The organism is Candidatus Methylopumilus universalis (genome assembly GCF_006364435.1).
Lineage (GTDB): Bacteria > Pseudomonadota > Gammaproteobacteria > Burkholderiales > Methylophilaceae > Methylopumilus > Methylopumilus universalis.
On record NZ_CP040977.1, the window covers coordinates 1202557 to 1259588 of the forward strand.

Sequence of the window (57032 nt, forward strand, 5' to 3'; positions counted from 1 at the left end):
AGGCAAGCTTGGTATTGAAAAATATTATGAAGCTAAACTTCATGGCACCACTGGATTCCAAGAAGTTGAAATTGATGCCAATGGAAATTCAATTCGTATTTTAAATAGCACACCTTCTATTGAGGGTGACGCCATTACATTATCGATCGATTCAAACTTACAAGAGATTGCTGAAAATGCATTTAATAAATACCGGGGTGCACTCGTCGCTTTAAATCCGAAGAATGGCGAAGTACTTGCATTTGTAAGTCGTCCTAATTTTGATCCCAATCAATTTGTAGGTGGTATTGATGTAGATGAATGGAAGGTACTGAATGAGTCATTAGACAAGCCTATGCTTAATCGTGCTATTAATGGTTTGTATCCTCCAGGGTCTACCATCAAACCTTTTGTCGCATTAGCTGCGTTAGAAAATGACATTCGTAAACCGCCTTTTAATATTAACGACCCGGGCTTCTTTACACTGCCTAACTCTGGCCATACTTACAAAGACTGGAAACCTTACGGGCATGGCGTTGTGGATATGGTGATGGCAATTACTATCTCGTGCGATACATTTTTTTATGGGCTAGGTATCGAATTAGGTATTAAAAAATTATCTGAATTTCTATCGCGCTTTGGCTTTGGTGAGACTACCCACATTGATATGTTTGGTGAAAATGCAGGCCTATTACCTTCACCTGAATGGAAACAAAAACGATATAAACAACCTTGGTATTTAGGTGAAACTGTCATTACCAGTATTGGTCAAGGCTATACACTCGTCACTCCTATGCAGCTCGCTCAGGCAGTGGCAACAATCGCTAACGGCGGATTGATGATCCAGCCAAGGCTTATCCAATCGATAAAAAATAATCAAACTGGCAAAATAGAAACGTTTAAAAATAAAATTATTCGAGAGCTACATTTCAAGCCTGAGAATTTAGCGCTCGTTAAAGAAGGTATGATGAATGTAACAGAGCCCGGCGGAACTGCTGCAAGCGTGGGTGCTGGTGCGTCATATAAAATGGCAGCTAAAACAGGAACCGCCCAAGTGGTTGAGATGAAGCGAAATCAAAAATATGATCCTAATCGCATGAATGAAAGACATAGAGACCATGCACTTTTTATTGCTTATGCGCCTGCAGAAGATCCTACAATTGCAGTTGCAATTATTGTTGAAAATGGTGGCCATGGTGGATCAACAGCGGGACCAATTGCAAGAAAACTGATGGATTATTATTTGCTTAAAAAAATAACTGTAAGCAAAGAAAATAATAAAGCAGCCTCACTTGAATCTGAATATCATGATTAAAATAAGATCACTATGTTAGAACGTTTACTTCTCCGACTACAAAAAAATATTGACTCTACTTTAATGGTCTTTATTAGCTCAGCCTTAGTGGTTGGTCTTTTTACGCTTTACAGCGCTTCAGGGCGAAATATTATCTTGGTGCTTAATCAGCTTTTTTATATTGGGCTGGGTTTTATATTGCTTTGGGTCACAGCGAAGATACATCCTAAATATTTTCAGAAATTAGCACTGCCTATTTATATCGCAGGTTTGTTGCTTCTTTTTGGTGTCATGTTTTTTGGACAATCGAGTCATGGTGCTAAACGCTGGTTAAATTTAGGGTTATTTAAAATGCAGCCCTCTGAAATTATGCGTATTGCTGTGCCTATTGCCATGGCTTGGTATCTTTCTAAAAGAGAAAATAAACGGCACGCGATCGATTATGTCATTGCCTCACTTTTTTTTATTTTGCCCGTCATCCTTATTATCAATCAGCCTGATTTGGGCACAGGACTCTTAATTGCCGCGTCAGGTTTTTATATTCTTTTTTTAGCCGGCCTAAATTGGAAATTTATTGTAGGAGGTGGCATCGGTCTTTTTTCTTTAACACCTTTTATTTGGACTCATTTACATGATTACCAGAAAAATCGAGTGCTCATTTTATTAGATCCAAGCCAAGATCCATTGGGGTCTGGCTATCACACAATTCAATCTTCTATTGCCATGGGGTCAGGAGGACTGATTGGTAAAGGCTGGCTTAATGGTTCACAAGGTCAACTTGATTTCTTACCCGAACGAACCACCGATTTTATTTTTGCAATCTTTAGTGAAGAATTTGGTCTTTTGGGCAACTTATTACTTTTAGGTCTTTATGGGCTCATTATTGGTCGGAGCCTCATGATAGCCTCACAGGCCAAAAATACATTTACACGACTTCTAGCCGCCAACATTGGGCTTACTTTCTTTACATATATCTTTATCAATATTGCGATGGTAAGTGGCATCATGCCCGTGGTGGGCGTACCTTTGCCTCTCATTAGTTTTGGCGGCACATCTATGACGATTATTTTAATTAGCTTTGGTATATTAATGAGTGTGCATTCACATAAAGAACTTGTAGGGTCATCTTAATGTTTAGAGTCTATTTTCTTGGTTTTCTCCTCCTCTCTCTCTTAACAGGTTGTGCAAGCGTTCCTTCTTTCAAGAATGATTCTCTGCCTGTGCCTTTAAAAAAAGGTGGTGGCTATTACCTCGATGATGGTCCAGGTGATAATCCTCCTGGAGATATTGATGCAATTCCTGATGCAGCACCAAAAGTAGAGCCCTTTCATGGGCGCGCGAATCAACCTTATATTGCACTCGATGCCAAGTATGTCCCGATGACTTCTTTCTACCCATATAAAGAGCAGGGTGTCGCTTCTTGGTACGGTAAGCGCTATCACGGCAAAAAAACATCGATCGGTGAAGTCTATGACATGTATGGCATGACGGGCGCCCACACTACACTTCCTATTCCATGTTATGTGCGAGTCACAAATACTGAAAATAATAAAAGCGTGATTGTCAGAATTAATGATCGCGGTCCATTTAAAAAAAATCGTGTCATCGATTTATCATTTGCCGCAGCTTACAAATTACGATTGTCTGACAAAGGTAGTGGTCCTGTAGAAGTGGAACTTATTGACCCAAGACAATTTAATGCGCTCAAAAAAACGTCTGATCTCGTTAATGAAAAAATAAAAGAAAAAGATGTGGTAGCGCCTCAAACAAAGCTAGCTGATGTTCCAATTTCAGATGAACCGCTTTATATTCAAGCAGGGGCTTTTAAAAATGAAAAAAATGCAGACCTTTTATTAAAACAACTGTCAGATATGGGGCTAGAAAATACACCGCCATTTAAAAAACAATTTTCAGAAGATTTATTTCATGTAGTCATTGGGCCTTTTACTTCGAAAGATGAAGCAAATAACATCGCAAATCTTATTAAAGCAAAAATAAAAATTAGTATTTTTGTAGTAACTAAAGAAAAGAATTAAATGTCCGATAATCATATGCCACCAGAAACCCTGATTGAGTTTCCATGTCATTTCCCGATTAAAGTGATGGGAGAAGTCCATGATGAATTTACATCTACGGTCATTGAAATCATTAAACAAAAAAATGGTAGCTTTGATCCGAGCACAATCGAGATGAAAGGAAGTAGTGAAGGTCGTTATATCAGTCTTACATGCTTTGTTTATGTTACAAACAAGCCGGAATTAGATGACATCTACCGATCACTTTCAACGCACCCAATGATTAAAGTCGTTCTCTAGATTTATGTCGATCAATGTGAAATATCTTGGTGTCACACCTTATGAATCTACTTGGAATAAAATGAAAATGTTTACTTCCAACAGAGTTGATTCCACGCAAGATGAAATATGGATTACGGAACATGAGGCTATTTATACATTGGGTTTAAATCGAAAAGATTTTAAAAAGCCTTTAAGAACTGATATTTCAGTTCTTCCTGTTGATCGAGGTGGAAAAATTACGTATCACGGCCGAGGTCAGCTCATCATTTATCCACTTATCGATCTTAAGCGCTATCAACTCACCATTAGATCTTTTGTGACTTTAATCGAAAAAAGTATTGTGAGTTTTTTATCCCGTCGTGATATCAAAGCCAATGCTAAAATAGAAGCCCCTGGAGTCTATATTGAACATAAAAAAATTGCTTCATTAGGATTGCGTATCAAAAATCATGCTTCATATCATGGTTTAAGCATGAATATTGATATGGATTTGTCTCCTTTTGAAGCGATTGATCCCTGTGGCTTTAAAAACTTACAAATGACACAATTAAAAACATTTACAAATGATGTATCGATTGAAGCTATAGGCTTTGAAATTGCGAACGATATTAAACATCAGCTACTCAATTTAAAATGATAAAACCTAATATTTCAAAACCTATAGGTGTCAAAGAAATTAATTTTGAGAAAACTTCTAAGATTCCTATCAAAATTATTGAAGCGCCTATCAAAGCCAAACCGCATTGGATCAAAATGCAGCTACCTCAAAGCCAGCGATTTAATGAAATTAAGTCAATTTTAAGAAAAAATAATCTTCATAGCGTTTGTGAAGAAGCCAGTTGCCCCAATATCGGCGAATGCTTTAGTCAAGGTACTGCTACATTTATGATTCTTGGTGATCTTTGCACAAGACGCTGCCCATTTTGTGATGTTGGCCATGGCAGACCTTTGCCCCCTGATGCAGATGAACCCAAAAAATTAGCCCAAACTATTCTCGAGCTTAATTTAAAATACGTTGTGATTACAAGTGTAGATCGAGATGATCTGCGCGATGGCGGCGCTCAACACTTTGTCGATTGTATTAAAGAGATTCGCAGCACTTCACCCAATACTAAAATCGAAATTTTAGTGCCGGACTTTAGAGGTCGCCTTGATAAAGCGCTCGATATTTTAAGCTTGATGCCACCTGATGTTTTTAATCACAACCTTGAGACCATTCCACGACTTTATAAAAAAGCACGTCCAGGTTCAGACTATCAGCACTCACTGAATTTACTATTAAATTTTAAATTGAAGTTTCCCGATATCCCGACGAAGTCAGGACTTATGCTGGGACTGGGTGAAACAAATAGTGAAATCATTGAAGTGATGAAAGATTTAAGATCGCACAAAGTTGAAATGCTGACCCTTGGACAATATTTACAGCCAAGCGCTCACCATCTTCCTGTGGATCGTTACGTGGATCCAAAAGAATTTGATGCTTTAAAAGAAGAAGCAGAACAGTTGTTATTTTCATCAATAGCGAGTGCGCCCATGGTTAGAAGTAGTTATCACGCAGATATTCAAGCGCATGAGGCTCAAAACTAAATGGTTCCTCATTTAAAAACTGCTCTCACAGGGCCACTTCTTTCATTAGAAAAACATCTCATTCATGAAATGGCAAATATTGAACATTGGTTTCGCATTCAATGGCTAGAGCATGCAGCTCCCTTTTACGCATCTGTTGATTTAAGAAATGCAGGATTTAAACTAGCGCCGGTTGACACTAACCTTTTCCCAGGAGGATTTAATAATTTAAATCCAGACTTTTTATCACTTTCTGTTCAGGCGGCTATGGTGGCAGTTGAAAAAGTTTGTCCTGAAGCGCATCGCCTTTTAATTATTCCTGAAAATCACACACGAAATATTTATTACTTGAAAAATTTATTTGAATTACAAAATATATTAAGAAAATCAGGTCTAGAAGTTCGCATTGGTAGTGTAGATACAAGCATTTCTGAACCTACAACCATTGCAGTTGAAAATAATAAGTCTTTACTTATAGAGCCTTTAAAGCGCATCAAAAATAGGTTAGTACTTGAAAACAAGACACTCGGTAATTTTGATGCATGCGCCATATTATTAAATAATGATTTATCGGCTGGCATTCCTGATATCTTAAAAAATATTGAGCAAAATTTAATACCCCCTCTTCATGCAGGATGGGCATCACGGAGAAAATCGCAACACTTTAAAGCTTACGACGATGTCGTGAAATCATTCGCTGAATTTATTAAAGTAGATCCCTGGCTTATAAACCCTTATTTCGATCATGCAACTGGTATTGATTTTCATGCAAGACAAGGCGAAGATGAACTTGCGACAAAAGTAGAGCAAATCTTAAATAAGATTCAATCAAAATATAAAGAATATAAAATTGAGCATGAACCCTTTGTGATTGTTAAAGCAGATGCTGGAACTTATGGTATGGGCATTATGACAGTGAAACATGGTGACGAATTAAGAAATTTAAATCGAAAATCGCGAAATAAAATGTCTGTTGTAAAAGAGGGCTTGGAAGTTTCAGAAGTGATTATTCAAGAAGGCGTCTATTCTGAAGAATGTATTAACGAAGCAGTCGCAGAGCCTGTCGTTTATATGATAGATCATTTTGTTATTGGTGGTTTTTATCGTGTGCACACCACACGTGGTAAAGATGAAAATCTTAATGCGCCTGGTATGCATTTTGTACCTTTAGCCTTCGAAACTTCTTGCTCGACACCTGAGATAGATGAGTCGCCACTTTCAACGCCCAATCGATTCTATGCTTATGGCGTAATCGCAAGATTAGCACTTCTTGCAGCATCCATTGAACTCGAAACGCATGATCCAATGAATCAATAATTATGCCTATTCTCTTTATAATCGACCCGCCTCATTCCTTACATTTAAAAAAGGATTCGACCTTTGCCTTAATGAAAGAGGCCATTAAACAAAATCATGAAGTTTATTTTTGTTTGCAACATGACTTATATATAGATGCCAACCAATTGTTTTGTAGAACGCATCGTTTTGAAGTAAATATTTTTCCGAATCATGCAAAAACTTATGAAACATATCCTATTTCATTTTTTAATGCGCTCTTTATGAGAAAAGATCCGCCAGTTGACCAAGCTTATCTTCATACGACTTTCTTATTAGATATTGCCGAAAAATCAAATGTGAAAGTATTTAATAAACCTTCTTCTATCAGAAGTTGGAATGAAAAAATATCTATACTTCAGTTTGACGAGCTCATACCTAAAACTTTAGTCACAGCCAATCCAGAAATTGTGAAACAATTTTTTAAAGATCATGGCGACATCATTTTGAAGCCACTTGATGGTATGGGCGGAAAAAATATTTTCCGCGTCAGTGAATTTGAAAAAAATCTTAATGTAATTTTAGAGATTATGACCAATCATGGCCATCAAATGATAATGGCCCAGCAATATATTCCAGAAATTAAATTAGGTGATAAACGTATTATTATTATTGAAGGAAAACCTTTTCCCTATGCGTTGGCTCGCATTCCCATGGAGGGCGAAACGCGGGGCAATTTGGCATCAGGGGGCCAAGGTGTCGCACAGGCTCTGGCAGAAAGAGATATGGAAATTGCTTCGATCGTAGGCAAAAAGCTATTGAGTGAAGGTCTTCATTTTGTAGGCATTGATGTCATTGGTAATTTTTTAACAGAAATTAATGTGACAAGCCCAACCGGTATCGTTGAACTTTTTGAACAGACAAAGCAAAATCCTGCAGAACTTATTATCAATGCGCTTCATTAAGTTTTTTTTTATTCTTGTAGGTTTTTCTTTTCTTCAGTCTTGCTCTCAACCCTCCTTATACCAATCTAAGCATTATGTATTTGGAACTATTGTAGACATTTCTATTTACGGTGAAAAAGAAGAGAAAGCAGAAGAGGCCGCCAAACTAGTTCTAGAAGAATTTACAAGACTTCATAACTCTCTTCATGCTTGGAAAAAAAGTGATCTTACCGATCTCAATGAATCTATTTCAAAAAATAAGTCTTATAGAAACGCCTCTTCAGAACTTATTGAGATTATAAAAAATGCGAGAGAGCTCGAAGTCACTTCTAATCATCTCTTTAATCCAGCAATAGGCGAACTCATCAATTATTGGGGATTTCATCAGGATGAATTTACTCCAATCTATCCAAATGAATCAAAAATAAAAAGTCTCGTTGAAAGAAGTCCTTCTCTAAGCCAGCTTCACATTTCAGGCACAACTATCAAGAGCTCAAATTCTTACGTCAAAATTGATCTCGGTGGATATGCAAAAGGTTATGCGCTTGATCGTGCAAGTAAAATTATCCGTGAGCATCATATTAAAAACGCACTTATCAATATTGGTGGGAATATTATGGCAATTGGTCAACATGGCAGTAAACCGTGGCGTGTTGGCATACAAGATCCTAGAGGAGCACAAGCGATAGCAAAAGTTGATTTGCCAGACGGATGGGCTATTGGGACATCAGGCGACTATCAAAGATATTTTATAAATGATGGGAAGCGCTATTGCCATCTTATTAACCCCTTGACAGGATATCCAGTCGAAGGCATCTATTCTGTAACTGTGCTGATCGAGCCGTCACAAAGTGCCGGAACTTTATCCGACGTTTTATCTAAGCCGCTTTTTATCAGCAAGAAAGAAAATAGAAGGGATATGGCAAAAAAACTTGGGATCTATCACTACTTAATTATTGAAGAAAAACACATATCGATGACTAAAACAATGGCAGATAAAATTCAATTTTTAAATCCCCTTACCCAAAAGAATAATCAAATTGAAATTACCCTCTAAATTTTTTCTTGGTGACAGCCTTATTGTATTGGTAAGTCTTATCTTTATAATTTTCGCTTTTAAGACTTTCTGGCATTTTGAAACAGGGAGTGTCGTTCAAGTAAATTTTCAAGGAAAAACATATGGAAACTTTAGTCTATTTCAAGATAAAAAAATTAGCCTGATTGGCCATGAGGGTGAAAGTATAATTGAAATTAAAAATGGTCGGGCTCGTTTTAAATCGGCTCCATGTAAAAATCAATATTGTATTCAACAAGGCTGGATTAGTTTCACAGGGCAAATGTTGATTTGTATTCCTAATGAAGTGAGCATTGAAATTTTAGGTAAAACGAAAGCTTATGACTCGCTCAATTATTAAAATCAAAACGACATTACTAGATCATCAAATTGCGCAATTAAGTGCGATTGCCATAGGTCTAAGCCTAATTGAATCGGTATTGCCATCCCCCATGCCAGGAGTAAAGCCTGGTATAGCTAACATCATCACGCTTTATGCTATCTATCGCTTTAATTTTAAAACAGCCATGTGGGTGAGTATCCTAAGGGTCTTTGCCACAAGCCTTATATTAGGTCAATTTTTAAGTCCTACCTTTATGCTGAGTTTGACCGGATCAATGTTGAGTCTTTTGACTTTATATTTTGCAATTAAATTACCATCTAAATTTTTTAGCCCCATAGGTCTATCCGTCCTATCTTCTTTTGCACATATTGCAGGTCAGCTTATGCTTGTTCGTTTATGGCTTATCCCTCATGCCAGTATCTATTATTTAATTCCTATCTATAGTGCGGCTGCACTTTTATTTGGATGCATCAACGGTTGGATTACCTATCGATTACTTAAACAGCACAATTCCATATAACACTTCAAGATAATGCTAAAATAAACAAAGTCAAAAAAGGTATAGACATCATGAAAAAATATCTATGTATTTACATAAGCGCTTTATTACTTCTTAACTTAGTAGGATGCGGTACCAAAGGAGGCTTATATATCCCTGAACAAAAATATCCGCAAGATACAGCGCCTGAGAAAAAATAAATAATGGGCAAAACGTCATTCATTCATTCTGACCATGGTGTGCTTTTTGCAGAAGGCGTTTCTCTTGAATCCATTGCAAAGCAATTTAGTACACCCACTTATATTTATTCGAAAAATACACTCATTCAAACCTTTGAGTCTTTTAAAAAAGGGCTTCTTAAGACGGATCACCTTATATGTTTTGCAGTGAAATCTAATTCTAATATTGCGATTCTTAATCTCTTTGCCGGACTAGGAGCAGGATTTGATATTGTGTCAGGTGGCGAACTTGAGCGTGCCATATTTGCCGGCGGCGATCCACAAAAAATTGTATTTTCAGGTGTGGGCAAAACGGAGTCTGAAATTTCAGCTGCTTTAAAAGCCAATATATTATGTTTCAATGTGGAATCTCGAAGCGAGCTTATGCGCATTCAAGGAGTTGCAGAAAAAATAAATATCAAAGCACCTATCTCTATCCGAGTAAATCCTGATGTCGATGCCAAAACTCACCCCTATATTTCAACTGGACTAAAAGACAACAAATTTGGTGTCGATTTTAATCAAGCACTCTCGCTATACCTTGAAGCAAAAAGTATGAGTCATATTAATATCAAAGGTATTGATTGTCATATTGGTTCACAAATTACAGAACTAAAACCTTTTGTGGATTCAATGGATCGAGTGCTTACTCTTGTAGATCAACTTAAAAAAAATAATATTCATTTAAGTCATATCGATATTGGTGGTGGCATTGGTATTTGCTACCAAGATGAATCCCCGCCCGACTTTGAAATCTATACAAAAGAAATCTTAAATAAGATTAAAGACCTTAATATCAAAATTATTTTCGAACCTGGTCGAGCACTTGTCGGTAATGCAGGTGTGCTTTTATCTAAAGTGGAATATTTAAAACAAAATGATATCAAACACTTTGCCATCATTGATGCGGCCATGAATGATCTCATGCGACCTACCTTATATGATGCTTATCATGAAATTAAAGTAGTTCGCGAACATGATGCGAAGACGCAATCGTTTGATGTCGTAGGTCCCGTATGTGAAAGTGGCGACTTTATTGCAAAAAATCGATTATTAAAATTAAAAGAAAATGATCTCATTTGCATAATGTCGGCTGGAGCTTATGGCATGAGTATGAGTTCAAACTACAATTCACGTGGACGCGCTGCTGAAGTCATGGTGGATCAAGATAAGCTTTATGAAATTAGAACACGTGAAAAATCGAGTGACTTATTTAAGCTCGAAAAGAAGCTACCGCTTTAATCAAAAATAACGGTTTTATTCGCATAAATAAGAATGCGATTCTCTATGTGCCATCGCACAGCTTTAGATAAAACGATACGCTCTAAATCTCTACCTTTTTGAATGAGATCTTCGACTTGGTCGCGATGTGAGATACGATCGATATCCTGCTCAATGATCGGACCCTCATCTAAGACCTCAGTAACATAGTGGCTTGTGGCCCCAATCAATTTAACACCTCGCTCAAAAGCTCGATGATAAGGCCTTGCACCAATAAAAGCAGGCAAGAAAGAATGGTGAATGTTAATCACGCGCTGTGGGTAACGTTTTACAAAATCTTCGCTTAAGATTTGCATGTAACGAGCAAGCACTATGAAATCGACTTGAAATTTATCAAATAATGCAAATTGTTCTGCTTCAGCTTCTTTCTTTTTATCTTTCTCAACTGGGATATGAAAAAAGGGAATGCCATAAAATTCAGCGAGTTTTTGTGCGTCTAAATGATTACTAATAATGAGGGGAATTTCACATTGAAGCTCGTTATTCTTATGGCGATGAAGCAAATCTGCCAAACAATGATCGTATTGCGACACCATAATCGCCATAAGAGGCTTGTCTTTGGAGAGCTTTAATTCCCATGTCATCTTATATGTTTTAGCGATACCCTGAAAGGCTTCGGCAAAAGAAGCTTCATCTAAAGAAAAGTCTTTTAGATCCCATTCAACCCGCATAAGGAAAAGACTATTTTCCGCATCTTGATGCTGGTCGGCATGCAAAATATTTGCATTATGTTGATATAAAAAATCTGCGATAGCTGCCACAATACCTTTAGTATCTGGGCAAGTAATTAATAAGGTCGCTGAATTTTTCATAGGATTATGTGTCAATTTTGAATAAAACGAATTATACATGGACAATCAGGAATAAAATAATAGGCTGTCCATATCAAAACCCCTAAAATATCAATCTATGACAGATAAAATCAATATTCTTTTAGCCAACCCCCGTGGCTTTTGTGCGGGTGTTGATCGTGCCATTCAAATCGTAGAAGAAGCTCTTATACAATATGGCAAGCCTATCTATGTAAGGCACGAAGTTGTACATAATCAATATGTGATCAATGATTTAAAAACAAAGGGTGCTGTTTTTATTGAAGATCTGAATGATGTGCCGAAGGGTGCGCATGTGATTTTTAGTGCGCATGGCATTTCAAAAGCTATTCGTGAAGAAGCTAAGTTACGTGAGCTTATTCCTATCGATGCGACCTGCCCATTGGTTACCAAAGTCCATGTTGAAGTAAACAAAATGCTTAATCAAGGTATGGACATCGTTATGGTCGGACACAAAGGCCATCCTGAAGTGGAAGGCACGATGGGTCAAATCGAAAAACATCAGTCAAACCGTAAGATGTATTTAATCGAAACCGTTGAAGATATCAAAAGTTTGATTGTGGATCGTCCGGATAAACTTGCCTATGTGACTCAAACGACACTTTCAATTGACGATACGAAAATAATAATCGACACTTTAAAAATAAAATTCCCAAATATTCAAGGGCCAAAAAGTGATGACATTTGTTATGCCACGCAAAATAGACAAGATGCAGTCAAAGAAATAAGTAGTCTTTGTGATCTTATTATTATTGTGGGCTCCAATAACAGCTCTAATTCCAATCGCCTTAAAGAGCTAGCTCTCAGAGAGGGGGTGGAATCCTATATGATCGATCATGAAGATTTACTTCAATCATCTTGGCTAATTAATAAAAAAAATATTGGTATTTCCGCTGGGGCTTCCGCACCTGAGATAAGTGTTAAAAATATTGTAAATAAAATTGAATCACTTACAAAAGCTTCTATCACTGAACTTCCAGGTATCGAAGAAAGTATTATTTTTAAATTGCCTAAGATTTAAATATGTCTTTCAAAAAACCCATTTCATCTCTTGTATTAATTTACACAGAGGATTTTAAAGTGCTTCTTATGGAGCGCGCTGACAAGAAAGCCTTCTGGCAATCCGTGACAGGAAGTTTGGAAGAAAATGAAACGCCAAGTGAGGCTGCAGCAAGAGAGGTGTTTGAAGAAACTGGGATTCATACAAATCAACATTCACTTGAAGACTGGCACTTATCTCACGTCTATGAAATTTATGCCCATTGGCGTTATCGTTATGCCCCTGATGTCACACACAATACAGAACATATTTTTGGTCTTAAAGTGCCAGCTGCGATACCTATTCAATTATCAGCAGACGAACATGTGCAATATCTATGGTTAGATTGGAAAGAAGCCATGGATAAAGTTTTCTCTTGGACTAATGTCGAAGCTATTAAAAAATTAGCCGAAATTCATCAACTAAAACTGTAAAATAGATGGTCTATGCAACTCGCTCAAATTAAATTTAATACGTTTGAATCTATCAGCGATGAAGATTGCCAACAAAGAATTATTGCAGCCAAAAATAAACTTGGTAAAAATTTAGTCATCTTAGGTCATCACTATCAGCATGAATCGGTTTATAGACATGCAGACTATACAGGCGACTCACTTAAACTTTCTCGTATCGTTGAGTCGCTTGATGCTAAATATATTGTATTTTTAGGCGTGCACTTCATGGCAGAAGTCGCCAATATCTTATCAAGGCCTGATCAGCTTACCATTCTCCCAGACTTAGCAGCAGGTTGCTCCATGGCAGACATGGCCAATTTAAGCAAAGTAGAAAGAAGTTACCGAGAGCTCTCAAAAGTACTTTCATTTGACGAAGTTGTCACTCCTGTCACTTATATTAATTCTGCAGCCGATCTTAAAGCTTTTTGTGGTGAACATGGAGGCATTGTATGCACTTCAACGAATGCAACAAAAATTATTGAATGGTCATTTAAACAGCGGGAAAAAGTTTTATTTTTTCCAGATCAGAATCTGGGTCGTTGGAGTGGTCACAAAATGGGCATTCCTTTAGATGAGATGCCGGTTTGGGATCCAGATCTCCCACTTGGAGGACTCACTGAAGCAGAGATTAAAAAAGCTAAAATCTTTTTATGGAAAGGTCATTGTGCAGTTCATCAAATGTTTCGCCTCCAAAATATTGAGCGCTTTAGACAAGAGCATCCGGATGGCAAAGTCATCTCTCATCCTGAATGTCCTTTTGAGGTCTGTGCTCATTCGGATTATGTCGGGTCGACGGAATATATTTTAAAAACTGTCACAGAAGCTCCCAGAGCTACTAAATGGTTAGTAGGCACTGAACTTAATTTAGTCAATCGCCTTGCAAATCAAATGAAAACTGAAGATAAGCTTGTGCAATTTATGTCACATGTTATTTGTGAATGTTCAACCATGGCACGAATCGATCCTCAACATCTTGCATGGTGCTTAGAAAATATTGTAAATAATGAGCCTGTGAATATCATTAAGGTGCCCGAAGATGAAGCGAAGTTAGCTAAACTTACTCTCGACCGTATGCTTCAGGTGTCATAAATGACGTCATGCACGATTTGTAATCTTATTGAAGGTGAAATTGTCTGGAGTGATGATAAGCTGCGCGTCGTCCTTATAGACGATGAAAGTTACAGAGGTTATTGTCGTGTTGAATGTATTCATCATATAAAAGAAATGACAGATTTGGATGAGGCGCTGCAATTGAGAATCATGCGATGTGTATTTAAAGTAGAAGGGGCTTTAAGAAAAATCTTTCATCCTGAAAAAATTAACTTAGCAAGCTTAGGCAATAAAACACCGCATATTCACTGGCATGTCATTCCTCGTTTTAAAGAGGATCCACACTTTCCAAATTCGCATTGGGGAGAAAAGCTACGAGAAGGTTTACGTCAACCGATATCACCCGAAGAAAAAGAAGACCTTATTAAATTATTAAATCAATCCTTAAGCTAATAAGCGCGTTACTATTTTCCCTTGCTGAATGTGGCTTTCGATAATTTCATCAATATCTTGTTCATCTATAAAGCGATACCAAGTAGCTTCGGGATAAATGACAAGTAAAGGCCCCTCGTCACATCGATCAAAACATCCTGCTCGGTTAATTCTCACTTTAGATTCACCATTTAAATCAAATGATTTAATTTTTGATTTCATGTACATGAACATATTTTCAGCCCCTTTGTCCGAGCAACACGCTTCGCCATCCTCGCGCTGATTTAGACAAAAGAAAATATGATGTTTGTAATAATTCATTTATTGGGATGACAAGGTGTCGTCTTTCGTAAAAGTCCATGTTCTTGTAATGCTCAGTATATCCACTTCTTTTCGAATATCTTCAGGAAACGTAGCATAGGGAGCGCCTAATTCCACAATCCTTTTAGCAGCATCATCTAGTATTTTAAATCCTGAACTTTGATTAATCTCAATATTATCAATTCTTCCATCAGGCTTTAAAGATACAGTCATCCTTAGTTGGCCTGAAAATTTTTTTTCGCGCGCTTCCTCTGGATAATTCATATTACCTAAAGTCTCTACTTTTTGTCTCCATGCTTCTGCATAAAGCGCATATTTATATTCTTTGGTGCGAGCACCAATATATTTTCGTCTAGGTTGTTTCTCAAAATTAGAGATTTGATTTGAAAGAGCGGCGTCTGATACACTAATTTCACTTGCACTTGCCAGGATCTCTTCTTTACTTATCGATTTATTAATCACTTTTGATTCTTTAGGCTGCTGCACTGCTTTAGGCTCATTCAATACTTGCGCATCTTTTTTTACAATCTTTTCTTGTGATGAGCTTGAAGCCTTACCAACAGCTGACTGATCACCACGATTATTTAATTGAAATGTGTTTTTATTTTCAGTGATCATTGGTAGTGGTGTTTTTTTATGGGCATCTTTTTCTGTATTACCACCCTTATTTGAATTGCTTTGCGCTAAAACGTCTGCATCTTCTTGGTGATTGTCTTTAGAGTTTGTTAAAACTACTTCAATCTGGGAGAGTTGGTTCTTGAATGGTTTAATAGGTTTAAAATGTATTAGCTGGATGGCTAGAAAATGCAGCACAAAGGATAAGAGAATTGAAAGCTTAAGAATATTATTCTTGTATATGCTTTCATCCATAGTCATAAATTAAACTAATCCCTTTAGTAAGGTTTGATGAATGCCATTGAAACTGCCGTTACTCATGACGAGAATATGATCGCCTGATTTTATCTCTTTTAAAATAGCATCTACAAAAATTTTCATATCATGCCCTACGAATGATTTATTTTTTATAGGAGCCAAAGCCTCTTCAGCATTCCAAGTTAATTTTTCACCATAACAAAATACTTGATCTGCATCTTTTAAACTTTCAGGCAGTGCACTTTTCATTGTGCCTAATTTCATTGTATTAGATCTTGGCTCCAAGACTGCTATGATTCTGGCTTTCCCTACTTTAGCTCTTAATCCTGCAAGCGTTGTTGATATCGCTGCTGGATGATGCGCAAAATCATCATATATTGTAATACCGTTTTTTATACCAATACATTCCATTCTACGTTTTACATTTTTAAATGTTTGCAAAGCCTCTATCGCATCTTCTAGTGTCACACCAACATGGTGCGATGCCGCAATCGCAGCTAATGCATTCATACGATTATGATGACCTAGGAGATCCCATGATAAAGTGCCAACCAATTTAGCAAGATTTAAGACTTCAAAAGATTGATCTTGATTGACCTTGCCAATGGATAAGCCTTGTGGACTTCCAATATAAGCTTTTTCAGACCAACAACCTTTACCCATGACTCTTTTTAAACTATCTTCTTCATCATTAATAATCACACGTCCGATACTGGGCACCATACGCACCATATGATGAAATTGCGCTTCAATCGCATGAAGGTCTGGAAAAATGTCTGCGTGATCATATTCAAGATTATTAAGTATCGCAGTCTTCGGATGGTAATGAACAAACTTAGATCGTTTATCAAAAAAAGCTGTGTCATATTCATCTGCTTCAATCACAAAGAAAGGTGAAGTTTCATTCGAGTCATTTTTTTGTGGCAAACGTGCTGAAACATCGAAGTTGAGTGGGACCCCACCAATAAGAAATCCGGGTGCATAGCCATTAAATTCTAAAATCCATGCAAGCATCGATGATGTTGTCGTTTTACCATGCGTCCCTGCAACTGCAAGTACCCATTTGTCTTTTAAAATGGCTTCGAAAAGCCATTGCGGTCCTGATATATATGGCAAGCCTCGATTCATAATTTCTTCCATCAGAGGATTGCCACGGGACACCACATTACCAATTACATAAAGATCTGGCTTGAGTTCAGTTTGTTTTTTATCAAAACCTTCGATAAGTTCAATACCGACACTTTGTAATTGGGTACTCATAGGTGGGTATACATTCGTATCGCAACCCGTCACGCGATAACCTGAAGCTTTTGCTAAGGAAGCCAAGCCACCCATAAATGTTCCACAAATGCCTAAGATATGAATATGCATTTTTATTTTCTTATAAATTAGGTGCTAACCATTTTTTCAAGAACTCAACTGATACATCTCGACGCTTAGCCATATCTTTTAATTGGTCATCCCCAATTTTGTCGACACTAAAGTAATGCGCATCTGGATGTGCAAAATAAAAACCTGATACGGAAGCTGCAGGTGACATTGCAAACGAATCGGTCAGATGCATATCAATTTCATCTAATCTTAAATGTGTAAAAATATCTTTTTTAACAGTGTGGTCTGGGCATGCGGGGTATCCAGGTGCAGGTCGAATACCTTGATAAGCTTCTTTAATAAGACCTTCTTTATCTATATTTTCATCTATCACGTAACCCCACAAATCCTTTCTAACACGCTCGTGCATGTATTCTGCAAACGCTTCAGCTAAACGGTCAGCTAATGATTTAAACATGATGCTACTGTAATCATCATTTTTATCTTTAAATTCTTTTTCATATTTTTCCATGCCTAAACCACTCGTCACTGCGAACACCCCGATGTAATCTTTTATACCTGAGGATTTAGGAGCAATAAAATCCGATAAGCACTGATTGGGCTTTTGTTCATTATTTACTGTGGGTTTTTCAGATTGCTGTCTTAAGCCATAGTATGTAAATAAAGTTTTAGTGCGTGACTCATCTTCATAAATTTCGATATCATCATCGACACTATTCGCTGGATAAAAAGCTACCACACCATTAGCCACGAGCGCTCGGTTATTGATAAGTTTTGTGAGCATAGTTTGTGCTTCATTGAAAACTTGTGTCGCACTTTTCCCCACAATAGGGTCATTTAAAATCGCTGGATAAAAGCCAACCAAATCCCAGGTTTGAAAGAATGGACTCCAATCGATATAGGGTGCGATTAAGCTTAAATCAATATTTTTAAATACACGTTTACCTATAAATTTTGGGGCCTTAGGTGTATACGTTTTATCAAATTGAAGTTTTGAATTATTGAGCCTTGCTGCTTCAAGCGATAATAATTTAACGCCTTTTTTATTGGCATGTTGATCTCGTGCTCGCGCATAATCTTTTTCAATATCAAGAATATATTGATCTTTTTGTTCAGGTGTCAAAAGAGATTGCATTACAGCCACAGACCTCGACGCATCAGGCACATAAATCACGGGTCCATCATAATGTGGCGCAATTTTAACAGCTGTATGCGCGCGTGAGGTTGTCGCACCACCAATCAGAAGAGGTGTTTTTAACCCTCTAAAATGAGGGTCACGCTGCATTTCTTTTGCAACGTGTGTCATTTCTTCTAATGATGGTGTAATGAGTCCTGACAAACCAATAATATCGACATTCTCTTTTTTAGCCATTTCTAAAATTTCAGAGCACGGCACCATCACACCCATATTAATGACTTCAAAGTTATTGCATTGCAAGACGACTGACACAATATTTTTACCAATGTCGTGAACATCACCTTTAACTGTGGCAATAAGCATCTTGCCTTTAGGTTTTGAGACCACACCAGTTCTTTTTTCTTCTAATTTTTTTTCTTCTTCGATAAAAGGAACAAGATGTGCTACAGCTTGTTTCATCACGCGCGCTGATTTCACCACTTGAGGTAAAAACATTTTGCCTTGTGCAAACAAATCACCCACCACATTCATACCATCCATCAAGGGACCTTCAATCACATGAATCGGTCGCCCATTTTTTTGCATGGCTTCCAACCTTGCTTCTTCAGTATCTTCTACAATGAAATCTGTAATACCATGGACCAACGCATATGCAAGTTTTTTATTGACAGTAATTGGCTCTGTCTCTGTGCCTCTCCAATTAAGTGTTTGAACTTCTTTTTTACTTCCTTTTAAAGTCCCTGCAATTTCGATCATTCTTTCTGTGGCATCAATTCTTCGATTAAGCACAACGTCTTCGACACGCTCTTTAAGTTCAGGATCAAGATCATCATAGACACCCATCATGCCTGCATTGACAATCCCCATCGATAATCCAGCTTTGATCGCGTGATATAAAAAAACCGTGTGAATCGCTTCGCGAGCTGCATCATTCCCTCTAAAACTGAAACTGACGTTGGATACACCGCCTGAAATTTTTGCATGAGGGAGATTTTCTTTAATCCATCTTGTGGCATTAATAAAATCTACTGCGTAATTATTATGTTCTTCAATACCTGTTGCGATCGCAAAAATATTAGGGTCGAAAATAATATCTTCGGGCGGAAAATTAATTTTTGAAATTAATAAGTCATAGGCGCGTTTACAAATTTCTGTTTTTCTTTCGAATGTGTCCGCTTGTCCTTTTTCATCAAAAGCCATCACGATCACTGCTGTACCATATCGTCGACATAATGTGGCTTGGCGAATAAATTCAGCTTCACCTTCTTTTAACGAAATTGAATTTACAATCGCTTTGCCTTGAACACATTGAAGACCTGCTTCAATGACATCCCATTTCGATGAATCAATCATGATAGGGATACGCGCAATATCTGGTTCGGATGCGACGAGATTTAAGAAATGCTTCATGGCTTTTACAGCATCAAGCATACCTTCATCCATATTGATATCAATAATTTGCGCTCCATTTTCAACTTGCTGGCGCGCTACTGATAAAGCTTCATCATATTTTTCGTTAATGATTAAATTCGCAAATGCTTTTGAACCTGTCACATTGGTTCGCTCACCCACATTCACAAATAATGAATCGTCTTTAATTAAAAAGGATTCGAGACCTGAAAGTCTTGTGACTGTTTCAACGGTTGGCACTTCTCTAGGTTTGATATTTTTTATTTCATCTGCAATGGCTCTGATATGTTCAGGCGTGGTGCCACAACAACCGCCTGCAATATTGACAAAACCACTTGTTGCGAACTCTTTAATTAAAGATGAGGTATCTTTAGGCTTCTCATCAAAACCTGTGTCCGACATCGGATTAGGTAGGCCTGCATTCGGGTAAATACAAATGTAGGTATCTGCGATATTCGACAATTCTTCTGCATAAGGCCTCATGAGCGCTGCCCCTAATGCACAATTAAGACCAATCGTCATCGGTTTTGCATGGCGAACTGAATTCCAAAATGCTGCGACTGTTTGGCCAGATAAAATACGGCCTGATGCATCAGTCACGGTACCTGACAACATAATAGGTAAGCGCATTTTATTTTCTTCGAAATAGGTTTCGATCGCAAAAAGTGCTGCCTTGCAATTTAGGGTATCAAAAATTGTTTCGACGAGAAGGATATCGACGCCGCCTTCAACCAACGCTTTGACTTGATTGAAATAACTATTTTTTAATTCTTCAAATGTAATGTTCCTTGCTGCAGGATCGTTTACATCTGGTGAGATCGATGCAGTTTTGGGTGTAGGGCCAACAGCCCCTGCTACAAATCTTGGTTTATCTTTCGTTGAAAATTTGTCTACCGCTTGGCGCGCTAATTTGGCAGACGCCACGTTCATTTCATATGCTAAATCTGACATTGCATAATCATCTTGCGCTATTTCTGTTGCACCAAAAGTATTCGTTTCAATAATGTCAGAGCCTGCTTCCAAGTATGCTTCGTGAATACTTTGAATAATTTGAGGTTGAGTAAGGCTTAATAACTCGTTATTGCCTTTAAGAAATAATTCACGTTTACCTTCTGGCCCTGAAAATTTTGCAAAACGACCCTCATCTCCACCGCGGTAATCTTCTTCGGTAAGTTTATGTTGTTGGATCATGGTGCCCATTGCGCCATCCAGCAATAAAATACGCTCGGCTAAGAGTTTTCTCAGTATTTTTTCTTGATCAGTCATGAAGTCCTGTGGCATTGAATTTTTAGAGATGTATTAGGCATTATTAATAGCCTAAAGTGTAGCAAGAAACCAAAAGGTCATTATTTTTTACGTGCTTCAATCTCGAATAGTTTCTTTTCTAGTTCTTCTAATTTTTGGCGCGTACGTTTTAGAACTTCCGTTTGAACATCAAACTCTTCACGGGTGACAAGCTCCATTTTAGTGAACATGCCCTTTAATAGTGCATCGATATTCTTTTCGATGTCAGGCATGGGTGAATCCTTTACTATCTCTCTGATTTTATTAGATATTTCGTTTAATTTTTCATTATTTAGCATGATAAATTTCCTTTTGATTCAAGAGTTTATCAGATTTAAACCCACATTAAGTGCATATTAGCTCTTTGCTATCTATGGTGATGTTTACTAACTCATTGATTTTAATATAATAAGTAAGTTGGCACGGAAATTGCTTTTATTATTGTGTGAATATAAAAATAACTAATCACATTATTTTCAGGAAATTTTTACTTAAAGGAGTTTTAAAAATGCGTAAATCGCTTATTACAACAGCAGTGTTAGGAGCTCTTGCAGCGCCTTCATTTGTTTTTGCAGCTGACGCTGCACCTGCATCTGATTTTACGGCTTCATATAATGTAGGACTTTTTAGTCAATACATTTTCCGTGGATTGACCCAAACAAATAACAAACCTGCGCTTCAAGGTGGTTTTGATGTAAACCATAAAAGCGGTCTTTATATTGGTGGCTGGGCTTCAAACGTGAGCTGGTTAAGGGATAACCAAGGTTATGTTACTAATGGTGGTGTTTACTCATCTGGTGGGTCTCTGGAAATTGATATCTATGGCGGATTTAAAACCGACGTTAAAGGTATAGGTATTGATTTAGGCGCTCTACAATACTATTACCCTGGAGCTCATAATCAACTCTATGATAAAGCGAATACCACAGAATTATATGGGGCATTATCGTATGGTTGGCTCCAAGCAAAAGTCTCCGGTGTGGTTTCGAAAGACGCTTGGGGATTTGGTAAAAAATATAACGTTAATAGCGGTGGTGACGATGAAAGAGGTACTTATTATGCCGAGCTCAACGCCAATATTCCTCTAGCAGATACAGGCCTTACAGCCCTAATCCATGTGGGTCGCCAGGAGTTTAATCAGGCAAAAATAGATAGCGCTTCTCCAGATGCAAGTTATACGGACTGGAAACTTGGGCTTACAAAAGGATTTGACGGTGGCTTAAATATCGGTGCTTTCTATACTGATACTAATATAAGTACAGCTAATGCCGCGGCTAACTGGACTTATGCCAACAAAAATATCGGTGATAGCACAGGTACAGTATTTGTACAAAAAACGTTCTAAAAATAATAATTAAGACAAGGGCCTAAGGCCAAGGCCCTTTCTTGATTTTTTTAAACCTCAAGGGGAATTAACATGAAATTTGTAACAGCAATCATCAAGCCTTTTAAGCTAGATGAAGTTCGTGAAGCTCTCTCCTCCATTGGAGTTCAGGGAATCACAGTGACCGAAGTCAAAGGATTTGGTCGTCAAAAAGGCCATACGGAACTTTATCGCGGCGCCGAATATGTCATCGATTTTTTACCTAAAGTAAAAATCGAAGCAGCCATCCCAAATAAATTACTCAAACGTGCAGTTGAAGTGATTCAAAAGTCAGCGCTCACCGGCAAAATTGGTGACGGCAAAATTTTTGTGATGGAACTCGAAGAAGTTTATCGCATACGAACCGGTGAAGCCGGGGAGGACGCTCTTTAATCAGAGGAATAAAATTATGAAAAAACTATTATCAACTTTCGCATTAATTAGCTTCTTATGCATAAACTTTTTAGGCATGACAAGTGTAAGTTTTGCTGATGAAGCAACTTCAGTAAAAGCGAGTGATGCTGTGACTTTAGTAGCAGACGCAACTCCCGCTGAAAAACCTGCTGAAGCAAAAGATGAACCTCCTGCACCGACGCCTAACAAAGGTGACACTGCATGGATGATCATGGCTACGATTCTGGTGACCTTAATGGTGATTCCAGGTTTAGCACTCTTCTATGGTGGATTAGTCAGATCAAAAAATATGTTATCTGTACTCATGCAAACTTTCGTTGTGTTTTCACTCATGGGTGTTTTATGGGCGATCTATGGATACAGCGTTGCATTTACAGGCGGCAGTCCATTTTATGGTGGCTTCAGTAAGTTATTTTTAAGTGGTATCACACCAGATTCAGTGGGTGCTACTTTTAGCAAAGGTGTAGTGATTCCTGAATTTATCTTTGTAGCTTTCCAATTACCTTTCGCGGCTATTACGCCCGCTTTAATTATTGGTGCATTTGCTGAGCGTATGAAATTTTCAGCGGTACTTTTATTCTTAATCATTTGGTTCACATTTGCATACTTACCGATGGCACACATGGTGTGGTATTGGGACGGTCCAGATGCAATCACTGATGCTAAATCATTAGAAACAGTCATTGGAAATGCAGGCTGGTTATGGGCTAAAGGTGCACTCGATTTTGCTGGTGGCACAGTGGTTCATATTAATGCCGGTATCGCAGCCCTTGTAGCCGCTCTTATGGTGGGTAAAAGAATTGGATATGGCAAGGAAGCTATGCCTCCGCACAGTCTTACATTAACCATGGTGGGTGCATCTTTACTATGGGTGGGTTGGTTTGGTTTCAATGCAGGTTCAAATCTTGAAGCGACAGGATTAGCAGCATTAGCTTTCGTAAATACTATGCTTGCAACGGCTGCTGCAACACTTTCCTGGATCGCATTTGAATGGATCTTAAAATCAAAACCATCTATGTTAGGTGCAGCATCAGGCGCAGTTGCTGGTCTTGTAGCCATTACTCCAGCATGTGGATTTGTGGGCCCAATAGGCGCGCTTGTTATAGGTGCAGGTGTATCTCCAATCTGCTTATTCTTCGTATCTAAAGTTAAAAAGGCTTTTGGTTACGACGATACACTTGATGTTTTTGGTGTGCACGGTGTGGGTGGTATCTTCGGTGCAATTATGACCGGTGTATTCGTAAGCCCAGCATTAGGTGGTACCGGTGTTTATGATTATGTTGCAAATAAAGTAGGTGAGTTTGATATGCATACGCAAGTCATGTCTCAACTATGGGCAGTGGGTACAGCCGTTGTGGTATCAGCAACTGTATCTTATGTTGCTTTAAAACTTATAGATATGACGATTGGTTTACGTGTGAAACCAGATGCTGAGCGTGAAGGCTTAGACATTGCTGAGCACGGTGAACAGGCATATCACAAATAAAATATCCTGAAAGTAGTTACTTCTCAAGGGCGCTTTTTAAGCGCCCTTTTTTTATCCATAAAATTGAATCGCTTAAAGTTATAATAGAGACTATGTTTAAAAAGTTTTCTTTTTTCAATCGAGCATTTCTTAGAAATGCTTTTTTACTTATTTTAAGCCCCAAGCTTTTTTTTAATCACGGGCACATTCCACCAAAGAACCATAAAATCCCAAATCGCTTTTTTGGATTAAGCCTTACTATTGAAGATTTAATTGAAGACCCAATAGGTGTCGTTGAAATGTGTCGTCAGCATAAAATTCGTGATGTAACGCTTCTTATTCCATCCAATCGTATCAGTGAATTTAGTGCGACATTTATGGATGACCTCATTGGGCACGATATTAAATTTAATCTCAAATTAGTGCTGATAAATGAGGAAGATATCTATCTGCAATGGCGAGAGCTTTTAGATCTTACATTGCTAGGCTATCAAGCTCACATTTCATCCATTGAAATCGAAATGACGGGCTTTACTCAGAAAGCATTACATACGTTCTTAAATATCTGGACCATGACGTTTAACATTGCGAGACTGAAAAAGATTAAAGTCGCAGGCCCTTCTATTCCTTCATTTAGCCCTTTCTTTAATGACATGGTATTTAAGCTTTTAAAAGACAAATATCAACTACCTGATATTCATACGATCAATTTAACGAATGAAATGGATAAAGAGCCCGAGCTCATTTATTCAAATTTCTTGATTCCTAAATTAGGTAAGCTTTTTAAATTCAATCTCATAAAAAAATTAGCGCTCGTTCAAAGAATTGCGGAAAGTTTTAACATCAAAACCATTTATGGAACGATTGAATTAAAGCGTCATGAAATTACTTCTTACACACTACGAGCGATTTCTTTACTGATTGCATCAGGCCGACTCACTAAACTATATGTGCCTTACAGGAATGCCGAAGGTATTCTTTTTCTAGTGGATCGTATGGAGGGCATGACTTATCTAGGCTCTTTATTTCATGATGCATCTTTTGAAATTCATCACTTCAAAAATGAGAAAGAACAAATGCATGCCATATGGGCGCGAGATGATAAGACCTTAAATCCAGAGAATTTTTATCATATTGAAGATATCTACTCTGCTAAAATATTTGATAGTCATGGTGACATCATTGATCGTAATGAATTCAAAATTACAGATACGCCCATCTACCTTGTCTGGAGATCGATCGACCCTATTACCTTCATTGATACACCAAAAGCCTTAGATCTTAATGTCACCAATATCATGGCCCTATCATGAAAATCATGAGGTCTAATTCATTACCTGTTCCGTGTATTTAATATAGATGCAGCCTATAGTTTGTCCAATGCATCTTGAATGCAGATTGTTAACCCTCATAGGAGAAATATTATGTGGACAACTCCAGCAGCTACAGAAATGCGTTTTGGCTTTGAAGTGACTATGTACGTAATGAACAAGTAATTGTTCGTTAACTACGGTTACATAAAAAAGGAAGCTTTATAGCTTCCTTTTTTTTATTTGGAAGCTTCCTCAATACGATTGCGTTTCATGGCAAATTCTTGCGTCGCAATTGGGAATACATAATCCTTAGGGAGTAATGCCCAAATTTTTCCCTGTTGTTTCATGGAGCCTGCTTTCCGTCCAGCATCATCGCCAGTCCCCCAATAGAAATCTGCACGAACACCACCTCGAATTGCCCCGCCTGTGTCCTGAGCGATCATCAAGCGATCGAGGGGCTCATTCGTATTAGGTTGAGTTGTGGATAAGAAAATAGGTGCGCCTAATGGAATAAATTTAGGATCGATCGCAACACTTCGCTCGGCTTCGATCGACACTCCTAAAGCGCCGATCGGTCCTGGTAAGTCACTTGGTAATTTTCTAAAAAATACATAGCTTGCATTAACATTTAAAAAATCTTTAAGTTTAACAATATTTTTTTTCGCCCAATTTTTAATGCCTTCCATTGAAGCTTCAGCCATAGTGATTTCTTTTTTCTGAATGAGCACTGAACCAATCGCTTTAAATGGATATCCATTTTGGTCGGCATACCCAATTTGCATGGCTTCCCCATTATCAAAATGAATAATACCTGATCCTTGAATCTCTAAAAAGAATGCCTCCACAGGGTCTTCTACCCAAACAATCTCATTGCCAGCTAAAGGAGAGCCTTTTCCATCAATCTCAGCTCTTGATAAATAAGGCACTAATTTGTTTCCCACTAATTTTCCGCGCAAACGTTTTGATTTAAGTTCTGGATATACCTCACTCAGATCCACAGTAATTAAATCTTTAGGTGTTGTGTAGAGAGGGATTTTGTAATTTGACGTTTTAACCTTACTACCTTTTAAGATAGGCTGATAATAACCAGTAATAATACCGGTTTCGGAGCCATCCATATTACTTGCAGTATAGACATTAAAATAGTTTTTAAAATAGTTTTTAATGTTTTCATCACTTGGCTCTTTGATGTCGTCCGCAAAATCACATACTTTTTTCCAGGCATCTTTTTGTTTTAATGCAGAACAACTTCTAAGCCATGCCGTCCAGGCAGGAAGTAAATTGTCACTTTGAAATGAAGATTCAATCACACTCCAATCTGACTTTTTTAAGAGTCCATACTCAGGAATTTTTGCGAGATCTTCTTTTTCAGTTTTAATTTTTGGGCAGTCACAATTAGATTTTGTAACAGAAACTTTTTCTCCCTTATATGGGGTCTCTGCGCATGAGACAAGAAATAAAGTAAGTAAGAATATAATGAAATGTCTCATTTAATGGAGCGTCCTTGGCATCGATAAAATAAACATAGGAATTTCTGCATCAAATGCAGTGCCATCTTCGGACACCATCTGATAACTGCCATGCATGGAGCCTACAGGTGTATTAAGTTCAGTACCACTTGTATAAGTATAGGATTCATGCGGTTGAATAAGAGGCTGTTCACCGACCACACCTAAGCCTTTCACTTCAAAAGTTTCTTCATTGGCATCTGTAATAATCCAATGACGGCTCACAAGTTGCGCTGGAACTAGTCCATCATTGCTTATTGTAACGGTGTAATTAAAAAAGTACCGGTTATGCTCAATACTAGATTTTTCTTCTACAAAATGGGTTTCAACATTAATACGAATCGCATGTAATTTTGTAGATCCCATGATATTAGGAAATCATACCTTGCGACGGGGAGCTTGGTGATGCTGAATATAATTTCTTAGCCATGCGTCCTGCAAGATATGCTTCGCGTCCAGCTTCAATAGCTTTTTTCATAGCACTTGCCATCATGATTGGATCATTCGCACTTGCAATTGCTGTATTCATAAGGACACCTTCGCAACCTAATTCCATAGCAATCGCTGCATCTGAAGCGGTACCGACACCTGCATCGACTAAAACTGGGACTTTTGCATGCTCAATAATAATTTGTAAATTCCATGGATTTAAAATCCCCATGCCAGAACCAATGAGAGAAGCCAAAGGCATGATGGCACAGCACCCAATATTTTCTAGTTCTTTTGCCACGATCGGATCGTCTGATGTGTATACCATCACATCAAAACCTTCTTTGATCAAGACTTCTGCAGCTTTTAAAGTTTCAATCACATTGGGATAAAGTGTTTTAGGGTCGCCTAAAACTTCTAACTTAACAAGCGTATGGCCATCTAATAATTCACGCGCCAAACGAAGCGTTCTTACTGCATCATCGGCTGAATAACATCCGGCCGTATTAGGAAGATAGGTAAAACGATTGGGCGGGACAAAATCAAGAAGGGAGGGTTCACCTTCATTTTGACCAATATTAGTTCGACGAATCGCAACTGTAATAATTTCCGCACCACTCGCATCAATCGCGAGCCTTGTTTCCTCAAAGTTTTTATACTTACCAGTGCCAACCAATAGTCGTGATTGGTAACTTTTACCTGCGATGAAGAGTGAATCTTTTTTTTGTATCATCTTAACCACCACCTACCGCGCCCACAATTTCTAATTGGTCGCCATCTTGAAGTGTGATTTTTTGAAATTCCGATTTTGAAATAATCATGCCATTCTTTTCGATCGCAATACGTTTACCCAAAAGATTAAGTTGCATGACTAATCCTTCAATTGTCATCGAAGTGTCATCAAAAGATTTTATATTACCGTTAATTTTAAGATTCATGGATGTGGCTTTATTCATCAAACATTGAATTTTTAAACAAATTTAGAGTCGTAATTCTATGGAACACAATTCCATAGAATTAAATACAATCCCAAAAGGAAAAAGCTATATGCAAAATTATAATACAGATTCGCTGAATACATTGCCTCAGAACAAAGACGAGGCAGATCATTTAAGCCCATTAGAAAAGAAAACTGCGCCGATTGAATTAACTATCGATGAGAAGCTTCGTCGTAAACGTTGGCTCGAATCAATATCAGATTGCGTTTAAGCAAGCTTGCGTTGGAAAAGTTTTAAAGCTAAGTCGTAACCTAAAAGTGCCAACTCAGGATCGTAGCGCTCTCCTTCGTCTCGCATAAAGGCATGTTGTCCATTAAATTCATGCCACGTAAATACTAATTTAGCATCAAGCATTTTTTCATAAACGGCTTTACGGCCTTGTTCTGGAATATGGTTGTCTTGTTTACCCCAAATCATAAGAAGCTCGCCCTTGATGTCTTTTAAGCGATCCATGGAATGCTGATTAGGTTTATTTGGAATCACATGAGTATGCAAGTCTGTTGCATAAAAACATGCCGTTGCTTCAATTTCTGGCTGAAGTGCCGCTCTAAAAGCTAAGTGCCCGCCAATACAAAAACCCATAGCTCCAATGGAACCTGCAAACCAGGGTTGTTTTTTGATCCATGCAATCATCGCTTGATTGTCTGCGTCATAACCTTCAACGTCTTTTGCTGATTTGTCCGCATTACCCTTGTCTCGTCCTGCATCGTCATAAGCTAACACCGTGCCAATCGGATTTAACTCATGAAAAACTTCAGGCACCAAAACGGTGAATCCATGGCCTGCAATGATTTTAGCTGCCCGTTCAATCGGACCTGTTTGCTGAAAAATTTCTGAATAAAAGAGAATTGCGGGGGTCTTTTTATGTGTGACAGGTTTATGCACATAAGTACGCATAATGCCTGAAGGGGTATTTAAATCAACGAATTCTGATTGAATTAACATGCTTCATCCTAATAAATAAGGGGTTTGTAGAAAGACGAAAGCCCTTATTTTACTTGATTCGAAGCGAGTTTAAAGTGAATTTTAGTACTCTGAACTTCGACCTGTAGAGTAATTTAAAGGAGCATCATTTTGCCACTCACCACAATCGACGCACTGATGATCTTCCATAGTCGGGCAATATTGCAAATGAATTGCCTTGCACTTAAAACAGCTCGAAGCTTTCTGATGGCGGTCATGAATCTCCGCAGATACTTTGTCACTTCCAAGACCATACTTATTATCCATAAGACTCTCCCTTAAAAAATCAAATGGTGATGAACCTTTAATGTACGCCTCGTTTTTATGAAGCGCAAGTAGCTATTTTAGCTTTTGTATCTGACATTTTTGATAGATTAAAACATCGCCCTCTTTAATGAAGGTCTCGGGATCATTGATCTCTAATGTGGTCGACTCATTGGTATAAGTATTTTTTAAAGCGTCTACTTGTTTTAAGCCAAATTCACGATTCGGGAAAATAATCCACATCTCTTTACCGCCCTCAAGTGCTTTTAAATAAAACTTCTTATTTTTTTCGCACTGATACAAAGAAGCGCCTTGGGGAGCAGTTGAAAGTTCACGATACTCACCACTAAGCGAAGGCAAATTTACCTCAGGTATCTTTATGCTTCCGCAGCTTGAAAGCAAGGCTGGCAGAATTAATACCGTGAATTTTTTAAACATCTTTTTCATTGGGACTCTTTCAGTAAGGATTCGTCTAATTGACTTAGTAATATTTCAATCGCATGCGCTTCATGATCATCGTGATTGAGTTTCGCTAACTTTAACAAATAAAGTTGTGCTTGTGCATGACGTGGATTTTTTTTAATCACATCACTCAATTGTTTTTTGGCAATCTCAAAATCTTTTAATTCAAAATGTGCTATCGCATTACTAAAAATCGCTTCGCTCGATTGTGGCTCGCTTTTAAGCCAATCTGCTGTAATAGTTTTTAATCGTTCCCATTGACCTTCACGAGCTAAATCGTGGGACTGCATAAAATAAGGTCTTTTTTCAAATGGAGCATCCCAAAAAGGGAGTTCAGTTTGAGCGGTGAGTTGTATGTCTTTGCCTTGATGCAACAAGCGCTTAATCCACTCTACAGGAATACTATAATAATAAGCATGTCGCCCCGGGCTTTTAAATGTGGTTAGTCCTATGAGATGACCGTCATCATCAAAAAGACCGCCGCCAGATGCGCCCATCGAAAACCCTGCCGAAGACTGAATAATATTTTCACTATCCAAGGCATATAAGCCTTTAATGCTCCCAAAAGACATGATCGGCTTCACAGCATTGCCTCCGTAGCTTTTAGAAAATACTGATTGTTCGTACATGAGTTTTTGTGTATCACCAAGAGCTACTGGTTTTACATCAAAAAATTTAAATTGAAGAATACATAAATCATGACGCCAATCTGCTTTCATACTCACGGGCGAAAACGACTGACCTCGCTTACCAATTTGCACTCCAAGCGCATTAGCCACCACATGACAATTGGTTGCCACTTGATTTTCAGCAACCACAATGCCAGATCCTACTCCATGATTGCCTCTTTGATCAATAACATGAACCTTAACCACAGAAGGTAACACAGCAAAAGTCACTTCATCAGAAGGTGCTGCAAAAACTATATGAGAAATTAAAAATAAGAAGAAAACTATTCTATGCATGATATGAGGGCTTTCAATTGAATTTCTTGCATAGATAAGGAACTAAGCTTCTTAGTTCCTTAAAGACAAAACTTTAACCACATTTACTATCACCACAACTTAAGCATGTAAGACATCCGTCCATCATAATGACTGCTTTCGTTTGGCATTTGCTACAGAGTTGTGAGCCTTTTGGATATCCTGTGCTGTCAATTTCTTCAGAATGTTTTTCCATGTATTCAGCACGCTTTTCCTCCATCAATTTTTTTTGATGTTCATCAGGTAATGCTTTCTTAAGCATACCAATATCGATTAAATGTTGTTCAACCACTTCACCAATTTCAGCCACTAAACTCGGCACGTACTTACCGCCTTTTTTAAAGTAGCCGCCATTAGGATCAAATACGCTATGAAGCTCTTCGACCAAGAATGTCAAATCGCCACCTTTTCTGAATACAGCAGACATCACGCGCGTCAAACCTACAATCCATTGGAAGTGATCCATGTTTTTTGAGTTAATAAAAATTTCAAAAGGCCTGCGATGTTCTTGCGGTGTGCCTTCATTCATGATGATGTCATTGATTGTGATATAAAGTGCGTGCTCAGTCACGGGTGTTTTCACTTTATAAGTGGAGCCTGTAATTTTTTCAGGACGGCCTAGAGGCTCTCCTAGCTGCACAACGTTTTGATTTTCTTTCTGGGTTAGCGCATTCGCTTTATCTTCTTCAGAAACAACGTTATAACCTACGATTTTTTTTTCAATTTTAATTGCCATTATTTTCCTTATAATTTCTTAAGTCTTAGAACTTACCGTAATAACCTTCTTTTAACGCATCGTAAAGATTCGCTGCTGAATGGGTCTCGCCATCATATTCAATCTCTTCGTTACCCTTCACTTCAACTTGAGAACCATCGTCTAAAGTAAATTTATAAGTGGTGTTCTCTAAATCTTTTTCTGTCACCAATACGCCTTGGAAAGCTTCTGGGTTAAATCTAAAGGTGGTGCAACCTTTAAGGCCTTTATCATATGCGTATAAATAAATATTTTTAAAATCCTCATAATCATAATCTGTTGGGACATTGATGGTTTTAGAAATAGAACTATCAATCCACTTTTGTGAGGCCGCTTGGATATCGACGTGTGCTTTCGCTTGAATCGTTGAAGAATCTAAAAAGTAATCTGGTAATTTTTCATCTTCGTTTTCTGAGAATGGCATCGCTTTCGAGTTAATCAATTCGCGATACGCTAATAGCTCAAATGAATAGACATCCACTTTTTCTTTTGATTTCTTTCCTTCACGAATCACATTACGACTGTAATGATGTGCAAAGGAAGGTTCAATACCGTTACTTGCATTGTTAGCTAGCGATAATGAAATCGTGCCTGTTGGTGCGATTGAACTATGGTGTGTAAAACGTACGCCTTTTTTAGCAATCTTGTTGCGCAAGCCTTCAGGGAATTGCTGCATGTAGCGGCTATACTTGCCGAGCAATACTTTGCCTTTCACTTTAGCGCCTACTTTAATACCATCGGCTGCCATCTCAGGACGTTTTGCTAACATATCTGCTGTCACCACAAACTCTTCTTCCATAATCGGTGCAGCACCTTTTTCATCGGCTAAATCAATACCTGTTTCCCAACCCACCTCAGCCAAAGTGCGGCTCACTTCTTCAGTGAATTTCAAAGAAGCATCATCACCGTATTTCATCTTAAGCATCGTGAGTGATGAACCTAAGCCTAAGTAACCCATGCCGTGACGACGTTTACGTATAATTTCTTTACGTTGCTCTTCTAAAGGAAGGCCGTTAATTTCAACTACGTTATCTAACATACGTGTAAAGATCGCAATCACTTCTTTATATTCAGCCCAATCAAAAAATGCTTCATCAGTGAAAGGTTTTTTAACAAATTTTGTTAAGTTCACGGAACCCAATAAACAAGCGCCATAAGGTGGGAGCGGTTGCTCGCCACATGGGTTGGTCGCACGAATATTTTCGCAGAACCAGTTGTTGTTCATCTCATTTACCCGATCAATCAAAATAAAACCAGGTTCAGCAAAATCGTAAGTAGATGACATAATGATGTCCCACAAACGTCTTGCTTTAATTGTTTTGTAAACTCGGCATGCCACTTTACCTGCGTCAATGCCTTCGACTTTAGTAAGGTATTTACCTTTGACAGGCCACTCTCTCCAAACCACTTGGCTTTCGTCATTGACATTTAAACCATCAACGATAGATTCTTTTTCTGTGACAGGGAATGCGACTTTCCAATCGCTGTCAGCCTTGACTGCTTCCATAAATTCTTTAGTGATTAAGCATGAAAGATTAAATTGACGGAGTCGACCGTTTTCACGTTTTGCTTTAATAAAGTCAGTGACATCTGGGTGAGCAATATCGAAAGTTGCCATTTGTGCACCACGACGTCCACCAGCAGATGATACGGTGAAACACATCTTGTCGTAGATATCCATAAACGAGAGTGGGCCACTAGTATAAGCGCCTGCGCCTGCTACAAAAGCACCTTTAGGTCTTAAGGTCGAAAATTCATAGCCAATACCACAACCTGCTTTTAAGGTAAGTCCTGCTTCATGCACTTTATCTAAAATGCCAGACATACTATCTTCTACGATGCCCGATACCGTGCAATTAATTGTTGAGGTTGCAGGCTTATGCTCCAAGGCACCGGCATTCGAAGTAATTCGGCCTGCTGGGATAGCACCGTGTCTTAAAGCCCATAGGAATTTTTCATACCATTCTTCTCTTTTAGCTGGAATTTCAACATCCGCCAGAGCTCTTGCCACACGCATAAAGGAATCATCGATATTTTTATCAACGTGCTCGCCCTGTTTTGATTTCAAACGATACTTTTTGTCCCAGATATCAAGTGAAACATCTTGAATCGGTATTTCGTGGTCTTGATGGTCACTTAATGTGGACTTTGGACGAACAGCTTTGAGCATGAATTTCCCCTGAATTATTCTTTATTTACTAAATTTGGTGCTAGATGGTATTTTTGCTTAAAACCACAATATATAGTGATTTTTTAAACATATTATCCATGACCTAGTAGTCCGTCAATTGAAATATATGCACAAATTTAGGGCAAAAGTTAACCCTCGTTTTTCGAGTTTAATTTTTAGAACTTAAGCAAGACCTTTCTTTAAAAATAAATTAAACACAAGTTCATCAAGATGGTTTATGAGAAAATATCAGCATGATTCGCTTTTTCTATAGTCTTTTAGTCTATTTTCTTCTCCCATTCACCTGTTTTAAGCTGATTTACCGAGGTTTTAGGCAGCCTGACTACCTAAAATATTGGAGCGAGCGCTATGGTTTTTATAGCACTTCTACAAAACAAATCTGGAGCAAACGAAAAACACTTTGGATTCATGCTGTTTCTGTAGGTGAGACAAAAGCTGCCATTCCATTGATTAAACTTTTTTTAAAAAAATATCCGCGTCATTATTTGCTCATCACGCATGGCACGCCGACAGGGCGAGCGACTTCAATTGATATTAAAGATTCTCGAATTAACCGTATCTATCTTCCTTTTGATACACCAGGTGCCACAAAAAGATTTTTAAATACCTTTAAACCAGAAATCGGACTCTTACTTGAAACAGAGCTTTGGTTTAATTTGATTCATCAGACTTTTCAACAATCTATTCCACTTTATTTAGTGAATGCGCGTTTGTCTGAAAAATCTTTTCAACTTTATAAAAGAATTTCGTTTCTTGTAAAGCCATCGCTTCAAGAACTTAAAAGTGTACTCGCGCAAACAAGGAACGATGCAAAACGCTTTGAAGCGCTTGGCGCAAAAAACGTTGAAGTGATGGGTAATTTAAAATTTGATGTAGCTCCTCCGCGTGATATAAATAAACAAAGTGCAACACTCAAAAAACACTTGCATTTAAAACACCAGTTAGTACTTTTGATTGCGAGCTCAAGACGAAATGAAGAAGAGATTATTTTGCAGAGCTTATTAAAGCTTCAATATAAAAGTCTCGTCACAATTTTTGTACCGCGACATCCACAACGTTTTAAAGAAGTTGAGCTGCTGTTAAAAAAATATCGTGTGTCATTTATTAAGCGCAGTGACAAAAAAATCAAAAATAAACCTTACCAATTTATTTTAGGCGACTCTATGGGTGAGATGTACAGTTATTACAACATAGCGAATATTGCACTCATGGGTGGCACGATATTACCTTATGGGGGACAAAATCTTATTGAATCCATGGCTATGAGCGTGCCTGTAATTTTAGGTCCTCATACATATAATTTTTATGATGTATCAAATGAAGCTATCCACACAGGTGCAGGATTGAGAATTCAAACATTGGATGAATTAGAAAAAGTATTACCTCGCATGCTTAAACCTTCCTCTCAATTAAAAATGAAGAAAGCCTGCGGAGAAATCATGCTTGCACATCAGGGTGCCACATTAAAAATCGTAAATAAAATTAAATCTATGATTTGATAAGTTTGGTGATCGCTTTAAATTGATCACCTTCAGCTGCACGTAACCATTCAAAAATGACGGACTCTATGTTCGTAATCACAATACCTTCAGATCTTAATCGTGCGATTGCATTTTGGTGATGAAGGCTCGATCTTGAGAGTGTTGCATCCTCCACCACAAAGACTTCTTTGCCTGCCGCTTTTGAAGCTAATGCTGTTTGCAAGATACAAATATGTGTTTCTAATCCGCATAAAATTATTTGTGGTCTTGATTTCACTAAAGCACTTTTAAATCTAGGCTCATCAAGGCATGAGAATGCTTTTTTTTCTATGGCAGAATAAGGTAATAATGATTTTAACTTTTTGACTGTAGCGCCCAGGCCTTTCGGATATTGCTCCGTATAAAGACAAGGTACATCTAAAATTTTTGCTGCTTGAACGAGAATGCTTGATGTATCAATAACTTTTTTAATTTCATTTTTAGGCATGACATCCACAAGCTTATCTTGTATATCAATCACCACTACTTGACTTAAAAGTTGATCATTAATCATTAGAAATTAAAATATAAATGTATTTTCATGTTTCACTTGCAAAGAAGGCACAACCGTTTCAAATAAAATTTCCTCTTCAAAATCCTGATCGTTCAATCTTGTAATTAAAGTTGCATGCATCGAGGGCGCTTCGCCTAGAATAACCAAGAGTCTTCCATTCACATTTAATTGATTTCGAATACTTACCGGTAGATGAGGTAGTGAACCCGCAAATAAAATAGCATCATAAGGTTGATTTTTTAACCAGCCCAATGAGCCATCACCCGTTACAAATTCAATATTATTAAGTTTTATTTTTTGACAGTTTTGTTTAGCAAGTTTTGTGAAATAAGGATTGATGTCGACTGAGACCACATTTTTAACTAAACTTGCAGTCAGCGCTGATAGGTAGCCGCTTCCAGAACCCACCACTAAGACATGATCTTTTTTTTGAAGTGATAAAGATTGAATGAGTCTTGCTTCTAATTTAGGAGCTAACATGCATACATCCTCATACAAAGGAATTTCAGTGTCCGCGAAAGCTACTCCTTGATATTCAGTCGGTACAAATTTTTCACGCGGCACTTGATGAAGCAAATTAAGCACCTCGGGATCTAAGACTTCCCAGGTACGGATTTGCTGCTCAATCATATTAAAGCGATGTTGTTCAATAGCATTCAGTGTCATGTTCACATTATAACCAAAGAAAAGTTCATCATTTTGATATAGATTAAATATAAATCTAACTTGCATTTCACAGGGGTTTCGCGTAATTTTATGGGGTGCTAGGGGTCCACTTAATAAGGTGGTGAGAAAAACCCTTTGAACCTGATGCGGGTAATACCGCCGTAGGGAATGCAGTCCTCTAAAAGACTCCTTACGGTATGACAAAAAATTTAAGGAGTAATTCATGAACGCGACCGATAAACAATTAAAAAAAAATATTGATCAATTTTTAAACGAAACAGCCTCTCTCGATCCTGAAGCGCTTAAATCTTTTGCAAAATCAAAAAAAGTCTATGTCACGGGTTCACGTCCTGATTTAAAAGTTCCTTTTAGAGAAATATCTTTATCTGATACGCCCTCATCTTTTGGTGCTGAAAAAAATCCACCAGTCATGGTGTATGACACTTCAGGCCCCTATACAGATCCTGATTATCAAATTGATATTCGTAATGGACTTCCGTCATTAAGATCTCAATGGATTGATGAAAGAAATGACACCGAATTTTTAGACGGTCCTACATCGGTCTTCGGACATGAACGCAAAACAAATCCTGAACTCACCAAAATGCGTTTTAATTTATTAAGGCAGCCACGTCGTGCCAAGGCAGGTAAAAATGTGTCGCAAATGCATTACGCTAAACAAGGGATTGTTACGCCTGAAATGGAATACATTGCCATTCGAGAAAATCAAAGACGCGAAGATATGTCTGCTTTGTTACAAACACAACATCCAGGTCATGATTTTGGCGCAGCTATTCCTAAACTTATCACACCTGAATTTGTAAGAGATGAAGTGGCGCGCGGTCGCGCCATTATTCCTGCCAATATTAATCACCCTGAAACAGAGCCCATGATTATTGGTCGTAATTTTTTAGTGAAAATTAATGCCAACATCGGCAATTCGGCTCTAGGCTCTAGTATCAGTGAAGAAGTTGAAAAAATGGTTTGGGGTACACGTTGGGGTGCGGATACCGTGATGGACTTATCAACAGGAAAAAATATTCATGAAACACGTGAATGGATTATTCGTAATAGTCCGGTACCCATCGGTACTGTCCCAATTTATCAGGCGCTCGAAAAAGTAGATGGCAAAGCTGAAGATCTTACTTGGGAAATTTTTAAAGACACACTCATCGAACAAGCAGAACAAGGTGTCGATTACTTTACGATTCATGCAGGTGTGAGATTAAGTTATATACCGATGACTGCAAAACGTATGACCGGGATTGTGAGTCGCGGCGGATCAATTATGGCGAAATGGTGTTTAGCACATCACAAAGAATCTTTCCTCTACACACATTTCGAAGAAATTTGCGAAATTATGAAAGCTTATGATGTCAGCTTTAGTTTAGGGGATGGCTTAAGACCTGGCTCTATTTATGACGCGAATGATGAGGCCCAGTTTGCAGAACTTAAAACTTTAGGGGAGCTCACACAAATTGCATGGAAACATGATGTGCAATGTATGATTGAAGGCCCAGGACATGTGCCAATGCACCTCATTAAAGAAAATATGGATCTTCAGCTTGAGCATTGCGGTGAAGCTCCTTTTTATACACTAGGTCCTCTGACCACCGACATTGCACCAGGTTATGATCACATCACATCCGGCATTGGTGCTGCGATGATTGGCTGGTATGGATGTGCGATGTTATGTTACGTCACACCTAAAGAACATTTAGGTTTACCTGATAAAGAAGATGTAAGAGTAGGCATCATCACTTATAAGATTGCAGCGCATGCGGCTGATCTTGCTAAAGGTCATCCAGGCGCACAAATCCGCGACAATGCTTTATCGAAAGCACGTTTCGAGTTCCGCTGGGATGATCAATTTAATTTAGGTTTAGATCCGGAAAAAGCAAAAGAATTCCACGATGAAACCTTGCCCCAAGAAGGTGCTAAACAAGCACACTTTTGCTCCATGTGTGGCCCACATTTCTGTTCCATGAAAATCACACAAGATGTCAGAGACTATGCTGCATCTAAAGGGATGAAAGAAGATGAAGCATTGAAAAAAGGTATGGAAGAAAAATCAATTGAGTTTATTAAGAAGGGTGTTGAGATCTACCAAAAAACTTAAATGGACCTCTCACTTTATTTTTCGAGTTTCATTTTAGGCCTCATAGAGGGAGCCACCGAATTTTTACCTGTGAGCTCTACGGGCCATTTAATTATTGCAGCTGAACTCTTAAAATTTAACCGAGCTTCTGCAAATGTTTTTGAGATCTTTATTCAGTTAGGATCGATTCTGGCAATAGTCGTCGAATATCGCAAAACACTTTTCAAAGTCGCAAGCAATGCACTTCATGATAAAACCTCACAAAACTTTGTCTTACGACTCTTCATTGCATTTTTGCCGGCAGCGATCTTAGGTCTTTTATTTCATAAAGCGATTAAGGCTTATTTATTTTCACCGCTTTATGTGTCACTCGCTCTCATTCTAGGAGGTATTGTGATGATAGCTATTGAAAAACGTCCCTTAAGAGCGAATACAAAAGCTACAAACGATATCAGCATGATGCAAGCATTTAAAATTGGTTGCGCGCAATGCTTATCTTTAATTCCTGGCGTATCAAGAGCTGCTGCAACCATCATGGGTGGCATGCTTACAGGATTAAATCGTAAAACAGCCACTGAATTTTCTTTTTATCTTGCGATTCCTGTCATTGCAGCAGCTTCACTATTTGATTTAATCAAAAATTTCCAAGATTTAACCATGCAAGATTTACCTATTTTTGCAATTGGTTTTGTCACTGCATTTTTAAGTGCTTATGCTGTCATTAAACTTTTTATTCGTTTTGTCGCCACACATACCTTTATTGTTTTTGCCTGGTATCGCATTATTTTGGGTATCCTCGTTTTTATTTATTTTAGCGAGTGATCATGTCTAACCATCAAGCACTCATTCAAAAACTCCATGGCATAGCCAAAAAAGCCGAACGTCAATCGGTTAACATCGAAGAAGGCTTATCAGCACTCAATCATTTTGGATTTTCATTCATCAGTTTTTTATTGGCACTCCCTTTTATGCAGCCCTTTCCAGTGGGGCCTATCAGTGTATTAGGTGGGGTTACTTTCGCTGCCTTTGGCTGGCAAATTTTAAAGGGATATACCGCTCCGCATTTGCCTCAGAAAATAAACGAGATTGTGCTAAGCGCTGACAATTGGCGACGTATTACAAATGCTGCTATTAAAATTATTCAATGGACTGAAAAGTTTACAAGGCCTCGTTTAGCTTTATTAATCCGAGGTTCATTAGGCATTCGAATTGAAGCTTTCATTCTCATTCTCTCAGGTGTCCTCATGGCAGTGCCCTTTGGCATACTCCCTTTAAATAATTTTTTTCCTGGCCTTGCCATTGTTTTTTGTGCACTAGGCCAACTCCATAAAGATGGATTTTTTATTTTGATCGCTTTCTTTTGGATTCTTTTTACCATCCTTTATTTTGCTGCATTTTTCATAGGTCTTTATCTTTTAGGGCTAGAAGGACTCCATAATTTTAGCCATTGGCTTCATCAACTCGTTTCATGAAATCGTTTGCTGACCTTTTAATTGCTTGGCATGCCAAGTCAGGTCGACATCATTTACCCTGGCAACAATCTAAAGATCCTTACTCAGTTTGGGTCTCTGAAATCATGTTGCAACAAACACAGGTTACAACCGTCATTGATTACTACAATCGCTTCATGAAAAAATTTCCAACTATCAAAGCATTGGCAAATGCCGATGAAGAAGAGGTCATGCAATTATGGAGTGGTTTGGGGTATTACCGACGTGCACGTTTTTTACATGAAGGTGCACAAATGATTGTGGGCGAGATGGAGGGTAATTTTCCATCTGAGTTTGACATGATGATGAAGATACCTGGCATTGGACGCTCAACTGCAGGTGCCATCGCTGCATTCTCATTTAATCAAAAGAAAGCGATTCTTGATGGTAATGTAAAGCGCGTCTTAAGTCGTTATTTTTTAATTTCGGAATGGACTGGCTTACCTCAAACAGAAAAAAAATTATGGCATTACGCAGAGTCACTTCTTCCAAATAAAAATATCGATACTTATACACAAGCACTTATGGATTTAGGGGCGACCTTATGCAATAAAAAACCCCAATGTAACTTATGTCCTCTAAAAAAAACATGCCTCGCATTTCAAAAGGGCAAAGTCCATCTCATACCCACCCCTCGCGCTCAAAAAAAGATACCTACAGAATCTACCCATATGATAATCATCAAACATCACGATGAGATCTTGCTTGTTAAACGTCCTCAAAGTGGGATATGGGGAGGGCTTTGGTCCCTACCTCAACATGAAAATACATCGATCACACCTAAAACATGGATTAAGAAACATTTTGGATTAGAAACGAGTTTGCTAAAAAAAGATTTAAAAGCCTCAACGACGTTTACGCATTTCAAACTTGATATTACTTATAGCATCCTTGAGGCCAAATCGCAGCGCTCAAAAATTCCTCACACTTGGCTCTCGTTAAATCATATTGAAGGGGCAGCCATTCCCTCGATCATTAAGAAAATACTTTTAAAAATCTAATGTCATATCTCGATGCGGAATCTCCGCATCCAAATAAATATCGCTCTTTACTTCAAATCCAAATTTTTTATAAAAATCGATCGCATGGCACTGCGCACTGATATAAATTGCTGAGAGTTGATTAAGTTTTGCTATCGTCATGGCCTTTTCTAGTAAGGCACTTCCAATGCCTTGACCACGATACTCTTTTAATACTGCCATACGTCCTAATTGCATATGATCTTTTATCACTATAGCCCTTGCACATCCAATAGCGGCCTTATCATTAAAAACTAAAAAGTGAATTGCTTTTTCATCCATACCATCCCACTCTAATTGAGGCGTGACTTTTTGTTCTTGAATAAACACTTTCTCGCGAATATTCTTAAGTTGTGAAAGGCCATCTATCCACTTTACGATCTCAATTTTCAGATTATTTTTCATAGGTGAAATACTTGCATCTTGATGCTGTTATAGGCATGATGTATTTTCTTTATATTTATTTTTAAGGATTGTATGAATAAATTTTTACCTGCTATTGCACGTGTATTTATTGCACAAATTTTTCTTGTATCCATTCTCATTTCACTTAACGGCATTATGAATACACCGGATGGTTATATCGCTTACCAAAACGGATTGATGAGTCATGGTCTTCCAGGTATTTTTGCACCGATCTCAGTCATTGTGCAACTTTTAGGTGGTTTAGCTCTTTTTGTGGGCTTTAAAACAAGAGTAACTGCGTTAGTATTAACTATTTATACACTCATTAATGCATTATCTTATTTATATACATTCACCATTTTGCCTGCTCCTGTTTATCTCATACCGCTTCAACAAGCGCTTCAGTATTTAGCAATTACAGGTGGCTTGATTGTTTTAATGCAAAATCCTGTCACCACATTTGCACTTGATAATGTAAGTAAAACAAAAAAGCGCAAATAAGATTCACTGAAATTTAAAAAAGCAGCCATCAAGGCTGCTTTTTTTATATTGATCTATGTCACATATTGCTATCAACCATGGTTATCATTAAAATAATTTAAGTATGCTCAATATTTTTGAGTGCGTTAGAATAGAAATCAAGCTTTACTAAATATAAGGAACTATTATGGCAACAGCATCCACAAAATATACAAAGACCGCGATTATTCTTCATTGGCTCATTGGTTTTGGCATTATCTTTATGTTTTTATTTGGCTGGTATATGGAGGACTTACCGAAAGAGGCTCCTAAAGCTATGAGTTTTGATTTATTTGATTTAGGCATTTATACATGGCAATTGAGCGCAGAAGTTTCTCCTCGCACCTTTTACTTTAATCTTCATAAATCACTCGGTATCACAATCTTAGGTTTGATTGCATTTAGAGTTTTTTGGAGACTGACACATCCAGCACCAGCCCTTATTAAAACGATGAAGGCTTGGGAGAAAAAATTAGCGAATGCTACCCATCATGCTCTATACCTTATTATGGTTTTAATTCCTCTATCTGGTGCAGCGATGGCACTCTATAGTAAATATGGCATTAAGTGGTTTGGTATCCCATTAGCTGAGGGTTTAGGAGATGATGCTATGAGAGATATCTTTAAAAATGCGCATGAAATTATTGGCATTATTCTTCTTGTCTTATTGGGACTTCATATCCTTGCTGTCCTGAAACATACATTTGTGAATAAGGATGGCACTTTAAAACGTATGACTTTTAAATAAATTATTGGTATCTTAAAGCTTCGATTGGATGAAGCTTGGCAGCCTTACTTGCTGGATAATAACCAAAGAAGACACCCACACTCGCTGCCACCGAAAAAGCTAATACAATGGATTGCATTGAAATTAAAATTTCGGCGCCTACCATCTTTTTTACAAGAAGTGCGCCGCCTAATCCAAGCGCGATACCAATCACACAACCTACGATAGAAATCACGCAAGCCTCCAAAAGAAATTGAAGTAGGATATCTTTTTCACGTGCACCTATCGCCATACGAATGCCGATTTCACGTGTGCGCTCAGTGACCGATACCAGCATGATATTCATGATACCGATGCCACCTACAAGAAGGGAAATAGACGCAATCGCACCTAACAACATTGACATCGTTTTTGCCGTGTCACTTGCAGTTTTGGCCATCGCTGTTAAATTTCTTACTGAAAAATCACTTTCTGCATTTTCACGAATATTATGTCGCTGACGAATCAAATCGTTAATCGCATCTTCAGCAACCCCCATATATTTTTCTGATTTAGCTTGCGCCATGATCATACGGACACTTCCTGGAATTTGATTACCAAATAATTTTCTCTGCGCTGTTGTGATAGGTACGATAATGGTATCGTCCTGATCTCGGCCATCGAAGCTTTGCCCTTTACTTTCTAAAACACCCAAAATTGTAAATGGGCTTTTTTTAATACGAATCGTTTTACCAATAGGATCTATATCATCACCAAATAAATTTTCAGCAACTGTTTTTCCGATAAGGGCCACTCGATTTGCAGAGCGGATATCAGCATCTGAAAATAATTCGCCGCTATCGACGTTCCATCCTCGAATAGAAAAATAGGTGGGGGAAGTGCCAATAATTGATGTATTCCAATTGTTACCTGAAAAAATGATTTGCGCGTTGCCAGTACTTATCGGAGCAATAGCTGCAATATCTTCCAAATCCCCAACCGCATTCGCATCATTGATATTGAGCGCTGAAGAATTACCTGAACCACTTCTCGAACCTGAGGTGCTAGAAGAGCCTGACAAAATCACAAATAGATTGCTACCCATCGAATCAATAGATCGTTTAATAGATTGTTGGGCACCCTCACCTATAGCCATCATCAATATCACAGCACCTACACCAATCACCATGCCTAACATCGTTAAAAATGTACGAAGGCGGTTTGCGCTCATAGCGTGCCAAGCTTCACTTAACATAGAAAAAAACATTTAAGCTTCTGCCTTTTCTTTGTTGCGAGAATCTTCTACAATTTTTCCATCTAAAAAACGTACTTGTCGACTCGCATGTTCTGCAATATCATTTTCGTGCGTGACAATAATGATGGTGTTTCCAATTTGATTAAGCTCATCAAATATTTTCATAATTTCATCGCTCGTTTTACTATCTAAATTACCTGTTGGTTCATCGGCTAAAATGATACGTGGTTGATTAACAAGAGCTCTTGCAATAGCAACTCGCTGCTGCTGTCCTCCTGAAATTTGACTGGGCTTAGAATTGAAATAATTACCGAGCCCCATTCTTTCTAAAATATTTTTTGCTATCTTATTTCTTAATTCTTTTTGATCTTCAGCATACACTAAGGGTAATGATACATTTTCAACCAGGGTTGATCGCGCAAGTAAATTAAAGCCCTGAAAAACAAAACCAATAGTTTTGTTACGAAGCTTTGCTAGCTCATTACTACTTAAAGATTTAACAGAATGTCCATCGAGAATATATTCTCCCTTGGTTGGCCGATCTAGACAGCCTAAGATATTCATGAAAGTCGATTTACCAGAACCTGAAGGACCCATGATAGCGACATAGTCTCCGTCATCAATAGTCAGATTCACATCTTTGAGAACAGGAAAAACACCTGCAGCAGTATTGTAATCTTTGTAAAGACCCTGAATCTCAATGACTTTTTTTGTCATAGGTTAAAAGACTCGTGGCGGACGATTAGGGCCTTGTGCATTTGAGCCAGCTGGTTTTTGATCTGTTGCCATATCAGCTGTAATCACAAATTCATTAGGCTTAATATCTGAAGTCACAATCTCAGTATATTTGCCATTGGTAATACTTGTCTTAACTCTAATCATTTCAGGCTTGTTGTTTCTTAAGACATAAACTTTGCCAGAACCTAAACCATCGCTCTTTGTTTTAGCTTTATTGTCATCTGATTTTTTATCTTTCTTCATGGCTAATTTCATTTCTTCATTTTTAGGGCGATAACGTAAAGCCGCGTTAGGCACTAATAAAACATTATTATGTTTTGCGAAATTAATATTCACATACGCAGTCATGCCAGGCAATAAGAGTTGTTCTGGATTGTCCACTGAAACCACAACGTTATAGGTCACAACATTCGCTGTATTCGTTGGATTGAGTCTAATTTGCTTAACCACACCCTCAAAATTTTGATTTGGAAATGCATCTACATTAAATTTAGCTGTTTGACCTACCAGAATGCGACCAATATCTGCTTCTGCAAAACTTGTATCGATTTGCATCTTGGATAAGTCTTGCGCAACTTTAAATAGGGTCGGTGTTTGTAAACTTGCTGCCACTGTTTGACCCACATCCACCTCGCGATCTACGACAACGCCTGAAACAGGTGACTTAATAATCGAATAACCAAGATTCGTTTGATCACGTTTGAGTTGTGCTTTTGTCGTACTTAATAGCGCTTGGGCAGATTTTAAAGCTTGAATCGACTGATCGAGCTCTTGTTTAGATACATATTCTTGTTGAAATAAGTTTTGCATTCTTGCTTCATTCGCTTTAGCTAATTCCACTGAGGCTTCATTGTTTTTTACATTACCCATAGATTGTGCAATTTGTGCTTTAAATAATTCATCTTCAAGCTCTAAAAGAATTTGGCCTTTTTTTACTTGATCGTTATAGTCTGCGTAGATTTTTTTAACGCGACCTGAAACTTGGGTACCTACATTCACAAGCGTCACAGGTTTGATCGTGCCATTGGCTGTAACGTTTTGTTCAATGTCTCCCATTGTGACCGGCTGGAGTCGGAATAAATCTTCGGGTTTCTTTTTATTCGATAGCTGATAAACATAATAAGCACCAAATAGAAAAGCTAAAATTAAAGCAATATTAATTAAATGGGTGGCTAATTTTTTCATATGTTTTATTGTCTTTTCTTTTCGGGCAATTTTTGAATCATTGCATTATCTAGGACGCCTATCGATTGAGCAAGAGTTGTTCTTGCAATATTCCAATTTAAAATCGATTGTATTTTTTGTTGTTTTGCATTGGCTAAAGCGCTTTGTGCATTGAGCGTATCAATTATATTTCCAACACCTTCTTTGTATCGGCCTAATGATACACGCGAAGATTCTTCAGCACTTAAAAGCAAAACATTAGATGCAGTAATCGATTCATTTGCTGTCTTTAAATTTTGATATGCCGTCCATACATCAAGGGATACCTGAAGTTTTAGCTGATCTCTTCTTGAAGCATTTAATTCTGCAGTAGCTTCAGCTGAACGAATAAGATAAGTAGGTTTGTAACCCTCAAAAAGAGGAATACTTAAAAAAATGCCAAGTTGTGAAGTATTTTGAGAGGTTTGCCCTAGTAAATTTTCATCGTATTGATTGGAAGCATCAATCCTAACTTTAGGTTTAGCATCGGCTTTTAAAGCCTCAATTTTAGCTAATGAAGCTTTTAATTGCGCTTCGCTAGCCATTAGGTCTGGTCTTTGGAGCCTCGCTTGCTCAATGAGAGCATCAATATCTTGATCAATTAATTCAGGAATATCATCAAGCTTGCTGTCAGCTATTTGAAAATTAATATTTGCAGGCGCACCCATGATATTGGCAAGGTTTCCATAAGCCACTTTCAATGTGCCTTCGTTTCTAAGTTTAGTCAGTGTGGCATTAGCAAATGAGGTTTGCGCTTGAAGTTTATCTGCAGGCGTTGCAACACCTGCAATGTACTTAGCCTCGGCTGATTTAAAACTTTCTTGGGAAAGGCGCTCAGTCTCAATCGAGGCATTGAGAATTGCTCGACTTGCATGGACTTGATAAAACGCATTCACTGAAGCTAATAGAACAGTTTGGACTGTTGCATTTTGAGTAGCGCTTGCTGCTTTTAAAAGCTGATTAGCATTTTCAAAATTAGCATCGCGACTGCCGAAATCATACAAAAGATAAGATGCAACAATTCTGTTTGTAGCATTTGAATAGTTCGTTGTCCTATTTTTATTTTCTGTTGCGGATAATGTATCTGTCACTGATGGAAAGAAGAGTGATCGCGCTACGCCAACTTGTGCTGCTTGAACTTTAGCGTTTGCATAAACTTCTCTTGTTTGAGGGTTATGACAAAGTGCCGCTTCGGTGACTTCAACCAAAGATAAAGGTTTGTCATAAGCCTTCTGACTGCATGGGTCACCTCCTGATGAATCGATATAACCATCTGGGATAAGTTGAATATTTCCTTCTTTTAAATCCTTGTCTGAATACCATATTGATTCAAGCGCGTGAGCTGGAATAAGGGCTCCTAATAAAGAAAAGGTAAGAAAAAAACGAGGAAAATTCAAATGTGAAAATCTTTTTAAAAAAAGCTTGTTAAGTGCTTCATATGGACAAAATCTTAGCATGAGAGTGTGACAAATAGACTAGACTCAAGCCTATTTAATTCAAAAATAAGGTGTAATTACTTGGCTAGACTTAAATAACGGTCTGGAGATATTAAGTCGACAAGATAAAAAGGGCAATTTTTTTATGCCTATTTTGAGCTCAAAATTTAATTCTGATTCGTTGTTATAAGCCTTAATTTTTTAGGGATTAAAAACCTCGAGAATCAGTGTTAAAATCAATCAATCCTAGTATAATTTTTTGTAACATGTTGAAAAATCTAAAAAAAATCCTATATATTGCTTTAATTAATTTAAGTCTAAGCATTTCAGTAATTGCATCACCCAACTTTACTTTGCAGGACTTAATAGATATTGCAAAAAGGGAAAATCCTATTTTAGATGTTCTTAAAGCTAAAGAGGACGCAGCCAGATCAAGTGTTGTGACTGCTGAATCTTATCTTAATCCAGAAATTGAGCTTGGCACAGGGCCCTCTCGTTTTAGAACGCCGAATTCTACCGCAAATCAACGAAGAAATTATGGGGTGAATATATCCCAACCTCTTGAGTTTCCAAACGTTCGTGGTGCAAAAAAAGCGGTTGCCGAATCCAGAGTCAATTACGCTTCATCTGTTACCGAGGCCACAATGATTAATTTGTCGTTACAAATTAAAAAGGCTTTCTATGATGTACTTCAAAACGAAGCTGTCTTAAAAATTGCCGAGGGTGATCGTGATGCATTAAAAAATATCCGCGAAAAGGTTGCTCTCCGAGTCGAGGTTGGCGAAGCACCGAGATATGAATTAATTAAAGCAGATACAGAATTGGTTGCAGCACAAAGAGATGCGGATGCCGCGTTATTAAGAATCTCTGAGAGTAAATTTTATCTCAGGGGTTTGGTCAGTAAATCACTTACTGATTCATTTAGTTTAGTAGGCTCACTTCCTCCGAGTGATATTAATCTTAACGCTGATTTATTAAAAAATGAAATTACTAAAAGTCCAAAATTAAAACAAATCAAAGCCTCAGCAGATATTGCAGAAAATCGATTGCGATTAGAAGAGAAACTTATCAATCCAGGATTAACGCTTAATGCTGGCGTTGATCAAGATCCTGATATTACAAGCTATCGTTTTGGCGTAAGCATCCCCATTCCTATTTGGAATCAAAGACAAGGACAAATAGGCGAGGCGGCGGCTGGATATAGAGAACTACAAGCGCAATATACAGACCAGGAATTGGCTCTAAAGCGAGACATTGAGTCTGCTTTTCAGCGCTACCTCATTGCTCAACAGCAGGTTAAAACTTTTGAGTCAAGCCTTCTGAGTCAAGCAGAATCAGTCTTAAAAGTAGCTGAGGCAGCTTATCGCTATGGGGAGCGAGGTATTCTCGAATACTTAGATGCACAAAGAACTTTTCGTTTAGTTCGCAAAGACTATCTAGCATCAAAATATGATTACATTGTAGCTATTTTAGAAATTGAACAACTATTAGGTATGGATATCCTGGAGAATAAAATTTAAATGAAAAAACTTGTTAGCCAATTATTTTTAATTTTCGTGAGTACATTATTGCTTTCGGCTTGTTCGAAATCAGAGAACGTGAGTGAGCAAAAAAAATTAGATCCCTTAGAGATTATGATTACTCCAGAAATCCAAAAACAAACTAAAAATGAAGTAGTCAAGTATCAAGATGTCGGGGAAACACTAATGATTCCGGGTCGCCTTGAAACACAAAATCGAAAGCTTGTAAAAATTGGCTCCCCTATAACAGGAAGAGTGAGCGATCTTTATGTCAGCCTTGGCGATGTTGTAAAAAAAGGCCAGGTGCTTGCAAAAGTAAACAGTATCGAACTGACTCAAACACAACTGACCCTTATTAAATCAACGCAGCTCATTGGACTAAAAACCAAAGCAGTTGAGCGAGCTAAACTTCTATTCGAAGCAGATGTCATTAGTAAAGCTGAAATGCTACGCATTGAAAATGAGCTTGATGCAGTTAAAGCAGATTATAGGGCGAGTCGCGATCAGCTTATGGTGTTGGGTATGAATGAAAAGACGCTAGAAAAATTAGAATCTTCAGGTCAAATCAATTCATATGGTGACGTGATTAGTCGATCTGATGGCATTATTATCTCTCGCGCAATTAATTTAGGTCAAATTGTTAATCCTCAGGATAATTTATTCCATGTAGCTGATCTTTCAAAGCTATGGGCCGTTGCTAACATTCCTGAACAGCAAGCTTCTTTTATTCAAAAAGATGAAATCGTGACCATTGAAATTCCTGCGCTAGAAAATAAAAAAATTGAAGCAAAAATTATATTTGAGGGAAGTATTGTTGATCCAGAAACTCGTACTGTCTTGGTTCGGACTGAAATAGACAATCAAAGTTTATCTTTGAAGCCCGATATGCTCACTTCAATGTATATTCAAGCAAAGAAAGTTTCAAGGCTTGCTGTTCCAACTGCAGCTATTGTAAGAGAAAATGATCGAAATTATGTGTTTATTCAAAACAGTCCAAAAACTTATAGATTGCGAGAAGTTCAATTAGGGCATAAAGATGGAAATCTCATCACCATACTAAGCGGCTTAGCTGAAGGTGAAACCATTATTTCAGATGGCGCTTTTCATCTGAATAGTGAACGCAAGAAAAAAGAGCTTGAATAGTTATGATTGAAAAAATTGTCAGGGGATCTCTCCAGCAAAGACTCGTAGTTTTAGTCTTTGCATTTGCGCTGCTTGTCGCAGGATTTTTTGGTGTCAAAAAATTATCTGTAGACGCGTTTCCTGACGTCACAAATATTCAGGTGCAAATTGCAACACCAGCACCTGGAAAATCACCGGAAGAAGTCGAACGATTTATAACAATTCCTATTGAAATAGCAATGACCGGCTTGCCAGGCGTGACCGACATGCGCTCACTCAACAAAAATTCACTTTCGATTATCACGTTAGTTTTCAATGACAATACAAACGTCTACTTTGCAAGACAGCTGGTCATGGAAAGATTAATGGAGGTGATGGAAAAAATGCCTGATGGCATTGTGCCTGTCTTAGGTCCTGTATCTACAGGTTTAGGTGAAATTTTTCAATATACCCTTGATAAACCAGGGGATGAAAATAAAGAAATTTCTCAAGAAGAGCTTACAGAGAGAAGGACAATTCAAGACTGGGTAGTGCGTCCCATGTTAAGAAGTGTGCCGGGTGTTGCTGAAATTAATTCATTTGGTGGCTTCATCAAACAATATCAGGCGCTCGTAGATCCTGATCGTTTAAATCATCACGGATTAAAACTACATGATGTTTATGTGGCTTTAGCCAAAAATAATGCTAATAGTGGCGCAGGCGTTCTTCCACAATTTGATGAACAGTTTCTCATTCGAGGTGTAGGCCTTATTCAAAATTTAGATGATATTCGTTCTATTGTTTTAAAGGAGCGCAATGGTGTACCTGTCTTCATGAAGGATGTCGCGGAAGTCAAATTAGGTCATGAAGTACGCGTAGGCTCTTTAGTTAAAAATGGTGACACCGAAGCAGTCGGAGCTATCGTCATGATGATTAGGGGTGGTAATGCGAAAGAAGTTGTGACACGTATCAAAACTAAAGTCGATGAAATTAATGAAAAAAAATTGCTTCCTGGTGGCCTTCAAATCAAATCGTTCTATGATCGAAGTAAGCTTGTTGATTCTGCATTATTTACTGTGGTTAAAGTGCTCATTGAGGGTGTGATCCTCGTTATTGCAATTCTATTTTTATTCTTAGGTGATGTGAGATCAAGTTTAATTGTGGTCATGACTTTACTTTTAACGCCACTTATCACATTTATTGCGATGAATTATTTAGGTATCTCAGCAAACCTCATGTCGCTCGGGGGTCTCACGATTGCAATCGGTCTCATGGTGGATGGCTCAGTGGTGGTGGTAGAAAATACGTTCCATCGGCTGGGGCATGACAAATCTAATAGCAAGCTTCGTGTGGTATTGGAATCCGCCACAGAGGTAGGTAAGCCAGTTCTATTTGGTGTAGGCATTATTATTCTTGTATTTATTCCGCTCATGACTTTAACTGGGATGGAAGGAAAAATGTTTAGCCCTTTAGCAATCACAATCGCCATAGCACTTTTCATTTCACTCGTTCTTTCTTTCACTATCACTCCTGTGTTGTGCTCATATTTTTTAAAAGGGGGTAGCGGTGAGGATACTAAAATTATTCAAGTGATCAAGGCGCCTTATCTTAAATTGCTTGATCTATCATTGAATAATGAAGTCAAAACCATTTTGATTGCAGCAAGTGTTTTCGTACTATCTATTATTGTATTACCATTTTTAGGTACTTCTTTTATTCCTGAAATGAAAGAAGGAACGCTTGTGGCCAGCATTACGCGTATGCCCAATATTTCTTTGGAAGAATCCATTGATATGGAGAAAAAAGCGACTAAAGCAATCGTAAGTGTGCCAGGTGTTCTAAGCGTTGTGTCTAATATCGGTCGGGGCGAAAGTCCTGCGGATCCTCAATCGCAGAATGAATCACAAGCAGTGGTAAGTTTAAAAGATAAGGATGAATGGCCTAAAGGCTGGACTCAAGACACCATCTCTAAAGAAATCCAAAGTAAATTGAAAACATTACTAGGTGCACAAATTGTCATGATGCAACCTATTTCTGCAAGAGTTGCTGAGCTGTCCACTGGTGTCAGAGCTGATGTCGCAGTTAAAATCTTCGGTGAAGATATTAAGCTTCTTAAAGCTAAGGCAGATGAAGTAGCAAGATTAGCAGGACATATTAAAGGTGCGGCAGATATTAAAATTGAAAAAGTATCAGGGCAAGGATATCTAAATATCAATCTAGATAGGCAAGCTCTTGCGCGCCATGGATTCAATGCGTCTGACATCAATGATCTGATTGAAACTGCTATTGGTGGAAAGATTGCAACTCGAGTTTTTGAAGGCCAAAGAAGCTTTAGTGCGGCAATAAGATTTCCTGAAGATCATCGTAGCGATGTCGAGACTATTAGTAATACACTTCTTACGTCTCCTAATGGATCTAAAATTGCACTTAGAGACTTAGCTTCGATTGAAATTAAAGATGGTCCAGCTCAAATCAGTCGAGAGTATGCGAAAAGAAGAATTGTTGTGGCTATGAACGTTAAAGACAGAGATCTTGGCGGTTTTGTAGCCGAGCTGCAGACTAAATTAGAGTCTAAATTAAAACTGCCTGATGGTTATTATTTTGTTTATGGCGGACAGTTTGAAAATATGCAGCGCGCATTAAATCACCTCGCACTCATTGTGCCTGTGACTATTCTTGCCATCTTTTTCTTGCTATTCATTTTATTTAATTCCATTCGTTATGCCACGATGATTATTACTGTTCTTCCTTTTGCTGCCATTGGTGGCGTATTTGGGCTAGCTGTCACAGGGGAGTATCTCTCAGTACCTGCGTCTGTTGGGTTTATTGCCTTATGCGGTATTGCTGTTTTAAATGGTGTCGTTTTAATCACCTGCATTCAACAATTACGTTCAGAAGGGATGTCGCAAGTAGATGCTATTCGCGAGGGCTGTAAACAAAGGTTAAGGCCTGTGCTCATGACGGCAACGGTTGCACTTCTAGCACTTGTGCCATTCTTATTTTCGACAGGTCCAGGTTCTGAAGTTCAAAAACCCCTTGCTATTGTTGTCATTGGGGGACTTATTACCTCAACCCTACTCACGCTACTTGTTTTACCTACGTTATATAAAAGATTTGAAGAAAAAAATATTGAAGCTTAAATTAATAGGATCGCGACCATGAAAGAAATTAAAGCCATCATTCCCCCTCACCGCTTACCTAAAATTCGCTCGGCCATGAGAAACCTTAAAAATTTTCCTGGCATGACGGTCACTAAGGTTGATGGTTGTGGCCACGGCTTAAAAAAAGTCACCGATGATTTAAAGCAAGAATTAACAGACTACACACCAAAAATTCTCATTCAAATGCTAACGCCTGATGATCTAGTAGAAGGTATTTTACAAATTATTGTCGAAGTTGCACATACAGGACAGCAAGGCGATGGACTGGTATGGGTTACGCCCATTGAACGTATGATTCGTCTATCTGAAAAAATTATTGTTGAAGAGGCTTAATTTTTTATAGAATTGAACTTAAGATCTTAAAAACTCATCTTACAATTATTTAATTATTCATAAAAAGGATACATCATGAAAAAGCTATTGATCGCTCTTATGGTTTTGGCTTCAAGCTTTGCGAATGCAGCTGAATTTTCAGATATGGCAACCGTAAAACGGGTGACGCCTCGTTATATCGAAGTGAATAATCCTATTTCTTCATGCCAAACTTCAACTGAAGCTGCCCCCCCAAAAGAAAAAGGTATTGCAGGTGCCATTATTGGTGGTGTCGCTGGAGGCTTACTTGGAAGCCGAGTAGGAAAAGGGAATGGAAAAGTAGCTGCGGGTGCAGTAGGCGCAGCAGTAGGTGCCGTCGTTGGTGACCGTATGCAAAATGACGATACAACTGCGGACACTCGCAATGTAGAACGTTGCGCACAGCGTGACAATTATCAAAGAGTTCAAGAAGGCTATACCACTGTATTTTCATATCATGGTCATGAGTTTGAAGAAGAAACACAAACAAAGTACCGTGTAGGTCAGAAGGTACCAGTCCAAGTAAATGCAGTTATTGATCAACTTAACTAAAGAAAGCGTATTTTTAAGATGAAGCGTATCTTTTATTTTCTTGTTACAAACCTTGCAATCGTTTTAGTACTCTCTATCACCATGCGACTGCTTGGTGTAGAGCCATTTCTTAACGCGAACGGACTTAACTTAAATAGCCTATTAATTTTTGCAGCGGTGATGGGCTTTGGTGGTGCTTTCATTTCACTCGCCATTTCAAAATGGTCAGCCAAACAAATGTCGGGCGCTGTGACAATTGAAAACCCAAAGACGCCTGATGAAATTTGGCTGATGAATATAGTCAAAAAACAATCTCAAGCCGTTGGTATTCAGATGCCGGAAGTGGCTATTTTTAACTCTCCAGCTGTTAATGCATTTGCAACAGGCATGAGTCGCAATAGCTCTCTTATAGCTGTTTCGTCGGGTTTACTTGAAATGATGACAAAAGACGAGGCAGAAGCAGTTATAGGTCATGAAATATCGCATATTGCAAATGGCGATATGGTCACCCTAACTTTAATTCAGGGCGTCGTGAATACATTTGTATTATTCTTTTCTCGTGTGATTGGTTATACAGTAGATAAAGTCGTTTTCAAAACTAGACAAGGCACTGGCCCTGCATTTTTTATTACAATGATTATTTCGGAATTACTGTTGGGTGTTCTAGCTTCAATCGTTGTCATGTGGTTTTCTCGTCAACGTGAGTATCGAGCTGATTTTGGTGGTGGACAACTCGCAGGAAAACAAAAAATGATTGCTGCTCTTCAGCGCCTTAAAACACAATACGAAACAAGCGCTTTACCAAAATCAATAGCAGCATTGGGCATTTCGGGTGAACAAGGAATAGGGCTCAAGGAATTATTCTCGACACATCCAAGCCTTGATGATCGTATCGCTAGACTTCAGCAAAGCGCAAATTAAATTTATTAAGCGTGAAACTGTTGGCTATATTCACGCACAGTGTTGAGCATTACATCGACATGCTCAGGTGGAGTGTGTTCTGTAATGCCATGGCCTAGATTAAAGATATGCCCTGATCCTTTGCCATATCTATCTAATATTCTTTTTACTTCTTTTTCAATTGCTTCAGGTTTAGATAATAGAATCGCGGGATCTAAATTACCCTGAAGAGTAACTTTTTCACCCACTTTTTGGCGTGCGATTCCAATATCAGTTTGCCAATCAAGTCCTAATGCATCTGAACCTGCTATTAACTGATCCTCTATCCAGAGGCCACCGCCTTTAGTAAACATGATCGATGGAATTTTTTTAGTATTCATCATTTTCAAATTGGATAAAATCACTTTCATATATGGCAATGAAAATTCCAAATAGCCTTGATGAGAGAGTGCACCACCCCATGAATCAAAAATCATGATGGTATCGACACCAGCTTCAATTTGCGCCTGCAAATATTGCGTCACTGCTTCTGTCGTTGTCTTTAAAATGTGATGAAGTAAATCAGGGCGACTGTAAGCCATTTTTTTGATCGTTAAAAAATCAGTCCCACCTTGACCTTCCACCATATAAGTCGCAAGCGTCCAGGGGCTTCCAGAAAATCCAATCAAAGGCACACGCCCTTGTAATGCTTTTTTGATTTGTGAAACTGCATCAATCACATACTTTAAGTCTTTATCTATATCAGGTATTTTTAATTTCTGAATATCTGCCTCAATACGTAAAGGTCTTTCAAATTTAGGGCCTTCACCGGCTGCAAAGTACAAGCCTAATCCCATCGCATCGGGCACTGTCAAAATATCTGAAAATAAAATGGATGCATCTAAAAGCGAATAACGATCAAGCGGTTGTAATGTAACTTCAGTCGCTAAATTTGGATTTTTACAAAGGCTTAAAAAGTCACCTGCCTTTTGACGTGTGGTACGATACTCAGGTAAATATCGTCCTGCTTGACGCATCATCCATACAGGTGTGTATGGTGTGGGTTCTCTATGAAGTGCTTTTAAGAAGTTATCGTTTTTGAGTTGTGTCATAGATGATTTTAAAACTTAAAAATAAAGTTTTAAAAATTAACGTGGAAGGGTAGATGTTCCCATCAAGAATTCATCCACTGCACGAGCGCATTGGCGACCTTCGCGAATCGCCCATACAACTAAAGATTGTCCACGACGGATATCCCCTGCTGCAAAGACTTTAGCTTTCGATGTAATATAAGCATCTTTACCTTCTGTCGAAGCTTTCACATTGCCGCGCTGATCTTTATCTACACCAAAAAGGTCTAACATTTTTTGTTGTGGGCTCACAAAACCCATTGCGAGCAATACAAGATCAGCTTTCAATGTAAATTCTGAATTAGGTACTTCCACCATCTTGCCGTCTTTCCATTCAACGCGAGCTGCAATGATTTCTTTAACCTTGCCATTTTCACCTACAAAACTTTTTGTAGTGACTGACCAATCACGCTCACAACCTTCTTCATGAGAACTTGATGTGCGTAGTTTAAGTGGCCAATTCGGCCATACCATCTCCTTGTTTTCTTTTACTGGAGGCTGTGGCATCAATTCGAATTGAGTGACTGACGTTGCATGATGACGATTTGATGTGCCCACACAATCAGAGCCTGTGTCACCCCCACCAATGACAACAACATGTTTATCTGTCGCTAAAATTTGATTTTGTAATTTGTCGCCTGCCACCACTTTATTTTGTTGTGGTAAAAAATCCATCGCAAACATGACACCATTGAGTTCACGTCCAGGTACAGGTAAATCGCGAGGATGCTCTGCACCGCCAGCCAAAATGACTGCATCGTAGTTATTT

General features: G+C 38.2%; 61 protein-coding genes and 1 riboswitch (2 of these 62 only partly in view). Of the genes, 36 read left to right on the forward strand and 25 right to left on the reverse strand.

Annotated features, from left to right (window positions below; translation table 11 throughout):
- The 13 genes in view from mrdA to lysA are tightly spaced (at most 50 nt apart) and all read left to right on the forward strand, a layout consistent with a single transcriptional unit that may run on beyond the window.
- On the forward strand, positions 1-1294 hold the 3' portion of the coding sequence (gene mrdA / locus FIT70_RS06350; RefSeq protein ID WP_139931253.1) for a penicillin-binding protein 2. The gene continues 614 nt to the left of window position 1, outside the view; 1294 of the gene's 1908 nt are visible here — the last part of the coding sequence; its start codon lies beyond the left edge, outside the window; it ends in the stop codon at positions 1292-1294.
- 12 nt (positions 1295-1306) lie between these two features.
- On the forward strand, positions 1307-2404 hold the full coding sequence (rodA, locus tag FIT70_RS06355) for a rod shape-determining protein RodA (RefSeq protein ID WP_139931255.1): 1098 nt from the start codon (positions 1307-1309) through the stop codon (positions 2402-2404).
- Positions 2404-3309, forward strand: coding sequence for a septal ring lytic transglycosylase RlpA family protein (locus FIT70_RS06360; protein ID WP_139884825.1), 906 nt, complete (start codon positions 2404-2406; stop codon positions 3307-3309). The genes rodA and FIT70_RS06360 overlap by 1 nt, the downstream gene beginning before the upstream one ends.
- Complete coding sequence (locus FIT70_RS06365) at positions 3310-3588, forward strand: HP0495 family protein (RefSeq protein WP_139931257.1); 279 nt, start codon at positions 3310-3312, stop codon at positions 3586-3588.
- A 4-nt stretch (positions 3589-3592) separates the two neighbouring features.
- Positions 3593-4207, forward strand: a complete 615-nt coding sequence (gene lipB / locus FIT70_RS06370; protein ID WP_139884827.1) for a lipoyl(octanoyl) transferase LipB — start codon at positions 3593-3595, stop codon at positions 4205-4207.
- Positions 4204-5157, forward strand: coding sequence for a lipoyl synthase (lipA, locus tag FIT70_RS06375; protein ID WP_139931259.1), 954 nt, complete (start codon positions 4204-4206; stop codon positions 5155-5157). The genes lipB and lipA overlap by 4 nt, the downstream gene beginning before the upstream one ends.
- Entirely contained in the window at positions 5158-6453 is a 1296-nt protein-coding gene (gene gshA, locus FIT70_RS06380) for a glutamate--cysteine ligase (RefSeq protein ID WP_139884831.1), read from the forward strand.
- A gap of 2 nt (positions 6454-6455) precedes the next feature.
- Complete coding sequence (gene gshB / locus FIT70_RS06385; RefSeq protein WP_139874904.1) at positions 6456-7376, forward strand: glutathione synthase; 921 nt, start codon at positions 6456-6458, stop codon at positions 7374-7376.
- Positions 7363-8412: an FAD:protein FMN transferase gene (locus FIT70_RS06390; RefSeq protein WP_223257729.1), complete on the forward strand. Its 1050-nt coding sequence runs from the start codon at positions 7363-7365 to the stop codon at positions 8410-8412. The genes gshB and FIT70_RS06390 overlap by 14 nt, the downstream gene beginning before the upstream one ends.
- The gene (locus FIT70_RS06395) at positions 8396-8770 is read left to right on the forward strand and encodes a NusG domain II-containing protein (protein WP_189340851.1); all 375 of its coding nucleotides are present in this window, start codon (positions 8396-8398) and stop codon (positions 8768-8770) included. The genes FIT70_RS06390 and FIT70_RS06395 overlap by 17 nt, the downstream gene beginning before the upstream one ends.
- Positions 8751-9272, forward strand: a complete 522-nt coding sequence (locus FIT70_RS06400) for a Gx transporter family protein (RefSeq protein WP_139884837.1) — start codon at positions 8751-8753, stop codon at positions 9270-9272. The genes FIT70_RS06395 and FIT70_RS06400 overlap by 20 nt, the downstream gene beginning before the upstream one ends.
- 50 nt (positions 9273-9322) lie before the next feature.
- Positions 9323-9451 carry an LPS translocon maturation chaperone LptM gene (lptM, locus tag FIT70_RS06935; protein ID WP_223257730.1) on the forward strand — a complete coding sequence of 43 codons (129 nt, stop codon included), beginning with the start codon at positions 9323-9325 and terminating at the stop codon, positions 9449-9451.
- Between the two features lie 3 nt (positions 9452-9454).
- Entirely contained in the window at positions 9455-10711 is a 1257-nt protein-coding gene (gene lysA / locus FIT70_RS06405; RefSeq protein ID WP_139931263.1) for a diaminopimelate decarboxylase, read from the forward strand.
- Here lysA and purU read toward each other — a convergent pair.
- A complete protein-coding gene (gene purU / locus FIT70_RS06410) occupies positions 10708-11562 on the reverse strand; it encodes a formyltetrahydrofolate deformylase (RefSeq protein ID WP_139874908.1) in 855 nt (284 codons plus the stop codon). The two genes, lysA and purU, sit on opposite strands and share 4 nt — an antisense overlap.
- A gap of 97 nt (positions 11563-11659) precedes the next feature.
- Between purU and ispH the strand changes: the two genes are divergently transcribed.
- From ispH to FIT70_RS06430, 4 genes are read left to right on the forward strand one after another with little or no spacing between them, the layout of a single operon-like run.
- Positions 11660-12601 carry a 4-hydroxy-3-methylbut-2-enyl diphosphate reductase gene (ispH, locus tag FIT70_RS06415; protein ID WP_139931265.1) on the forward strand — a complete coding sequence of 314 codons (942 nt, stop codon included), beginning with the start codon at positions 11660-11662 and terminating at the stop codon, positions 12599-12601.
- A gap of 2 nt (positions 12602-12603) precedes the next feature.
- On the forward strand, positions 12604-13053 hold the full coding sequence (nudB, locus tag FIT70_RS06420; RefSeq protein ID WP_139931267.1) for a dihydroneopterin triphosphate diphosphatase: 450 nt from the start codon (positions 12604-12606) through the stop codon (positions 13051-13053).
- 12 nt (positions 13054-13065) lie between these two features.
- Entirely contained in the window at positions 13066-14163 is a 1098-nt protein-coding gene (gene nadA / locus FIT70_RS06425) for a quinolinate synthase NadA (protein ID WP_139931268.1), read from the forward strand.
- The gene (locus tag FIT70_RS06430) at positions 14164-14577 is read left to right on the forward strand and encodes an HIT family protein (RefSeq protein ID WP_139931270.1); all 414 of its coding nucleotides are present in this window, start codon (positions 14164-14166) and stop codon (positions 14575-14577) included. It begins immediately after the preceding gene.
- Here the strand turns inward: FIT70_RS06430 and FIT70_RS06435 are convergent.
- The 5 genes from FIT70_RS06435 to FIT70_RS06455 form a co-directional block, all read right to left on the reverse strand.
- Complete coding sequence (locus tag FIT70_RS06435) at positions 14569-14877, reverse strand: (2Fe-2S) ferredoxin domain-containing protein (protein WP_139884849.1); 309 nt, start codon at positions 14875-14877, stop codon at positions 14569-14571. The two genes, FIT70_RS06430 and FIT70_RS06435, sit on opposite strands and share 9 nt — an antisense overlap.
- Complete coding sequence (locus tag FIT70_RS06440) at positions 14878-15747, reverse strand: energy transducer TonB (RefSeq protein WP_189340852.1); 870 nt, start codon at positions 15745-15747, stop codon at positions 14878-14880. It lies immediately after the preceding gene.
- 9 nt (positions 15748-15756) lie between these two features.
- Positions 15757-17121, reverse strand: coding sequence for a UDP-N-acetylmuramate:L-alanyl-gamma-D-glutamyl-meso-diaminopimelate ligase (gene mpl / locus FIT70_RS06445; protein WP_139931274.1), 1365 nt, complete (start codon positions 17119-17121; stop codon positions 15757-15759).
- A gap of 10 nt (positions 17122-17131) precedes the next feature.
- Positions 17132-20896, reverse strand: a complete 3765-nt coding sequence (metH, locus tag FIT70_RS06450) for a methionine synthase (RefSeq protein ID WP_420897682.1) — start codon at positions 20894-20896, stop codon at positions 17132-17134.
- Positions 20897-20976: 80 nt separating this feature from the next.
- Complete coding sequence (locus tag FIT70_RS06455) at positions 20977-21213, reverse strand: accessory factor UbiK family protein (protein WP_139931278.1); 237 nt, start codon at positions 21211-21213, stop codon at positions 20977-20979.
- Between the two features lie 209 nt (positions 21214-21422).
- On the opposite strand from FIT70_RS06455, the gene FIT70_RS06460 reads away from it, so the two are divergent.
- The 5 genes from FIT70_RS06460 to pqqA all read left to right on the forward strand — a co-directional run bounded on the left by FIT70_RS06460 (position 21423) and on the right by pqqA (position 25652).
- A complete protein-coding gene (locus FIT70_RS06460) occupies positions 21423-22259 on the forward strand; it encodes a TorF family putative porin (RefSeq protein ID WP_139931280.1) in 837 nt (278 codons plus the stop codon).
- 72 nt (positions 22260-22331) lie between these two features.
- Positions 22332-22670 (forward strand): P-II family nitrogen regulator, encoded by a 339-nt coding sequence (gene glnK, locus FIT70_RS06465; RefSeq protein ID WP_139931282.1) that lies wholly within the window; start codon positions 22332-22334, stop codon positions 22668-22670.
- Between the two features lie 16 nt (positions 22671-22686).
- Positions 22687-24177 (forward strand): ammonium transporter, encoded by a 1491-nt coding sequence (locus FIT70_RS06470; protein ID WP_139931284.1) that lies wholly within the window; start codon positions 22687-22689, stop codon positions 24175-24177.
- Positions 24178-24269: 92 nt separating this feature from the next.
- Positions 24270-25469 (forward strand): hypothetical protein, encoded by a 1200-nt coding sequence (locus FIT70_RS06475; RefSeq protein ID WP_139931286.1) that lies wholly within the window; start codon positions 24270-24272, stop codon positions 25467-25469.
- Positions 25470-25580: 111 nt separating this feature from the next.
- Positions 25581-25652, forward strand: a complete 72-nt coding sequence (gene pqqA, locus FIT70_RS06480; RefSeq protein ID WP_012777389.1) for a pyrroloquinoline quinone precursor peptide PqqA — start codon at positions 25581-25583, stop codon at positions 25650-25652.
- Between the two features lie 53 nt (positions 25653-25705).
- Here the strand turns inward: pqqA and mltA are convergent, their stop codons facing one another.
- The 4 genes from mltA to thiS are packed head-to-tail and all read right to left on the reverse strand — an operon-like array spanning position 25706 to position 28344.
- Entirely contained in the window at positions 25706-26959 is a 1254-nt protein-coding gene (gene mltA / locus FIT70_RS06485) for a murein transglycosylase A (protein ID WP_139884863.1), read from the reverse strand.
- Positions 26960-27343, reverse strand: coding sequence for a Co2+/Mg2+ efflux protein ApaG (apaG, locus tag FIT70_RS06490; protein WP_139884865.1), 384 nt, complete (start codon positions 27341-27343; stop codon positions 26960-26962). It lies immediately after the preceding gene.
- A gap of 4 nt (positions 27344-27347) precedes the next feature.
- On the reverse strand, positions 27348-28139 hold the full coding sequence (locus tag FIT70_RS06495; protein WP_139870752.1) for a thiazole synthase: 792 nt from the start codon (positions 28137-28139) through the stop codon (positions 27348-27350).
- A 1-nt stretch (position 28140) separates the two neighbouring features.
- A complete protein-coding gene (gene thiS, locus FIT70_RS06500) occupies positions 28141-28344 on the reverse strand; it encodes a sulfur carrier protein ThiS (RefSeq protein ID WP_139868633.1) in 204 nt (67 codons plus the stop codon).
- A gap of 109 nt (positions 28345-28453) precedes the next feature.
- Between thiS and FIT70_RS06915 the strand changes: the two genes are divergently transcribed.
- A complete protein-coding gene (locus tag FIT70_RS06915) occupies positions 28454-28615 on the forward strand; it encodes a hypothetical protein (protein ID WP_189340853.1) in 162 nt (53 codons plus the stop codon).
- Here FIT70_RS06915 and FIT70_RS06505 read toward each other — a convergent pair.
- From FIT70_RS06505 to FIT70_RS06530, 6 genes are all read right to left on the reverse strand, one after another.
- Complete coding sequence (locus tag FIT70_RS06505) at positions 28612-29349, reverse strand: dienelactone hydrolase family protein (protein ID WP_139929201.1); 738 nt, start codon at positions 29347-29349, stop codon at positions 28612-28614. The genes FIT70_RS06915 and FIT70_RS06505 overlap by 4 nt on opposite strands.
- An 81-nt stretch (positions 29350-29430) precedes the next feature.
- Positions 29431-29634, reverse strand: a complete 204-nt coding sequence (locus tag FIT70_RS06510; protein WP_139870754.1) for a hypothetical protein — start codon at positions 29632-29634, stop codon at positions 29431-29433.
- Between the two features lie 72 nt (positions 29635-29706).
- Entirely contained in the window at positions 29707-30078 is a 372-nt protein-coding gene (locus FIT70_RS06515; protein ID WP_139931288.1) for a hypothetical protein, read from the reverse strand.
- Positions 30075-31058 carry a S1 family peptidase gene (locus FIT70_RS06520; protein ID WP_139931290.1) on the reverse strand — a complete coding sequence of 328 codons (984 nt, stop codon included), beginning with the start codon at positions 31056-31058 and terminating at the stop codon, positions 30075-30077. Before FIT70_RS06520 ends, FIT70_RS06515 begins: the two co-directional genes overlap by 4 nt.
- Positions 31059-31131: 73 nt before the next feature.
- A complete protein-coding gene (locus tag FIT70_RS06525; protein WP_139876014.1) occupies positions 31132-31812 on the reverse strand; it encodes a TSCPD domain-containing protein in 681 nt (226 codons plus the stop codon).
- 25 nt (positions 31813-31837) lie between these two features.
- Positions 31838-34000, reverse strand: coding sequence for an adenosylcobalamin-dependent ribonucleoside-diphosphate reductase (locus tag FIT70_RS06530; RefSeq protein ID WP_139931292.1), 2163 nt, complete (start codon positions 33998-34000; stop codon positions 31838-31840).
- Positions 34001-34254: 254 nt separating this feature from the next.
- Between FIT70_RS06530 and FIT70_RS06535 the strand changes: the two genes are divergently transcribed.
- On the forward strand, positions 34255-35520 hold the full coding sequence (locus tag FIT70_RS06535) for a 3-deoxy-D-manno-octulosonic acid transferase (protein WP_139931294.1): 1266 nt from the start codon (positions 34255-34257) through the stop codon (positions 35518-35520).
- Here the strand turns inward: FIT70_RS06535 and FIT70_RS06540 are convergent.
- Both FIT70_RS06540 and FIT70_RS06545 read right to left on the reverse strand, forming a co-directional pair.
- Positions 35510-36055 (reverse strand): isochorismatase family protein, encoded by a 546-nt coding sequence (locus tag FIT70_RS06540; protein ID WP_139931296.1) that lies wholly within the window; start codon positions 36053-36055, stop codon positions 35510-35512. The two genes, FIT70_RS06535 and FIT70_RS06540, sit on opposite strands and share 11 nt — an antisense overlap.
- A 6-nt stretch (positions 36056-36061) precedes the next feature.
- On the reverse strand, positions 36062-36787 hold the full coding sequence (locus tag FIT70_RS06545; protein ID WP_223257731.1) for a protein-L-isoaspartate O-methyltransferase family protein: 726 nt from the start codon (positions 36785-36787) through the stop codon (positions 36062-36064).
- Positions 36788-36811: 24 nt separating this feature from the next.
- Positions 36812-36907, forward strand: a riboswitch (TPP riboswitch).
- A 37-nt stretch (positions 36908-36944) separates the two neighbouring features.
- On the opposite strand from FIT70_RS06545, the gene thiC reads away from it, so the two are divergent.
- The 4 genes from thiC to mutY are packed head-to-tail and all read left to right on the forward strand — an operon-like array spanning position 36945 to position 41310.
- Complete coding sequence (thiC, locus tag FIT70_RS06550; protein ID WP_139931298.1) at positions 36945-38840, forward strand: phosphomethylpyrimidine synthase ThiC; 1896 nt, start codon at positions 36945-36947, stop codon at positions 38838-38840.
- Positions 38841-39641: an undecaprenyl-diphosphate phosphatase gene (locus FIT70_RS06555; RefSeq protein ID WP_139931300.1), complete on the forward strand. Its 801-nt coding sequence runs from the start codon at positions 38841-38843 to the stop codon at positions 39639-39641.
- A gap of 2 nt (positions 39642-39643) precedes the next feature.
- Positions 39644-40291: an exopolysaccharide biosynthesis protein gene (locus tag FIT70_RS06560; protein ID WP_139931302.1), complete on the forward strand. Its 648-nt coding sequence runs from the start codon at positions 39644-39646 to the stop codon at positions 40289-40291.
- A complete protein-coding gene (mutY, locus tag FIT70_RS06565) occupies positions 40288-41310 on the forward strand; it encodes an A/G-specific adenine glycosylase (RefSeq protein WP_139929207.1) in 1023 nt (340 codons plus the stop codon). Before FIT70_RS06560 ends, mutY begins: the two co-directional genes overlap by 4 nt.
- Here the strand turns inward: mutY and FIT70_RS06570 are convergent.
- On the reverse strand, positions 41299-41733 hold the full coding sequence (locus FIT70_RS06570; RefSeq protein ID WP_139884882.1) for a GNAT family N-acetyltransferase: 435 nt from the start codon (positions 41731-41733) through the stop codon (positions 41299-41301). The genes mutY and FIT70_RS06570 overlap by 12 nt on opposite strands.
- Positions 41734-41805: 72 nt before the next feature.
- On the opposite strand from FIT70_RS06570, the gene FIT70_RS06575 reads away from it, so the two are divergent.
- Together FIT70_RS06575 and FIT70_RS06580 are read left to right on the forward strand one after the other, a co-directional pair.
- Complete coding sequence (locus tag FIT70_RS06575; protein ID WP_139931304.1) at positions 41806-42234, forward strand: DoxX family protein; 429 nt, start codon at positions 41806-41808, stop codon at positions 42232-42234.
- Between the two features lie 166 nt (positions 42235-42400).
- Positions 42401-43000 carry a cytochrome b gene (locus tag FIT70_RS06580; protein WP_139931306.1) on the forward strand — a complete coding sequence of 200 codons (600 nt, stop codon included), beginning with the start codon at positions 42401-42403 and terminating at the stop codon, positions 42998-43000.
- Position 43001: 1 nt separating this feature from the next.
- Here the strand turns inward: FIT70_RS06580 and FIT70_RS06585 are convergent, their stop codons facing one another.
- From FIT70_RS06585 to FIT70_RS06600, 4 genes are read right to left on the reverse strand one after another with little or no spacing between them, the layout of a single operon-like run.
- Complete coding sequence (locus FIT70_RS06585; protein ID WP_139931308.1) at positions 43002-44225, reverse strand: ABC transporter permease; 1224 nt, start codon at positions 44223-44225, stop codon at positions 43002-43004.
- Complete coding sequence (locus tag FIT70_RS06590) at positions 44226-44930, reverse strand: ABC transporter ATP-binding protein (RefSeq protein ID WP_139884889.1); 705 nt, start codon at positions 44928-44930, stop codon at positions 44226-44228.
- Positions 44931-44933: 3 nt separating this feature from the next.
- On the reverse strand, positions 44934-46136 hold the full coding sequence (locus FIT70_RS06595; protein ID WP_139931310.1) for an efflux RND transporter periplasmic adaptor subunit: 1203 nt from the start codon (positions 46134-46136) through the stop codon (positions 44934-44936).
- Between the two features lie 5 nt (positions 46137-46141).
- Entirely contained in the window at positions 46142-47551 is a 1410-nt protein-coding gene (locus FIT70_RS06600; protein ID WP_223257732.1) for a TolC family protein, read from the reverse strand.
- Positions 47552-47856: 305 nt separating this feature from the next.
- On the opposite strand from FIT70_RS06600, the gene FIT70_RS06605 reads away from it, so the two are divergent.
- The 6 genes from FIT70_RS06605 (at position 47857) to htpX (ending at position 55175) form a co-directional block, all read left to right on the forward strand.
- Entirely contained in the window at positions 47857-49110 is a 1254-nt protein-coding gene (locus FIT70_RS06605; protein WP_139931314.1) for a TolC family protein, read from the forward strand.
- A complete protein-coding gene (locus FIT70_RS06610) occupies positions 49111-50253 on the forward strand; it encodes an efflux RND transporter periplasmic adaptor subunit (RefSeq protein WP_139931316.1) in 1143 nt (380 codons plus the stop codon).
- Between the two features lie 2 nt (positions 50254-50255).
- Positions 50256-53351, forward strand: coding sequence for an efflux RND transporter permease subunit (locus tag FIT70_RS06615; protein ID WP_139931318.1), 3096 nt, complete (start codon positions 50256-50258; stop codon positions 53349-53351).
- 18 nt (positions 53352-53369) lie between these two features.
- Positions 53370-53705, forward strand: a complete 336-nt coding sequence (locus FIT70_RS06620; RefSeq protein WP_139868699.1) for a P-II family nitrogen regulator — start codon at positions 53370-53372, stop codon at positions 53703-53705.
- 75 nt (positions 53706-53780) lie between these two features.
- The gene (locus FIT70_RS06625; RefSeq protein WP_139931320.1) at positions 53781-54275 is read left to right on the forward strand and encodes a glycine zipper 2TM domain-containing protein; all 495 of its coding nucleotides are present in this window, start codon (positions 53781-53783) and stop codon (positions 54273-54275) included.
- An 18-nt stretch (positions 54276-54293) separates the two neighbouring features.
- The gene (htpX, locus tag FIT70_RS06630) at positions 54294-55175 is read left to right on the forward strand and encodes a protease HtpX (RefSeq protein ID WP_139931322.1); all 882 of its coding nucleotides are present in this window, start codon (positions 54294-54296) and stop codon (positions 55173-55175) included.
- Positions 55176-55180: 5 nt separating this feature from the next.
- Here the strand turns inward: htpX and hemE are convergent, their stop codons facing one another.
- Positions 55181-56245, reverse strand: coding sequence for a uroporphyrinogen decarboxylase (hemE, locus tag FIT70_RS06635; protein ID WP_139931324.1), 1065 nt, complete (start codon positions 56243-56245; stop codon positions 55181-55183).
- A 36-nt stretch (positions 56246-56281) separates the two neighbouring features.
- A protein-coding gene (locus tag FIT70_RS06640; protein WP_139874945.1) for a glutamate synthase subunit beta crosses the window boundary here: on the reverse strand, positions 56282-57032 show its 3' portion. The gene runs 677 nt beyond the window's last position; only the last 751 of its 1428 coding nucleotides appear in the window; its start codon lies beyond the right edge, outside the window; its stop codon occupies positions 56282-56284.

What these genes read in the sequence shown, in the direction of transcription:
- rodA (WP_139931255.1), top strand. Translation starts at nt 1,307, where the DNA reads ATGTTAGAACGTTTACTTCTCCGACTACAAAAAAATATTGACTCTACT.
- FIT70_RS06360 (WP_139884825.1), top strand. Translation starts at nt 2,404, where the DNA reads ATGTTTAGAGTCTATTTTCTTGGTTTTCTCCTCCTCTCTCTCTTAACA.
- FIT70_RS06365 (WP_139931257.1), top strand. Translation starts at nt 3,310, where the DNA reads ATGTCCGATAATCATATGCCACCAGAAACCCTGATTGAGTTTCCATGT.
- lipB (WP_139884827.1), top strand. Translation starts at nt 3,593, where the DNA reads ATGTCGATCAATGTGAAATATCTTGGTGTCACACCTTATGAATCTACT.
- lipA (WP_139931259.1), top strand. Translation starts at nt 4,204, where the DNA reads ATGATAAAACCTAATATTTCAAAACCTATAGGTGTCAAAGAAATTAAT.
- gshA (WP_139884831.1), top strand. Translation starts at nt 5,158, where the DNA reads ATGGTTCCTCATTTAAAAACTGCTCTCACAGGGCCACTTCTTTCATTA.
- gshB (WP_139874904.1), top strand. Translation starts at nt 6,456, where the DNA reads ATGCCTATTCTCTTTATAATCGACCCGCCTCATTCCTTACATTTAAAA.
- FIT70_RS06390 (WP_223257729.1), top strand. Translation starts at nt 7,363, where the DNA reads ATGCGCTTCATTAAGTTTTTTTTTATTCTTGTAGGTTTTTCTTTTCTT.
- FIT70_RS06400 (WP_139884837.1), top strand. Translation starts at nt 8,751, where the DNA reads ATGACTCGCTCAATTATTAAAATCAAAACGACATTACTAGATCATCAA.
- lptM (WP_223257730.1), top strand. Translation starts at nt 9,323, where the DNA reads ATGAAAAAATATCTATGTATTTACATAAGCGCTTTATTACTTCTTAAC.
- lysA (WP_139931263.1), top strand. Translation starts at nt 9,455, where the DNA reads ATGGGCAAAACGTCATTCATTCATTCTGACCATGGTGTGCTTTTTGCA.
- purU (WP_139874908.1), bottom strand. Translation starts at nt 11,562, where the DNA reads ATGAAAAATTCAGCGACCTTATTAATTACTTGCCCAGATACTAAAGGT.
- ispH (WP_139931265.1), top strand. Translation starts at nt 11,660, where the DNA reads ATGACAGATAAAATCAATATTCTTTTAGCCAACCCCCGTGGCTTTTGT.
- nudB (WP_139931267.1), top strand. Translation starts at nt 12,604, where the DNA reads ATGTCTTTCAAAAAACCCATTTCATCTCTTGTATTAATTTACACAGAG.
- nadA (WP_139931268.1), top strand. Translation starts at nt 13,066, where the DNA reads ATGCAACTCGCTCAAATTAAATTTAATACGTTTGAATCTATCAGCGAT.
- FIT70_RS06430 (WP_139931270.1), top strand. Translation starts at nt 14,164, where the DNA reads ATGACGTCATGCACGATTTGTAATCTTATTGAAGGTGAAATTGTCTGG.
- FIT70_RS06435 (WP_139884849.1), bottom strand. Translation starts at nt 14,877, where the DNA reads ATGAATTATTACAAACATCATATTTTCTTTTGTCTAAATCAGCGCGAG.
- FIT70_RS06440 (WP_189340852.1), bottom strand. Translation starts at nt 15,747, where the DNA reads ATGGATGAAAGCATATACAAGAATAATATTCTTAAGCTTTCAATTCTC.
- mpl (WP_139931274.1), bottom strand. Translation starts at nt 17,121, where the DNA reads ATGCATATTCATATCTTAGGCATTTGTGGAACATTTATGGGTGGCTTG.
- metH (WP_420897682.1), bottom strand. Translation starts at nt 20,896, where the DNA reads ATGACTGATCAAGAAAAAATACTGAGAAAACTCTTAGCCGAGCGTATT.
- FIT70_RS06455 (WP_139931278.1), bottom strand. Translation starts at nt 21,213, where the DNA reads ATGCTAAATAATGAAAAATTAAACGAAATATCTAATAAAATCAGAGAG.
- FIT70_RS06460 (WP_139931280.1), top strand. Translation starts at nt 21,423, where the DNA reads ATGCGTAAATCGCTTATTACAACAGCAGTGTTAGGAGCTCTTGCAGCG.
- glnK (WP_139931282.1), top strand. Translation starts at nt 22,332, where the DNA reads ATGAAATTTGTAACAGCAATCATCAAGCCTTTTAAGCTAGATGAAGTT.
- FIT70_RS06470 (WP_139931284.1), top strand. Translation starts at nt 22,687, where the DNA reads ATGAAAAAACTATTATCAACTTTCGCATTAATTAGCTTCTTATGCATA.
- FIT70_RS06475 (WP_139931286.1), top strand. Translation starts at nt 24,270, where the DNA reads ATGTTTAAAAAGTTTTCTTTTTTCAATCGAGCATTTCTTAGAAATGCT.
- mltA (WP_139884863.1), bottom strand. Translation starts at nt 26,959, where the DNA reads ATGAGACATTTCATTATATTCTTACTTACTTTATTTCTTGTCTCATGC.
- apaG (WP_139884865.1), bottom strand. Translation starts at nt 27,343, where the DNA reads ATGGGATCTACAAAATTACATGCGATTCGTATTAATGTTGAAACCCAT.
- FIT70_RS06495 (WP_139870752.1), bottom strand. Translation starts at nt 28,139, where the DNA reads ATGATACAAAAAAAAGATTCACTCTTCATCGCAGGTAAAAGTTACCAA.
- thiS (WP_139868633.1), bottom strand. Translation starts at nt 28,344, where the DNA reads ATGAATCTTAAAATTAACGGTAATATAAAATCTTTTGATGACACTTCG.
- FIT70_RS06915 (WP_189340853.1), top strand. Translation starts at nt 28,454, where the DNA reads ATGCAAAATTATAATACAGATTCGCTGAATACATTGCCTCAGAACAAA.
- FIT70_RS06505 (WP_139929201.1), bottom strand. Translation starts at nt 29,349, where the DNA reads ATGTTAATTCAATCAGAATTCGTTGATTTAAATACCCCTTCAGGCATT.
- FIT70_RS06510 (WP_139870754.1), bottom strand. Translation starts at nt 29,634, where the DNA reads ATGGATAATAAGTATGGTCTTGGAAGTGACAAAGTATCTGCGGAGATT.
- FIT70_RS06515 (WP_139931288.1), bottom strand. Translation starts at nt 30,078, where the DNA reads ATGAAAAAGATGTTTAAAAAATTCACGGTATTAATTCTGCCAGCCTTG.
- FIT70_RS06520 (WP_139931290.1), bottom strand. Translation starts at nt 31,058, where the DNA reads ATGCATAGAATAGTTTTCTTCTTATTTTTAATTTCTCATATAGTTTTT.
- FIT70_RS06525 (WP_139876014.1), bottom strand. Translation starts at nt 31,812, where the DNA reads ATGGCAATTAAAATTGAAAAAAAAATCGTAGGTTATAACGTTGTTTCT.
- FIT70_RS06530 (WP_139931292.1), bottom strand. Translation starts at nt 34,000, where the DNA reads ATGCTCAAAGCTGTTCGTCCAAAGTCCACATTAAGTGACCATCAAGAC.
- FIT70_RS06535 (WP_139931294.1), top strand. Translation starts at nt 34,255, where the DNA reads ATGATTCGCTTTTTCTATAGTCTTTTAGTCTATTTTCTTCTCCCATTC.
- FIT70_RS06540 (WP_139931296.1), bottom strand. Translation starts at nt 36,055, where the DNA reads ATGATTAATGATCAACTTTTAAGTCAAGTAGTGGTGATTGATATACAA.
- FIT70_RS06545 (WP_223257731.1), bottom strand. Translation starts at nt 36,787, where the DNA reads ATGCAAGTTAGATTTATATTTAATCTATATCAAAATGATGAACTTTTC.
- thiC (WP_139931298.1), top strand. Translation starts at nt 36,945, where the DNA reads ATGAACGCGACCGATAAACAATTAAAAAAAAATATTGATCAATTTTTA.
- FIT70_RS06555 (WP_139931300.1), top strand. Translation starts at nt 38,841, where the DNA reads ATGGACCTCTCACTTTATTTTTCGAGTTTCATTTTAGGCCTCATAGAG.
- FIT70_RS06560 (WP_139931302.1), top strand. Translation starts at nt 39,644, where the DNA reads ATGTCTAACCATCAAGCACTCATTCAAAAACTCCATGGCATAGCCAAA.
- mutY (WP_139929207.1), top strand. Translation starts at nt 40,288, where the DNA reads ATGAAATCGTTTGCTGACCTTTTAATTGCTTGGCATGCCAAGTCAGGT.
- FIT70_RS06570 (WP_139884882.1), bottom strand. Translation starts at nt 41,733, where the DNA reads ATGAAAAATAATCTGAAAATTGAGATCGTAAAGTGGATAGATGGCCTT.
- FIT70_RS06575 (WP_139931304.1), top strand. Translation starts at nt 41,806, where the DNA reads ATGAATAAATTTTTACCTGCTATTGCACGTGTATTTATTGCACAAATT.
- FIT70_RS06580 (WP_139931306.1), top strand. Translation starts at nt 42,401, where the DNA reads ATGGCAACAGCATCCACAAAATATACAAAGACCGCGATTATTCTTCAT.
- FIT70_RS06585 (WP_139931308.1), bottom strand. Translation starts at nt 44,225, where the DNA reads ATGTTTTTTTCTATGTTAAGTGAAGCTTGGCACGCTATGAGCGCAAAC.
- FIT70_RS06590 (WP_139884889.1), bottom strand. Translation starts at nt 44,930, where the DNA reads ATGACAAAAAAAGTCATTGAGATTCAGGGTCTTTACAAAGATTACAAT.
- FIT70_RS06595 (WP_139931310.1), bottom strand. Translation starts at nt 46,136, where the DNA reads ATGAAAAAATTAGCCACCCATTTAATTAATATTGCTTTAATTTTAGCT.
- FIT70_RS06605 (WP_139931314.1), top strand. Translation starts at nt 47,857, where the DNA reads ATGTTGAAAAATCTAAAAAAAATCCTATATATTGCTTTAATTAATTTA.
- FIT70_RS06610 (WP_139931316.1), top strand. Translation starts at nt 49,111, where the DNA reads ATGAAAAAACTTGTTAGCCAATTATTTTTAATTTTCGTGAGTACATTA.
- FIT70_RS06615 (WP_139931318.1), top strand. Translation starts at nt 50,256, where the DNA reads ATGATTGAAAAAATTGTCAGGGGATCTCTCCAGCAAAGACTCGTAGTT.
- FIT70_RS06620 (WP_139868699.1), top strand. Translation starts at nt 53,370, where the DNA reads ATGAAAGAAATTAAAGCCATCATTCCCCCTCACCGCTTACCTAAAATT.
- FIT70_RS06625 (WP_139931320.1), top strand. Translation starts at nt 53,781, where the DNA reads ATGAAAAAGCTATTGATCGCTCTTATGGTTTTGGCTTCAAGCTTTGCG.
- htpX (WP_139931322.1), top strand. Translation starts at nt 54,294, where the DNA reads ATGAAGCGTATCTTTTATTTTCTTGTTACAAACCTTGCAATCGTTTTA.
- hemE (WP_139931324.1), bottom strand. Translation starts at nt 56,245, where the DNA reads ATGACACAACTCAAAAACGATAACTTCTTAAAAGCACTTCATAGAGAA.